The organism is Tolypothrix tenuis PCC 7101, from assembly GCF_963874875.1.
GTDB classification, from domain to species: Bacteria; Cyanobacteriota; Cyanobacteriia; order Cyanobacteriales; family Nostocaceae; genus Aulosira; species Aulosira tenue.
In genome coordinates, this window is record NZ_CAWNJS010000001.1 from 2,049,175 (window position 1) to 2,106,845 (window position 57,671).

The 57,671-nt window shown below is 40.7% G+C and carries 37 protein-coding genes (2 of these 37 only partly in view); 14 read left to right on the forward strand and 23 right to left on the reverse strand.

Annotated elements, in window-relative coordinates; genetic code table 11:
- Positions 1–876, forward strand: partial view of an ABC transporter substrate-binding protein gene (locus tag AACU25_RS08510; protein ID WP_096574756.1) — the 3' portion only. The gene continues 210 nt to the left of window position 1, outside the view; only the last 876 of its 1,086 coding nucleotides appear in the window; its start codon lies beyond the left edge, outside the window; the stop codon is at positions 874–876.
- 43 nt (positions 877–919) lie between these two features.
- Complete coding sequence (locus AACU25_RS08515; RefSeq protein ID WP_096574757.1) at positions 920–1,801, forward strand: ABC transporter permease; 882 nt, start codon at positions 920–922, stop codon at positions 1,799–1,801.
- A 13-nt stretch (positions 1,802–1,814) separates the two neighbouring features.
- Here AACU25_RS08515 and AACU25_RS08520 read toward each other — a convergent pair whose 3' ends face one another.
- The 8 genes from AACU25_RS08520 to AACU25_RS08555 all read right to left on the reverse strand — a co-directional run bounded on the left by AACU25_RS08520 (position 1,815) and on the right by AACU25_RS08555 (position 17,893).
- Positions 1,815–5,174: a response regulator gene (locus AACU25_RS08520; RefSeq protein ID WP_190445969.1), complete on the reverse strand. Its 3,360-nt coding sequence runs from the start codon at positions 5,172–5,174 to the stop codon at positions 1,815–1,817.
- 664 nt (positions 5,175–5,838) lie between these two features.
- The gene (locus tag AACU25_RS08525) at positions 5,839–9,429 is read right to left on the reverse strand and encodes a hybrid sensor histidine kinase/response regulator (RefSeq protein WP_096574759.1); all 3,591 of its coding nucleotides are present in this window, start codon (positions 9,427–9,429) and stop codon (positions 5,839–5,841) included.
- A 126-nt stretch (positions 9,430–9,555) separates the two neighbouring features.
- On the reverse strand, positions 9,556–12,873 hold the full coding sequence (locus AACU25_RS08530) for a GAF domain-containing protein (RefSeq protein ID WP_096574760.1): 3,318 nt from the start codon (positions 12,871–12,873) through the stop codon (positions 9,556–9,558).
- Between the two features lie 103 nt (positions 12,874–12,976).
- Positions 12,977–13,450 carry a chemotaxis protein CheW gene (locus AACU25_RS08535; RefSeq protein WP_096574761.1) on the reverse strand — a complete coding sequence of 158 codons (474 nt, stop codon included), beginning with the start codon at positions 13,448–13,450 and terminating at the stop codon, positions 12,977–12,979.
- Between the two features lie 61 nt (positions 13,451–13,511).
- Positions 13,512–13,877, reverse strand: coding sequence for a response regulator transcription factor (locus tag AACU25_RS08540; RefSeq protein WP_096574762.1), 366 nt, complete (start codon positions 13,875–13,877; stop codon positions 13,512–13,514).
- Between the two features lie 579 nt (positions 13,878–14,456).
- Positions 14,457–15,641 (reverse strand): response regulator, encoded by a 1,185-nt coding sequence (locus AACU25_RS08545; RefSeq protein ID WP_096574763.1) that lies wholly within the window; start codon positions 15,639–15,641, stop codon positions 14,457–14,459.
- Positions 15,642–16,430: 789 nt separating this feature from the next.
- Positions 16,431–17,357, reverse strand: coding sequence for an N-acetylmuramic acid 6-phosphate etherase (gene murQ / locus AACU25_RS08550; RefSeq protein ID WP_096574764.1), 927 nt, complete (start codon positions 17,355–17,357; stop codon positions 16,431–16,433).
- A gap of 113 nt (positions 17,358–17,470) precedes the next feature.
- Complete coding sequence (locus AACU25_RS08555) at positions 17,471–17,893, reverse strand: DUF3110 domain-containing protein (RefSeq protein ID WP_096574765.1); 423 nt, start codon at positions 17,891–17,893, stop codon at positions 17,471–17,473.
- A gap of 623 nt (positions 17,894–18,516) precedes the next feature.
- Here AACU25_RS08555 and AACU25_RS08560 point away from each other — a divergent pair.
- Positions 18,517–24,009 carry a translocation/assembly module TamB domain-containing protein gene (locus AACU25_RS08560; RefSeq protein WP_096574766.1) on the forward strand — a complete coding sequence of 1,831 codons (5,493 nt, stop codon included), beginning with the start codon at positions 18,517–18,519 and terminating at the stop codon, positions 24,007–24,009.
- A gap of 359 nt (positions 24,010–24,368) precedes the next feature.
- Here the strand turns inward: AACU25_RS08560 and AACU25_RS08565 are convergent, their stop codons facing one another.
- The 3 genes from AACU25_RS08565 to AACU25_RS08575 form a co-directional block, all read right to left on the reverse strand.
- The gene (locus AACU25_RS08565; protein ID WP_096574767.1) at positions 24,369–24,923 is read right to left on the reverse strand and encodes a hypothetical protein; all 555 of its coding nucleotides are present in this window, start codon (positions 24,921–24,923) and stop codon (positions 24,369–24,371) included.
- Between the two features lie 522 nt (positions 24,924–25,445).
- Entirely contained in the window at positions 25,446–26,309 is an 864-nt protein-coding gene (gene crtA, locus AACU25_RS08570; RefSeq protein WP_096574769.1) for a cyanoexosortase A, read from the reverse strand.
- A gap of 533 nt (positions 26,310–26,842) precedes the next feature.
- Positions 26,843–29,011: a hypothetical protein gene (locus AACU25_RS08575; protein WP_096574770.1), complete on the reverse strand. Its 2,169-nt coding sequence runs from the start codon at positions 29,009–29,011 to the stop codon at positions 26,843–26,845.
- A 78-nt stretch (positions 29,012–29,089) separates the two neighbouring features.
- Between AACU25_RS08575 and AACU25_RS08580 the strand changes: the two genes are divergently transcribed.
- Positions 29,090–30,415, forward strand: a complete 1,326-nt coding sequence (locus AACU25_RS08580; protein ID WP_190445970.1) for a proton extrusion protein PcxA — start codon at positions 29,090–29,092, stop codon at positions 30,413–30,415.
- A 128-nt stretch (positions 30,416–30,543) separates the two neighbouring features.
- On the opposite strand, the gene AACU25_RS08585 is transcribed toward AACU25_RS08580, so the two are convergent.
- Together AACU25_RS08585 and AACU25_RS08590 are read right to left on the reverse strand one after the other, a co-directional pair.
- Positions 30,544–30,762: a hypothetical protein gene (locus AACU25_RS08585; RefSeq protein ID WP_190445971.1), complete on the reverse strand. Its 219-nt coding sequence runs from the start codon at positions 30,760–30,762 to the stop codon at positions 30,544–30,546.
- A gap of 394 nt (positions 30,763–31,156) precedes the next feature.
- The gene (locus AACU25_RS08590; protein WP_096574772.1) at positions 31,157–34,510 is read right to left on the reverse strand and encodes a HEAT repeat domain-containing protein; all 3,354 of its coding nucleotides are present in this window, start codon (positions 34,508–34,510) and stop codon (positions 31,157–31,159) included.
- A 751-nt stretch (positions 34,511–35,261) separates the two neighbouring features.
- Here AACU25_RS08590 and mltA point away from each other — a divergent pair.
- Together mltA and AACU25_RS08600 are read left to right on the forward strand one after the other, a co-directional pair.
- Positions 35,262–36,524 (forward strand): murein transglycosylase A, encoded by a 1,263-nt coding sequence (gene mltA, locus AACU25_RS08595; RefSeq protein ID WP_096574773.1) that lies wholly within the window; start codon positions 35,262–35,264, stop codon positions 36,522–36,524.
- A 381-nt stretch (positions 36,525–36,905) separates the two neighbouring features.
- Complete coding sequence (locus AACU25_RS08600; protein WP_081584005.1) at positions 36,906–37,358, forward strand: PIN domain-containing protein; 453 nt, start codon at positions 36,906–36,908, stop codon at positions 37,356–37,358.
- A 17-nt stretch (positions 37,359–37,375) separates the two neighbouring features.
- Here AACU25_RS08600 and AACU25_RS08605 read toward each other — a convergent pair whose 3' ends face one another.
- Entirely contained in the window at positions 37,376–37,708 is a 333-nt protein-coding gene (locus AACU25_RS08605) for a helix-turn-helix transcriptional regulator (RefSeq protein ID WP_096574774.1), read from the reverse strand.
- Positions 37,709–38,277: 569 nt separating this feature from the next.
- On the opposite strand from AACU25_RS08605, the gene AACU25_RS08610 reads away from it, so the two are divergent.
- Positions 38,278–38,868, forward strand: coding sequence for an HD domain-containing protein (locus AACU25_RS08610; protein WP_096574776.1), 591 nt, complete (start codon positions 38,278–38,280; stop codon positions 38,866–38,868).
- A gap of 466 nt (positions 38,869–39,334) precedes the next feature.
- On the opposite strand, the gene AACU25_RS08615 is transcribed toward AACU25_RS08610, so the two are convergent.
- From AACU25_RS08615 to AACU25_RS08625, 3 genes are all read right to left on the reverse strand, one after another.
- Positions 39,335–40,006: a lipoate--protein ligase family protein gene (locus AACU25_RS08615; RefSeq protein WP_096583592.1), complete on the reverse strand. Its 672-nt coding sequence runs from the start codon at positions 40,004–40,006 to the stop codon at positions 39,335–39,337.
- 46 nt (positions 40,007–40,052) lie between these two features.
- Positions 40,053–40,322 carry a hypothetical protein gene (locus AACU25_RS08620; protein WP_339382009.1) on the reverse strand — a complete coding sequence of 90 codons (270 nt, stop codon included), beginning with the start codon at positions 40,320–40,322 and terminating at the stop codon, positions 40,053–40,055.
- 179 nt (positions 40,323–40,501) lie between these two features.
- The gene (locus AACU25_RS08625) at positions 40,502–40,981 is read right to left on the reverse strand and encodes a YbjN domain-containing protein (protein WP_096574778.1); all 480 of its coding nucleotides are present in this window, start codon (positions 40,979–40,981) and stop codon (positions 40,502–40,504) included.
- Between the two features lie 144 nt (positions 40,982–41,125).
- Between AACU25_RS08625 and AACU25_RS08630 the strand changes: the two genes are divergently transcribed.
- Both AACU25_RS08630 and AACU25_RS08635 read left to right on the forward strand, forming a co-directional pair.
- Positions 41,126–42,196 (forward strand): aromatic ring-hydroxylating dioxygenase subunit alpha, encoded by a 1,071-nt coding sequence (locus tag AACU25_RS08630; protein ID WP_096574779.1) that lies wholly within the window; start codon positions 41,126–41,128, stop codon positions 42,194–42,196.
- Between the two features lie 13 nt (positions 42,197–42,209).
- A complete protein-coding gene (locus AACU25_RS08635) occupies positions 42,210–42,569 on the forward strand; it encodes a helix-turn-helix domain-containing transcriptional regulator (RefSeq protein WP_321206797.1) in 360 nt (119 codons plus the stop codon).
- Positions 42,570–42,693: 124 nt separating this feature from the next.
- On the opposite strand, the gene AACU25_RS08640 is transcribed toward AACU25_RS08635, so the two are convergent.
- Complete coding sequence (locus AACU25_RS08640; RefSeq protein ID WP_096574780.1) at positions 42,694–42,963, reverse strand: GlsB/YeaQ/YmgE family stress response membrane protein; 270 nt, start codon at positions 42,961–42,963, stop codon at positions 42,694–42,696.
- 628 nt (positions 42,964–43,591) lie between these two features.
- Between AACU25_RS08640 and AACU25_RS08645 the strand changes: the two genes are divergently transcribed.
- Entirely contained in the window at positions 43,592–44,821 is a 1,230-nt protein-coding gene (locus tag AACU25_RS08645) for a DUF4336 domain-containing protein (RefSeq protein WP_096574781.1), read from the forward strand.
- Positions 44,822–44,963: 142 nt separating this feature from the next.
- Here the strand turns inward: AACU25_RS08645 and AACU25_RS08650 are convergent, their stop codons facing one another.
- Both AACU25_RS08650 and AACU25_RS08655 read right to left on the reverse strand, forming a co-directional pair.
- Entirely contained in the window at positions 44,964–45,476 is a 513-nt protein-coding gene (locus AACU25_RS08650; RefSeq protein ID WP_096574783.1) for a GNAT family N-acetyltransferase, read from the reverse strand.
- 45 nt (positions 45,477–45,521) lie between these two features.
- Positions 45,522–46,076 (reverse strand): pyridoxamine 5'-phosphate oxidase family protein, encoded by a 555-nt coding sequence (locus AACU25_RS08655; RefSeq protein WP_096574784.1) that lies wholly within the window; start codon positions 46,074–46,076, stop codon positions 45,522–45,524.
- 113 nt (positions 46,077–46,189) lie between these two features.
- On the opposite strand from AACU25_RS08655, the gene AACU25_RS08660 reads away from it, so the two are divergent.
- Positions 46,190–47,116 carry a 1-aminocyclopropane-1-carboxylate deaminase/D-cysteine desulfhydrase gene (locus AACU25_RS08660; RefSeq protein ID WP_321206801.1) on the forward strand — a complete coding sequence of 309 codons (927 nt, stop codon included), beginning with the start codon at positions 46,190–46,192 and terminating at the stop codon, positions 47,114–47,116.
- 187 nt (positions 47,117–47,303) lie between these two features.
- On the opposite strand, the gene AACU25_RS08665 is transcribed toward AACU25_RS08660, so the two are convergent.
- Entirely contained in the window at positions 47,304–49,406 is a 2,103-nt protein-coding gene (locus AACU25_RS08665) for a DUF1565 domain-containing protein (protein ID WP_096574785.1), read from the reverse strand.
- A 202-nt stretch (positions 49,407–49,608) separates the two neighbouring features.
- Here AACU25_RS08665 and AACU25_RS08670 point away from each other — a divergent pair, with 202 nt between their 5' ends.
- Positions 49,609–49,881, forward strand: a complete 273-nt coding sequence (locus AACU25_RS08670) for a hypothetical protein (protein WP_096574786.1) — start codon at positions 49,609–49,611, stop codon at positions 49,879–49,881.
- Here the strand turns inward: AACU25_RS08670 and AACU25_RS08675 are convergent.
- Positions 49,859–50,941, reverse strand: a complete 1,083-nt coding sequence (locus tag AACU25_RS08675; RefSeq protein WP_096574787.1) for a glycosyltransferase family 4 protein — start codon at positions 50,939–50,941, stop codon at positions 49,859–49,861. The genes AACU25_RS08670 and AACU25_RS08675 overlap by 23 nt on opposite strands.
- A gap of 672 nt (positions 50,942–51,613) precedes the next feature.
- Here AACU25_RS08675 and AACU25_RS08680 point away from each other — a divergent pair.
- Positions 51,614–52,339: an ABC transporter permease subunit gene (locus tag AACU25_RS08680; protein ID WP_096574788.1), complete on the forward strand. Its 726-nt coding sequence runs from the start codon at positions 51,614–51,616 to the stop codon at positions 52,337–52,339.
- A gap of 97 nt (positions 52,340–52,436) precedes the next feature.
- On the opposite strand, the gene AACU25_RS08685 is transcribed toward AACU25_RS08680, so the two are convergent.
- Positions 52,437–55,370, reverse strand: a complete 2,934-nt coding sequence (locus tag AACU25_RS08685; protein ID WP_190445878.1) for an EAL domain-containing protein — start codon at positions 55,368–55,370, stop codon at positions 52,437–52,439.
- A gap of 1,189 nt (positions 55,371–56,559) precedes the next feature.
- Here AACU25_RS08685 and AACU25_RS08690 point away from each other — a divergent pair.
- Positions 56,560–57,671: the 5' portion of a bifunctional serine/threonine-protein kinase/formylglycine-generating enzyme family protein gene (locus tag AACU25_RS08690; RefSeq protein WP_190445879.1), read on the forward strand. Its footprint extends 724 nt past the window's final position; the window shows 1,112 of its 1,836 coding nt (coding positions 1–1,112); it begins with the start codon at positions 56,560–56,562; the stop codon falls past the right edge of the window.

Genomic DNA, 57,671 nt, shown 5'->3' on the forward strand with positions numbered 1-57,671 from the left:
TTTTATGATTCTAATGATGTCATGCTAGCTAAATTGCAAGCTGGCGGTGGCGGCGCTTACAGTATTATCTATCCATCTGATTATATGGTACAAAAGATGGTAGAAAAAGGCTTATTAATAGAAGTAAACCATCAACACTTAATTGGCTTAGAAAATTTATTCCCGCGTTTTCAAAATCCTAGCTATGACCAAAATAATCGCTACAGTATTCCTTTTAATTGGGGTACAACTGGCTTAGTTTATAATTCTGAAATCATTAAAGATGAACCACAAGATTGGGATTATCTTTGGCAACATCAAGATAAATTGCAAAAACGCATGACCTTGCTAAATGATGTGCGTGAGGTGATGGGTGCAGTTTTGCGGATGCTAGGCTATTCCTACAATTCTAAAGATGAAAATCAAATTAAACAAGCTTATGAAAAATTGAAAGTACTCAAACCTGCAATTACTGCTTTTGATACTGAAGCTTGGCAAAATCAAATTCTAGCAGGAGATTTGGTATTAGCAATGTGTTACTCAGCAGATGCACTGCGAGTCACTAAAGAAAACCCCAAGTTGAAATATGTAATTCCTCGCAGTGGTTCTTCGTTATGGACTGATACAATTGTAATTCCTAAAGTTGCACCCAATCCAGATGGTGCCTATGCTTGGATTAATTTTATTTTACAGCCAGAGGTAGCTGCCCAAATGAGCCAACATCTGAATATTTCTACTCCTAATAGTGCCGGATTTGAGCAACTACCTGCAAAACAACAGCAAAATACTACTTTATTCCCTCCAGAGTCGATTTTAGAAAAATGCGAACGCATTACGCCTTTAGGAGACTTTGAAGAAGTTTATGAGCGTTACTGGACTCAGTTAACTAGTAGTTAAAATTTTGTAATTTTTACTTGCATTATCTATTGTGTCTAATCAAATGCTGTCTGAGCAAAAAAAGCTAAAAGTGCATCATCTAAATTTTAGTTGGCTCCAACCTTTAATATTGTTGGCACCATCTGGTATTTGGTTAATCCTGTTATTGGTATTACCCACATTAATAATTTTAGAGTTGAGTTTAGTACCGAATATCCGACCGGGAGATTTAGTCAATCCTAGCGGCTTACAAAACTATTTAAGAATCCTCGATCCGCTTTATTTACATGTAATTATCCGTTCCATAATTTTGGCAGGTAGTACAACAATTATTTGTTTAATATTCAGCTTGCCAGTAGCCTATTGGATTGCTCAACTTGCACCAAAACGCTGGCGTAATCTCTTATTATTAACCTTTATTTTACCTTTGTGGACTTCTTCTTTACTCCGTTCCTACGCTTGGATTACAATTCTGCGTCCTACGGGTTTATTAAATAGTTTATTAAAAATATTTCATTTGCCTGCTTTAGAGATACTTAACCAAATTCCTGCTGTATTGGTAGGCATGAGTTATAGCTTATTGCCTTATATGGTGTTAATTTTATATGCTTCTTTAGAAAAATTAGATATCCGCTTATTAGAAGCAGCCGCCGATTTAGGAGCAAATCCTAGACAGGTATTTTGGAAAGTTACAGTACCTCAAATTTTGCCTGGGATTACAGCTGGTTCAATGTTAGTTTTTATTACCGGATTAGGAGATTTTATTAACCCAGAATTACTAGGTGGTGCTTCTAGTATGACAGCAGCAAGATTAGTTTATAACCAGTTTCTCGGTGCTACCCAAAATTGGGGCTTTGGTTCTGCTTTGAGTATGACATTAATTTTGCTGGTAAGTATTGCGATCGCACTTTTAATTAAGTTTGGCGAACCGACACCCCAGCGATAATATCAATCAAAAATTAATTTCTCTCTCGCAATAACTCCAGCACGATCGCAATTACACTCTTGGAATCGATTGGCTTGGCAATATGGCGCTGAAATCCGGCGTTTATGGCTTGCTCTTTGTCGCTTTCGCCAGCATAGGCTGTTAAAGCAATGGCTGGAATCGGCGGCTTTTGTTGTTTGGCTTGCAAATTGCGAATATGGCGGATGAGCGTATAACCGTCTATTTCCGGCATTCCAATATCGCTGAGGAGAATATCTGGTTGAAATTGCTCTAATTCTTGCCAAGCATCGATTGCTGAAGCTATTGCTCTGACAATTGCACCGTTTTCTTGTAGGAGAAACGCTAGCAACTCTCGCGTATCTGCATTATCATCCACAACTAAGGTGCGAATACCAGCAAGGGGTAGCTGGGGAAGGGGTGAAACATGAGATGGTTGTATTTGCTCATTGCTGTTTTCCTCCTTGAGCAATGGTAGCTGAATGATAAAGCAAGCACCTTCGCCTTCACCGGAGCTAGCTGCCCAAATTGTACCGCCATGCATTTCTACAATTTGTCGGGCGATCGCTAATCCTAATCCTAATCCGCCAAACTGACGGGTGGTAGAACCATCTTCTTGGCGAAAATACTCGAATACATGGGGCAAAAACTCGGGATTAATGCCTTTACCTGTATCAATTACTTGAATTTGCGCTTGGGAATTAACTTGTGTGAGTTTAACTTCCACTCTTCCGCCAATGGGTGTAAATTTCACGGCGTTAGAAAGCAGGTTCCACACTGCTTGCTGTAATCGCGCTGCATCACCAGAAACTTTGCTGACTTCTGGATCTAAACTGACTACCATGTGAATGGATTTGGCTTCAGCCGCCAAGCGCACGGTTTCTAAGGCAGCGGTAATCACAAAAACTAAACTTACAGGAGCCGCTTTGAGCGTCAGTTTACCCCGCATAATTCGGGAAATATCGAGTAAATCTTCAATCAGCTGGGCTTGCAATTTGGCATTGCGCTCAATGGTTGCTAAGGCTTGCGCTGTCCTCGCTTCATCCATTTTGCGCCCTTGCAGCAATTGTACCCAGCCCAAAATTGGATTCAGGGGCGAGCGCAATTCATGGGACAATACCGCTAAAAATTCATCTTTAATGCGGTTGGCGCGTTCGGCTTCTTCCCTGGCTAATTTCTCGTGAGCAAGTGCTTTGGCGCGTTCCTGTTCCAGTTGTTTTTGATCGTCAATATCCGTCGCCGTTCCAAACCATTTAATTACTTGGCCACTTTCATTTTTTAGAGGTACAGCTTGGTGTAAATGCCAGCAATATACGCCATCAAAGCGCCGAATCCTACCTTCAGCTTGATAATGACTGCCATCTCGCTGTGCGAATTTCCATTGCTCGCCCAAAATCGGGATATCTTCAGGATGGACGATGCCTTGCCAACCGTAAATTTTTGCTTGTGCCAGCGTCAAACCTGTGAAATTTGACCAGCGCTGATTAACATCAAGTAACGTTCCCTCGCCATTAGCTGTCCATACCAATTGCGGGATTAATTCTGCTAAATAGCGATAGCGTTCTTCGCTTTGCCGCAATGCTAACTCTGCCTTTCTGCGGTCAGCGAGTTCTGTTTGTGCTTGTTGATACAATACAGCTTGCTGAATCGCGATCGCCACTTGCCTAGCTAATTGCTGCAGTAATTCTATGTCGGATGTTTGCCAAGAGCGAGGTGCAGCGCAGTGATGGGCAATTAGCAATCCCCATAAATGATCACCTTGCAAAATCGGCACCACTAAATTAGCTCGGACTTGAAACTGAGCCAGTAGTTCAATATGGCACTCTTGAAAGCCTGCGGTGTAAATATCTGCGATCGCTAGCACTCGCCCTTGCTGATAGAGATTGGTATAGCTGCTATCAAAGCAGGGATCGGTAATTGTTGATGCGAGAATTGCCGTCCACTCAGCACCAACTGATTCTGCTACTACTGTTCCTGATGAGTCTGCATTGATGTGGAAAATTAGCACGCGATCGCAGTTGAGTACTTGTCTGGTGAGATGTGCTGTGGTGTGCAGAATCTCATCTAAATTGAGGGATTGATGAATTTGCTGGGTAATTTGGGCAACTAAGCGTTCTCGCTCAAATTGCTGCTGACGTTCCACTTCTATCTGTTTGCGATCGCTAATATCTTGCGCTGTTCCCGCTATTTGTACAGGTTGACCGATTTCTTGATAAAAAACTCGACCCCAACAGCCCAACCACCGCACAAGCCCATTGGGAAGTAGAATCCGGTATTCTACTTGGTAGTCGCTACCCGTAGCCAATGCACGATTGAGGATTTCAATTACTGAATGGCGATCGTCAGGATGGATGCGCCTTTCCCAAGCCTCATAAGTTCCCTCAAAGCTACCGGGAGACATACCATATAAACGCTCTAAATGCTCAGACCAAACAACTTTCCCCGTCTGAATATTCCACTCCCAAATTCCCTGGCGAGATGCTTCTAAAGCTAAATGCAGGCGGACTTCGCTTTGTTGTAGCCTCATGCGTAACTGCGCTTTGTTAATCGCGCATTCCACGGTAAATTGTAAATCATCGGGCGTAATCAGTCCTTTAATCAGGTAATCTTCAGCTCCAGCTTTGAGAATTTGAACTGCGATCGCTTCGTTACCTTGTCCAGTCACCACAATTACTGGCGGTGAGTTGCCATTGCTTTGAAATTTCAGATTTTCTAAAAATTCTACGCCTTCAAAATCTGGCAGTCGGTAGTCTAACAAAACCACATCAGGCTGGTAAAGCTGGCAAATTTCTAAAGCTTCTTCTCCAGTTTCTGCTTCTAAAATTTTGTAATTGTGTTCTGAGTCTCGCCGCAGATAACGCTGATAGATAATTCTATCTTCCGCGCAATCTTCCACTATTAAAATAGTATGCTGTGCCTGTTCTGCTGGTATTGCTAATACAGCAGTTGCTTGATGATCTGAGTGCTTCTGTGCAGTAATGTCACAAAAGGTAGTAACCACAGCCCAAGGACTCGGATTATTTGCTTGAAATAAAGGCTGGGCATCAATTTTAATCCAAATTAGCTCACCGTTGGAGTGATAAATACCCATTACAACCCCAAGAACTGGTTGAGCCGTTTGCAATGCAACTTTGACTGGGTGAGTTTCGCCGTCAAATGGCGATCCGTCTTCGTGAATAGCTGGAGAGAGGTGATTAAAAGAGGTGCAACCTGGTATTTGCTGTAAAGTAAATCCTAATATTTTTTCAGCCGCAGCATTACAGGCTTGAATCTTACCATCAGCCAAATAAAATACCATTCCTGCTTCTGAACTGGCAGAAATTACAGGCTGATTTAGGAAATCTCTATTAACTCTCTCTGGCACCTGGGACACCACTTGTCTTCCTCCTGAAAATACTAGTACAGTGCAGCGCCAATAACTAACCAGATTTTCCTGACTTACCCAAGGTTGCCACCATAAATTAATCCTATCCTCACGGAGAAACTAATGAGTTATATGATTAATCATCTATCAAAATGTTCGATAGATTTTTATTGCTTAACAGTTATTGGCCTCTTACCGCAATAACCCTATGAAACTTCAAATTAACATATAGCGATCCGCTTTCATTTTTGATAGTAGGATGCGTGATGGACTCCGTCATCACGTATCCAATTCTTTGATTGGGTTTTACTTAACCAAATTTAGATACCCGACTTTTTCAAAAAGTCGGGTATCTGAGCAACAAATGGATTGCTAAAAGCATCTTAGCTTTTTATTGCTATAGCTCACCAATATGGGAAACGATATAGAAATCAATACTTGTCAGTTAAGGGCAAAAGGGGAAGGGGAAAAGGGGCAATAAAAAACCTTTAACCCTTAATCTTTCACCTTTCCCCCAAACTAAATTCAGAGTTGAAAATCCTTAACCGAGCAGTATTGATATTAGGAATAATATTTGATTGTTGAAATTACCCATTTAGGGTGCGTTACGGCTTATGCCTAACACACACTACATGGTAATGAGATTTTTTCAGGAATTAAATCGGATTGCTATGTCTTACTTACTCATCATTAAATTATTGGATTTATCCTGGCTTTTGTTACTTAAATCTTCCACAATCGAAATTAAAGTTTCTTCTAAATATGGCTTAGTTAAGTAAGCTGTTGCCCCTAAAGCTTGAGCAAGTTGACGATGTTTCTCTGCACTACGCGAAGTGAGAATTACTATAGGTAAATCTGAGAGATTTGGGCTTTGACGGATATTCGATAAAAGTTCAAAGCCATTCATGCGGGGCATTTCTAAATCAGAAATTACTACTTTTATTTCTGGATGTCTTTGTAATTGTTCTAGTGCTTCCACACCATTTTGTGCTTGTAATATTTGATAACCAGATTTCTGCAATGTTAAAGAAATAGTTTGTCGCAAACTAATAGCATCATCAACTACTAAAAGCACAGCCGATGACTTGGGATTAACTAATGTCACTTGGCTTACTTGCGTTGGTGTTGTATGGCTGACAGGAGAAGCGGCTAATAGAGGTGTAGAGTTAGTATTAACGCTTGATAGACTTAAAGCTGCTTTATTTGCCAAATAAGTAGTTGATGGCGCACTACTTTCTAGGGTTGCTTGCATTTCATAAGACTCTAAAAGCAGGGTTGGATCGATGACTAAGATGAGAGTACCATTAGCTAAACTACTACAACCATAAATATATTTCGGGGGAGCGATCGCATTTCCTAAAGGTCTAATTACTAGCTCTTGTTCGCCGATAATTTGGTCAACTTCTAAGCCAAACATTTCTTGATTGTGCCGCAGTAATAACACAGGTTCTTGAGTAATTCCTGTATCATAAGCAGTTTGGGAATTATTCAGATTAACATTATTCAGTAATGGCCCGTGATAATACATCAAATCAGAAATGCGGCTGAGGCTAACCATACGCTGCTCTTGGTCTGTGTTGTAGTACAGTACTTTTCTGCCATCAAATTCTTTAATTTGTTGCTCTGAAGGAATTAATATTTTTTCCAGGTTATCTAGCAGTAAGGCATAGAAAATCCCATCTGCTTGCACCAGCATTAATTTATCTGTAGTCATAGAAAAAGGAACTTTAAGTATAAATTTTGTGCCTTGGTTAGGAAATGATTTCACCGAGATTGAGCCATTGAGCGCGTGTAATTGCAATCGCACAATATCTAAACCCATACCTCTACCAGAAATTTCACTTACCTGTTCGGCGGTAGAAAATCCCGGTGCAAACATCAAATCGAGAATTTCTGATTCAGTCGGGTTATAAACATCAGTGAATAGATTTACTTCAACAGCTTTTTGGCGAATTTTTTCTAAATTTATACCTTGACCATCATCCCTAACTTCAATTACAGTTTGGCTACCTTGATGATATGCAGAAATTTCGATGACAGCTTGTTCTGGTTTACCCAGAGATTGCCGAACTTGTGGAGTTTCAATACCGTGATCGAATGCATTACGTACTAAATGTAATAGTGGATCGTAGAGTTTTTCTGCGATCGCTTTATCTACTAATACATCAGTACCGCTAACTTTAAAGTCTACCAGTTTGGCATAAACATTCCCCATTTTTTTCACCATTTGCGGGAATCGATTCATGATATTGCCTAACGGCGACATTCTGGCTTCCACTAAGTTATCGATAATATTCAGCGTTAATCTCTGCTTTTTCTCACTCAGTTGATTAGCTTGTGTCAGTAATAAATCTAAAGATTCAGTAATTTCTTGTAATTGCAGAGCTTCTTCCATAGCCTCATGCAACGTCATCTGAAATTCTGTATAGACATCCATTTCTAAAGCATCAAATTTCACAGGTGAAAAATTTTGTTGATGCTGTAATACAGCAGTTTGCATCTGTAACGGTAAATCACCCAGTTGAATTAAGATGCTTTGCTGTTTGTTGAGCCGCTGTACTAATTGGTCAATAATGTCTCTAACTTGTTCATCTTGTAACATCCGCTGTTTTTGCTTAATTAATAGTTCTCCTGCCAGGTAATTAAGGCGTTGTAATCCATCTGTATCTACTCGCACAAAAGAATGTTGACGTGAATTCTTTTGGACATTAGCAGAAATTTTATCTTCTATTTCCTGATGAATATCAACAGCGGCAGTTTTAATATTTGCAACTACTGGTTCTGGCACAGCTAAGGAAGTAATTGTTGCTGTTTCAGGTACAGGTTGGGTAATTTCTGGACTTTCTGAAGTCTCTACAATTTCATAAGTTGAATTTAAACTAACTTCTCCTCCCCAAATTTTTTCAAGTAAATTATCAGCCTCTGTTGTTGGAGGAGCTATTTCTTTAAAGACTAATAGTTGTTGCAGCTTAGGACTATCCAGCCAATTTTTTTCTTGATTTGTGACCGGAGGATATTTTTTATATACTTGAGCTAATTTACCAATTTGCTGTTGTAATGTAGAAACTATAGAAGTATCACCATTTACTGGCTGTTCTGAATCATAAAATCTGACCACAGCAAGAATAATTGTGAATATCACACCTTGGCGATAAAGGTGAAGACTTTGGCTATCTTCCGCCTCTTGGATAAAATCTAAAAATTGACTTAACCAATGTTCAATATAAGTCAGTAAGTCTTCATCTTCAGGTGCTACTAGCAAAGACAAACTTAAATCTTCTTGAGGGATTTGCCGATAATGATTAAACCAGCCAAAAATATAGCGGATAACTTGAATATAAAACTTAGCTTGTGCTGGAGTTAAGGGTTGCTTTTTGAGATTGCCAGATGTAATTAAAAATTTATATAATTGCTTAATTTGAGTTTGTAAATCGTTGTGATCAATAGATAAATTATTAACTGTATTTAGCTCATGTGTAGCTAGATTAGCTAAACTTTGCAAAGCTAAACTAGGTTCTCCCCCAGAAGTGCGATCGCCAGCTAATACAGCCGCTTGTGCCTGCTGTAAATTAGCAAGAGCAGCTTCAGCAATGCGATATGCTTGATCGGGGTTAGCTGTCAGCGCTGCCAGAATAGTTTGAGCGATCGCGCCAAAACCAGGTAAATTCAAAGATTCTGCTAAACCAATAAATATCTCCGCTTGCTCTCGCAGCAAATTAGCTATTTCTGTACTATCAATATTGCTATTTAAAGCTTCTGTAATACTTTCTATGCGTTGTTGTACTCCTACTTCAAAGATAGATTGCACAATATCAAATCCTAGTTCTTCTGAAGTGGGAATATGTGCTTCACCACCGAAAGCATCGCCTAGTTTTTCTTGTAGATGTACAAATACAGAAGCTGCTCGCTCAAGTAATTCTTCAGTATTGATATCACAACCTGTTAGTTCTGCGGTAAGTGCTAAATTTAGACATTCATAACCTTGCAATATCAGTGTTTGTAATTGAGAATCAATAATAACATTTGGGTTATATAAAGCATTAAATACATCTTCTAAAGAGTGGGCAATAGTTTGAATTCCTTCTAGCCCTACATTAGCAGCACCCCCTTTAATTGTATGAGTTGCTCTCATTAATTCATGGACTTTAGCTGTACTAAAATTCTCAGATAATGTATATATTTCTTGTTCAATAATTTGTAATAATTCTGGAGCTTCAGCTAAAAAATAGATGTATCCTTGTTCGCGAATATCATTATCTGTAGTCATATATTTAAATTATTTACTGTTTGGTATGTGGGGTTTGGGGGTTGGTGTTCGGGTTTTTGTCTTTGTCCCCATTACCAATTACCCCTTACCCAGTCCCCAATCCCTACTCCCCAGTCCCCAATCCCATTAATTAACCTTAAACTTACTGGCAGTTGCTAATAGTTCTTTCGCCATCCCCGATAATTGTTGGAAGACAGCTGCAATTTCATGAGATTCTGCAACAGTTTTGTGGGAAATTTCTGCCACATCTTTCATACTTGAAGTGACTGTCACAGACTGAGACATTTGTTTTTGAGTAGCTTCGCTAATTCTTTGGAGTAACTGGCTAATTTCAGCTGTTGCACTCACAATAGCGTTTAAATTGTGTCGCGCATCATTGACAAGATTTGTTCCTTCAACAACTTGTTGAATACCTGTTTCCATTGCCACTGCAACTTCGCCAGTTTCTGCTTGAATTTCTTGCACTAGTTTTTCAATTTCGATTGTGGCTGCGGCTGACTGGCGAGATAAAGAACGAACTTCATCAGCTACCACTGCAAAACCTTTACCATATTCACCTGCACGGGTGGCTTCAATGGCAGCATTCAAAGCTAGAACGTTTGTTTGGGTGGCAAAATTACTAATTAAGTTCACCACTTTCGAGATTTTTTGCGAAGATTCGCTGAGGCGTTTAATCTTTTTACTAGTTTGGGCAACAGTTTCACGAATCCCTTGGATAGCTTGTACAGTCAAGTTCATCGCCGCATCACCAGACTCGACAGTTTGGTTAGCTTGTTTAACTGCAACTTGTACCAATTCAGCGTTGGATACCACAGCTTTTGTTGAGTCAACCATTTGTTGAATATCATTCAAGGCTGCGGCCATTTCTTGGGATTGTTGGTTGGCTAATTGGGTAAGTCCAACTAATGATGCTTCACTAGTATCGGAAGTTTGGGCAACTTGTTGGGCTGCAGACTGTACTTGGATGACAATTTGCCGGAGTGCTTGCAAGGTATTATTGTAAGCATCAGCAATTGTACCCAGTTCATCCTCTGTAATCGGCGCACGCACTGTCAAGTTACCATTGAGAGCAGGTCTGAGTGCTGTTAGTAGTTGAATAGAACGCTGTTGTAGTAATTCTTTAGCGGCTTTTTCTCTGGCGGCTGCTTCGGCTAATTGGGCTGACTGTGCTTTGACTTGTTGCAAATACTCGGTTTGTTGTAATGCTAACCCTAACTGATCGGAAGTCCGTGCTAGCAAGTTCATTTCCGATTCTTCCCAATCACGAGGCCCAGTGTTTTGATAAACCGCTAATAATCCCCACAGTTGTTCGCCAAAGAATATTGGTACAGTTACATAAGCTCTGACTTCAAATTTCTCTAATGCTTCAATGTGGCAAACAGAATGTCCGGCAGTGTAGATATCATTTGTAGCAAAACAGTCACCTTTTTGATATTTACCAATTTGGGCGCACTCTTGTACTTGGGTATCTTTCCAGACAGTTTTTTTCTCAGGCCCTACCAATTTTACCCAACCATGACTGACTGATTCAGCGACAAATTCGCCACTCCAATCGGGGTTAAACTTATAGATACAGGCGCGATCACATTTGAGTAATTGCCGTAAATCTTGTGTGGATGTTTTGAATATTTCTTCCACGTCTAAAGATTGGCGAACACGATCCACTAGTTTTGTTAAAGCTTTTTCTTGTTCGGCAATCTGAGCTAATTTTTCCGATTTAATTCGTACTTGATCGAAATATTCGATTTGTGATTTAGCTAAACTAAATTGCAAGCCAATTTGCTCTAAAAAGTTAATTTCCCAGTTTTTCCATTCACGAGTTTCTGAGTTTTGATAAGCTCCTAATAAGCCCCATAATTTTTCCCCTAAGAAAATAGGAACTATCATACAAGATTGAACTTCAAACTGCTCTAGAATTTCTATATGACAAGCCGAAAATCCAGCTTGGTGAATGTCTTTTACAACTAAGTTTTCGCCCTTAGCATATCTACCACCTTCGGTTTCTTGCAAATAGCTATCTTCCCAGACAGTATTGAGATCTGGCCCTACTAGCTTAACCCAACCGTGACCCACTGATTCGGCGATAAACTCGCCACCCCAGTTAGCATTAAAACGATAAACTGCAACGCGATCGCAGCGCAGTGATTGGCGAACTTCTTGGGTAGTAATTTTGAAGATACTTTCTGTATCAAATGTTTGGCGAATGCGGTTGGCAATTTTAGTTAAGGTTTTTTCTTGTTCAACTATTTGTGTCAGTTGCTCATTTTTAGCTCGTACTTGTTCAAGATATTCCGCTTGGGAAATAGCAACACCAAATTGCAAGCCCATTTCTGTGAGGAAATTAACTTCCCAAGGTTGCCAATTACGTGGCCCAGAATTTTGATAAGCTGCTAATAAACCCCATAATTTCTGTCCCGATAAAACTGGAACTATGATATAGGCTTTCATTTCAAACTGCTCTAAAATCTCAACATGACATTGAGAGTGATCAGCTTGATAAATATCACTAACAGCTATACTTTCACCTTTGGCGTAACGTCCGCCTTGGGTTTCTTGCAGGAAAGTATCTTCCCAAATAGTGTTCATATTTGGAGATACTAGTTTTACCCAAGCATTCCCTACAGATTCAGATACAAACTCACCACTCCAGTCGGGACGGAAGCGATATACGGCGACGCGATCGCAACGGAGGAATTGCCTGATTTCGTGAGTAGTTGTCTGAAATATTTTATCTATAGATGATAAATTGAGAATTCTATCAATAACTTTAACGATAGATTTCTGTGCTAATATTTCCTGCTGGGTTTGCGTTTCGGATGTAAAGCTTTGGATTCTGTAGGCAATTTCTGTAGTCACTTGAGACAGTAAGGTAATTTCTACTTCTTGCCATTCTCTAGCAGCAGCACAATGATTTACTACCAGCAAGCCCCAAACTCTATCGTTAACTACAATTGGTAAGCTTAAACAAGCTTGGATTTGAAATTTTTCTAAAAGTTGTTGTTGATAGGGTGTAACTTGAATCTGTGTAATATCATTAATAACCACAGGTTCTAAATATTCTTGACTCTCATATAAACCAAAGGTAATACCTGGTAAATTTTCCTTGAGAGTAGGTGTCCAACCTCTGTTGATCGATTCTTCTAAAACAGTACCAGCCTCAGAAGTAGTAAACTGATAAATTAAGGCGCGATCGCTAACAATTTTTTCTCTAACTTGGGTAACAGTAACCTTCAATAGAGTATCTAAATCTGGCGCTTGGCGTAATTGGCTAGATATACTTTGTAGTTGCTGCCGCCAACTCTTAAATTCCTGAGATACTGCATTTAATAAAGCCAATTCATCCCCAGCAATACTAGCTATTTCTGGACTACCATTTTGATTTTCTAATGCTTCTTTTTTAGTAGCAGCATTACTATTGCTTTGGGCACTGCCATAATATTTCATTTTACACCCCTAACTAACTTTAATTAGTAATATTTAACTAGATTCAAACTGCAAGCAAAACTCTGGTAATCGAAAGCATAGTACTCCGATAAACTACCAAATTCTAATTATGATTACCCCATATAGAAGCTTGGATAATTGCTAAAGCATCTAAGGTAAACATCATATCTTCATTAGGGCTGATAAAGTAACCCTGTAAAAAAGGTGACATTGCTGGCGAAAACAGTTCCGCAGAATGTGTTTTCATTTCTTGAGTATTTAGCCACTCAATATCCGTCAATTGACGTACTAGTAAACCTAAAGATTTACCCTCATTTTCTATGACAATTGCCATCATTTTGACAACTAGATTGGAGCCTTGTAACAGCGAAGAATACCCTAGCATTTCCTCTAGATCGACTAACCACAGCATTTCACCACGCCAGTTATAAATCCCCAAGACACAATTAGGCATTTGAGGAACACCGCAGATTTCTGCTAATGATATTTGTAAAACTTCAGTGATGTGCTGTAACTGAATTACGCCTGTATCCTTGGCTCCCAAATTAAAACTTAAAAATTTTTGTTTGGTTTCCAAAATAATTTTTCCTTTCTCAGGTAAAACTTTTTCTCTATTCCCTTATTCCCCACTCCGCTATTTAATGATTAATTAATCGCTGCAAAGTTTCTACTAATTCTTTGCGATCAACAGGTTTTGATAAATAAGCTTCCGCACCAAGCATATTTCCCCAAACTTTATCGACATCACCATGTTTGGTGGAGCAAAAAACTACAGGTATATTACTAGTCTGAGGATTAGTTTTTAGTTCTCGACAAATTTCATAGCCACTTTTACCAGGCAAAATTACATCAAGAAATATGACATCAGGTTTAGTTTTATCTATTTGGTATTGAGCTTCTTCGCTAGTTTTAGCACTCATTACATAATATCCTGCCTGTTGCAAGTATGTACTAATGATTTCCATATCTGTCAAACCATCTTCAACAACTAAAACAGTATTCATATTTATTCCTATTAAACTTATACTGTGATTTTCCACAAGAAAATTAGCTTTTACAAAGCTAATGCATTTTTTATACATTAGCCTCAGAAAAAGCACTTAAAAATCAAAATTAAGCATTAATTTTGATAAAGAAAATATATTTAATTGTTATATTCAAATAGATTTTGTCAAAAACTTGTAAAAATAATGCTTTCTTTCTAACTTCAATTTCTACTTGAGGTTACAGGCTGTCGTTTAATGGGAACATAGACGCGTGCAAATGTGCATATTTCACCAATAGGATTTCAACTTTCGCTTAGTCAATAACCGAGATTTTTAGGGATATCAGATGCGTCAGTCCTGAAACTATTGGTAAAACTGGGTGCATCTCTAAAATTGGGAGATCAAGTGATTAAATGCTGAAAAATCAGCTTAGTGGAATTTTTAGAGTTTAATACAAATTTTAAAAAGCTGGAAATTATCTGACTTAAACAGTTAGCTAATTTTCCTGCAAGAGGAATTTGGGTTTAATATTTTTTTTGATTATATGTAGTCTCGTGAGCCAGTAACAACAGGTAATTACTCACAGTAATACTTGCATTACAAACTATTAACTTGAGGGGTGTGCTTCTTGATTGAGGAAGCTTGGACAGGTAAATACTTACGTACAACACCCATTACCTTATCACTAGCTACAGGTTTAGTCATAAAATCTGTAGAGCCAACTACTTTAGCGCGAACTCTATCTAAAAGACCATCATTACCTGTGAGAATAATTATTGGTGTGTGAGCAAAGGCAGAAATTCGACGCAATTGGGTACAGATTTCGTAACCACTAGCAATAGGCATCATTAAATCCAAAAAAATCAAATCTGGCTTATTCTGAATCAGAATTGGTAAAGCTTGTACAGCATCGTGAATTTTGATAAATCTTAGCCCATGTGAAGTGATAATTTCTTCTAAAAGTTTTCCGACTTGGGGGCTATCATCTACACAGGCTATCAATGGTACATTGGGCTTTTGAGGTGTTGCTGATGTGGAATTTTTCGGAACTTCAACAATGTTTAAGGGTAAATCAGGTACTTCTATCAGTTCAATAATACCTTTAAGTATATAAGGCAGTAATGAACGAGCAACGGGTAATGGATTTTGCTTCATTTTTACCGCTAAATCTCGTAGCGTATATTTTCCATTAATCAAATTTACAAAGTTATTGTAAACAGTTGGACTTACTAATTGCTGGAGTTGTTCTGGCTTACGAATTATAGGTGCTAAATCAGGATATAAATTTGCTAAACCGGCTTCTGACCAAATCTTCCAGGAATCATGCATCTGTTTTAAAGATACATCTGCACTCGTAAAGCTCATGGGCATTTCTACAATCAATTCTTGGCTACGATTGCAAGTTACATCCGCAAAATCAGACTCCTGAGCTAAATCAAAAAATAATTCTGCTATTGTATGTTCTACAATATTATGAAATTGCTCTCTTTGAATTTTTTGCTTTTTATATAAAATTTCTAAAAGCCGATAATCCCAATATTCACTTGCTACGTCTTGAGAATTTAAACGTATCTTATCTACATCAATTTGCGGGCAGTTCTGCATCATTTCTCTGCGCCAACGGCGAAATGGATGAATTCCTCCTGATGCCCAAACTATTCGCCCTAAACGATAATAAAAGCTCCATTTGTGATCTTTTGCGCTTTTAAGATTTAACTTGCCATTGTACTGTAATTGCGTACAACTTTTAAATTCATTAAGCACATTACCTAATATGACCATTTTTTTGACTAAATATATTTTGGTATTTGACTAAAAAATCAGCCCTGCTAACACTACATTACCCATATATTAGTCACAATAAACACACTTGATAAATACCAATATATTGGGAAAAATCTCCGGGCTGTTGCTATTTATGCTGTATAGATTAAATATATAACTACAAAGTCAAAAATGAGCATTATCAACCCAAAGAATAGCAAAAATAGGGCTAATAGATGAGTTATCTGCCAAGGAATAACCCGTGATTAGCGCCTTTATTTTTCACCATAATTAAATAATTATGATATATGCAGGTATAGAATATGATTTTATGCTTTTTGAAGTTGAATAACGATCAGGATTTCTACGGATTTATATTGATGAACTAGTTGGTTTTTGTATGAACTTTTTATTTATTTTGTAAGTTTTGGTTGAATTGTGTGAATTAGATTGATTATTGGTTTTTTTGGCTAAAATTCGTTGCAATAACAATTTAATAAGTCTTGATATAATTTATTAAACAAGTAATTTTACTCAGATTCTACTACATCTATAAAAACTCAATAATCAAGCGCTGAAAACCGCTAAAAAACGCCAATATTAGTTATTCAACATCAAAAAACTTGCGCTTAATGCGATACCCCAGTACTGCCATCAAGTCAAAAGTCAAAAAATTGATCGGATGGACTTTTGACTAATTTAGCATCATGACTTGATTGATGCCGTACTGTACTAGAAAGGTATTGCTATACAAACAAAGGTTGATTCGTTAAGCTGTATTAAGCGCATTTTGATCAACAATTAATATCAGGTTTTGTTGACATTGTTGTAACTAGCAATAGCTAACCTCACATTACCTTGATGTTCTGCCAAAAGCCGATCGCCTTCTTCTTTATCTAAACCAGTCCAATGCATCAATAGGGCTAACTTCACCCAATTGCCGCTACGATCTAGCAATACACCCGCATCTTCTCGGCTCAAATCGGTGAGGTCTTGCAAAATTCGCAAAGCGCGATCGCGTAATTTTTGATTAGTAACCGCCACATCCACCATGCGATTCCCGTAAACTTTACCCAGCTTCACCATCACCCCAGTAGACAGGATATTTAAAGCTAGCTTGGTGGCTGTACCAGCTTTCAGGCGAGTGGAACCAGCCAGTACTTCTGGCCCAGTTAACAGGCGAATATCCACATCGGCATCGAATTTAACTTGCTCCGTCGGTACGCAAGCCATAAAAATTGTGATTGCACCTCGTTGGCGGGCAGCATTCAGCGCCCCATGCACGTAAGGAGTTGTGCCACCAGCAGTAATACCGACTACCACATCTAATTGCGTAATTTGCCGTTGGGCGATCGCGGCTTCGCCATCCTCAGCCCTGTCTTCTAAATCTTCGGAACTACGCACCAATGCACCAGCACCACCAGCAATAATCCCTTGTACCAATTCTGGGGGTGTACAAAAAGTTGGTGGACATTCCGCAGCATCTAATACCCCTAATCTGCCACTTGTCCCTGCACCAATATAAAATAACCGTCCTCCCTGGCGCAGACGTTCGGCTGTATAATCAATTGCCTGTGCTAACTGCTCCTTAGCCGCAGCTACTGCTGCAACAGCCTTTTGGTCTTCGCTATTAAATAATTCTACTATCTCTAGAGAACTTATTTGGTCTAAATTGAGACTATTAGCATTTACTTGTTCGGTCAAAAGATAGCCACGTTCTTGCAAATTTGTCATTTATTATTTGTCCTTTGTTATTTGTCATTTGTCATTGGGTAATTGGTAATGGGAATTTGTCTGCTTTCAATCCCCAATCCCCAGTCCCCAATCCCCAGTCCCCCAATCCCCAATTACAATAAACCTTCAAGTCTACGACGAATACTGTCTAATTCAGAATCAAGTATTTCTGGTGCTGTTTCCTCTGTTTGAGTAGAATGGATGGTTTGCTCATCAGTATCATCAGCTTCAGGTTTCCAATCGGTTTCTTCTAAATTGATTTCTGGCGGAGTTATGACTGCATTACTGTTTTCGGGGACAAGTTCCCAATCGTAACCAGCGCTTGCACAAAATTCTTTGATTTCTTCCGCATCAATCGTTTCTACGCTAGGAGTAGGGAAATCTTGAGCTTCTAGCATTAAAGCAAAGCGAGTTGCATCATCTTCTGACTCAAACATCAGAATTTTATTGCGATCGCCTACCTTAACTGTATGGATTCCTTCGTTTTCCGTTCCAGCATTGAAAATCAATACAAAAACGCGCATTGGTGTAATCATCTATCTTTAATAGTTTTCTCGTCTATATCTTAATTAAAGTTCTAGGTTGTGCCTTCGGGGAAGTCGAGAGGCAGAATTTTAATTGATTGGGGAATGGGGAATGGGGACTGGGGATTGGGGACTGGGGATTGGGGAACGGGGAAGTAATAAATAAAAACAAATGACCAATTACCAATTACCAATTACCCAATGACAAATGACAAATCACTAGAAGTATTTCTTTAGATAGAGAATATTTCTGGAACCCCACCAAGGTATTGTCGTCTAGGAATTATGTGTTTTCATCAGTTACCAACTTTCCTGAATGACAATGGCATCTGAACTGGGGTAGAAGTTATTGCTGTTTTGCTTATCTCAACCAGTCAAGCGTGCCATTGATGTGTGCATACTGAACTACGCGCTGATAAACACTGCCAGTATAGAAATTTTAGACTGCAAAGTTTGCGTAGTTTACTTGATTACGGTATTCCTGACAATGCCAATATTATGGAATAGAACTATTTCCTCAATTGCAGCATCAGTCCTGAGGTTGAGTTGACGTATTCTAAGAATGGCAGAGCAATCTAGTACTAGTTAATGCCAGTAGTAAGCCAGCTACATTCGCCCAAAAAGAGTGACAGCAAATGACTAAGCTTCCTAAACAAGTTAATCACTCCCCTTCCCCAAATCGTAAGCGTTTCTGGTTGCTGGTGTTGAGTCGCGGTGGTATTGCGTTAGGGGGAGTTTTACTTTTATCAGTGTTAGGCGGAATGTGGCGATTATGGAATTTTGTGCAAAAAGAGTTAACGCCGCTAGCCGAAAAAAATCTGACTACGACACTCAACCGTCCAGTACAACTTGGCAAAGTTACAGACTTTTCTTTAATGGGAGTGCGGTTTGGCGCTTCAGCGATTCCAGCCACCGCCACAGATCCAGATAAAGTGACAGTTGATGCAGTGGAAGTTGGTTTTGATCCGTTGCAGTTAATTGTGAACCGCACCCTGAAGCTGGATGTTACCTTAGTCAACCCAGATGTTTATATAGAAAAAGATGACCAAGGGCGCTGGTTGACTACTAACATTGCCTTGGGGCCTAAAGGCGGGCCAATTAAAACTGATTTGGATAAGATTCGGTTACGTAATGGCAAGCTAATTTTAGTCAACTTGCACCAATCCATAGAACAACTAGCTACAGCAAATTTACCACTAAAATTATCCGCGAATCCTCAACCTGCACCAGTTCCTGTGTCTTTTTCCCAAGTCAATGGCACTGGTCAACTTTTAAATGATAATCAGCTGCTACGCTTTGATATAGCGGCGCAAGCAGATAGTGGCGGTAATATTGGGATTCAGGGTGAAACGGGACTGAAGACCCAAGCCGCTAAGTTACAGCTACAAGCACAAAATTTATTAGCTGCTGATATTACGAGGATTGTCCAGTTACCTCTAACTTTACAAGCAGGGCAAGTCAATGGGGATTTGCAGATTCAACTGAGTCCACAGCAGCAAACTTTATTGTATGGGAGTGCGGCTTTGCAAGGGGTAGCGATTCAAATACCCCGTTTACCGCAACTTCTCAACAATACCGACGGGAATCTCAGTTTCCAAGGGTTAGGGATTAAGTTAGAAAAGGTAGCTACTAATTACGGCAAAATTCCCCTGGTAGCTGCAGGAATCATTGATCGAGAAACTGGCTATAAAGTAGTTGGGCAAGTCAATCAGGTAAATGTAAATAATGCCTTAGAAACTCTCAAGGTAAATCTGCCGATACCAGTAATCGGAGAAGTGAAGGCAGATGTACAGCTGGGGGGAGCCATCAATAAACCTATTCTCTCAGGTACAGTTGCCACAATTAAGCCTGCCCAAATTGACAAAATAGATTTTAAAAATGTTACTAGTAAATTTGAGTTTTCTACGAGTAATTCCTTAATTAGTTTTAGAGATATTCAAGGTACAGCCACCGTTGGGGGTAAAGTTACGGGTGGCGGTACAGTCAAACTGGGTAAAACACCGCAACTGGATTTTGATTTTACTGCTAACAATGTTCCTGGGGATGCGATCGCCCAAGTTTACAATACAGCTCCATCTTTTAAAATTGGTACTGTCTCTGGCACAGGCAAGCTATCTGGTGTGGCTGGAGACGTTTACACTGTAGTGCAATGGCAAGCACCACAGGCAACTTACCCGGCTACTGGTACAGTGACAGTTGCCCCAGACAGGACTGTGGCTTTTAGCAATGTCGCTTTAAATGTCGCTGGTGGTAAGGTATTAGGGTCTGGTACTTATGCCAATCAACGTTGGCAAGCTGTGGCTGACGCTAAGGGTGTGCAGTTAGAACCCTTTGTAGACAAGACTAAACTGCAAAATGTCTCGTTGACGGGGGCAGAATTTTACGGTCGGCTGCGGCTGTCTGGTACAACAGCACCATTTACAATTGCTACCATCCGCCCTGAAGGTGCAGGGGTGCAAATTGGCGGGGGAACTGTAGGAATTTCGCAACTGCAATTGCAAGACCAAAGCTTTGCGGCGGAGTTAGTCGCTAAGAATGTGCGGTTGGGACGGGTATTAAAAAATATTCCCCCTACTTTGGCTGGTCAATTGGCTGGTACATTCCAAATAGCAGGTAGCAGAAATAATTTCAGCCTCCAAACTCTGCGCGGTACTGGCGAGGGTAATTTGTTAGTGGCTGATGGTACAGTCACAGCGAAAAATATCCAACTTAATAACGGTGTGTATCAAGCGCAACTGCGGGCAAGTAATTTATCTGTGCCGCAATTAGCACCGACATTTAAGCAATTTGGCGGTAGATTAACGGGAGATTTCCAAGTTGCTGGTACGGTTGATTCATTTAAACCAGAAGCGATTCAAGCTACCGGTGAAGCTAAAGTGAATGTCGCTGATGGCACAGTTACCGCCAAAAATATCCAACTCAATAACGGTCGCTATCAGGCTGTAGTTGCGGCTTCGGGTGTGAAATTAAAGCAGCTAAATCAGCAATTACGCGGTCAATTTGGTGGTCAATTGCAAGTATCCGGCACAGTACAATCACCAAAATTAGCTGATGTACGGGCTGCTGGTCAGGTGCAATTTTCTCAAGGGATTGCGGCGATTCAGCAACCGATCAACGCAGCGATCGCCTGGGATGGTGAAAGGTTAAATATTGAACGCGCCACAGGCCCGAATCTCAATGCTAGCGGTTACATATTAGCCAATGCTCAAGGCTCAGGCGTACCAGAAATTACTGACTTAAAACTCAATGTCCAAGCTTTAGATTACAGCTTGCAACAGTTGCCCCTCAACCTACCCAATGGCATTAATTTGGTAGGAAAAGCCGATTTTGCTGGACAAGTGAGTGGTACGTTACCTGTACCCAACCTGCAAGGACAACTGCGGTTACGAAATTTGGCAGTGAAAAACTTTGCCTTTGAGCCTGTACTCAGTGGAAATATTCAGACTGTTCAAGGTAAAGGTACTAGTTTAGACGTAGCTGGTCAGAGCGATCGCATTACCGTTAACCTTGATGGCAAAAATCGCCCCCAATCCTTCCTAGTCAATTGGCGACAAGCATCAGCTAGCGGTCAAGCCCAAGGTGATAGTTTGGCGATGAGCTTAAATAACTTCCCATTACAGGTATTAAATTTATCTTTATCTGAGAACACCCGCTTGGGAAATACCCCCTTAGCTGGCGCATTAACCGGGAATTTACAGATTAATCAACAAACATTAGCTACAGCCGGAAATATTGCGATCGCAAATCCAGCCGTTGGACGCATCAAGGGCGACAGTTTAACGGCACAATTCCGCTATGGTAATGGGACAGCAAATATTACAGATAGCGCCTTTATAAAGGGTAAAAGTCGCTACGCCTTCACAGGTAATGTCAGTAATTCTGGGAAAACTCCCCAAATTCAAGGGAAACTCAATGTCAGCGAAGGTAATGTTCAAGATGTCCTGACAGCACTCCAGGTATTTGAACTGCAAGATATTCGTAGCGGAATGTCATCGCCAACCTACGGTAAAGCTGCTGATTTAGTGACTGTCCCTCAAGGATTGCCCAATCAGCCATTATCAACGCAAATCGAGCGTTTTTACCAAGTTGAGGCACTACTAGCAGCCCAAGAACAACAGCGCTTAGAAGCAAATCCCATCCCAGATTTAGCCAACTTGCACGGCACTTTTGGTGGGGAAATTGCCCTAAATACTGCCGCAGAAAAAGGACTAGCAGTGGAGTTTAATTTAAATGGGCAGAACTGGACTTGGGGTAAAGAAGAAGAAAAGAACCAAGTAGGGCGTTTTTATCGGGCGGAACAAGTGATTGCCAATGGTAAATTTACTGATGGCGTTCTGACTCTGCTACCTTTACGCATCACCTCTAATCAAAGACTGATTGCCTTTAACGGTAATATTGGCGGTAACGATCAATCAGGGAATTTGCAGGTGAGAAACTTTCCCATCCAGGTACTCAGTAATTTCATCAAGTTACCTGTTGGTGTGGGCGGTAATCTTAGCACCTCCGTAGCTTTAGCAGGTAGCGTTAGCAATCCCAAAGCTAGAGGAGAAATTACCATTACCGATGGTACAATCAACCAGAAAAAAGTAGAATCTGCGATCGCAAGTTTTAGTTATGACAATAGTCGCTTAAATTTTGGCAGTAATATCCTAGTGACTGGTTCAGAACCTGTAAAAATTAACGGTAATATACCTTATAAATTGCCTTTTGCATCTGTAGAACCGGATAACAATGAAATCAGCTTAGATGTCAAAGTCAAAAATGAGGGACTTGCCCTCTTAAATCTGTTAAATAACCAAGTCGTATTTGAGAATGGTGAAGGAGAGGTAGATTTAACAGTTAGCGGTACCAGACAACAGCCAGAAATGACAGGTATTGCTAGCGTGAATAATGCTACTTTCTCTGCCCAAGCTTTACCTGGAAAACTGAGAGATGTTACAGGTAAAATCACATTTGATTTTGACCGCATTATTGTAGAAGGTCTGCAAGGTAGATTTAGCAGAGGTAAGGTAGAAGCAGCGGGAGAAATTCCCATATTTAATAATCAAGAACAAGTAATTACCACTCCTCTTGCTGTTAATTTGGAGCAACTGACTTTAAGGTTGAAAGGATTGTACCAAGGCGGTGCAAGTGGTAATTTACAAATTACTGGTTCTGTTCTTAACCCAGAAATTGGCGGCAAAGTAGAGTTATCTGATGGGCAAGTGTTGCTAGCAGAATCTGCTAACACAGCTAACTCCAAAAATCAGGAACCAACACTGACTAAAGCTGATAAAGCAGACCCGAATAATACCAAAAATACAACAGCTAGGTTAAATAATCTCGAACTAGTTTTAGGTAAAAATGTTCTCATTACTCGTCCCCCAATTATCAACTTCCAAGCAACAGGAAATCTAGCAGTTAATGGTTCTTTAAATCAGCCTGTACCCGATGGAACTATTAAATTGACCGGGGGGGGAGTGAATTTATTTACTACTCAATTTAATTTAGCGCGTGGTTATGAACACACCGCAACTTTTAGAAAGGAACAACCCCGCGATCCCAATTTAGATATTCGCCTATTTGCCAAAGTACTTGATGGTAATCAAACTACCGATATTAGCCGACTCAATACCGGAGGATTATCAACCTTAGAAACTATCAGAGTTGAAGCTAATATTAAAGGACTTGCTAGCAAACTTGACGAAAATCTTCAACTCACAAGTACGCCATCTCGCAGCGAAACAGAACTTGTGGCGCTTTTAGGTGGTGGATTTATTGATACTCAAGGACGTGGCGATAGTACTTTAGGTTTAATTAATATTGCAGGTTCTGCTGTATTTAACAACTTTCAAGGAGCATTTAACCAAATTGGTAGTGCTTTTGGTTTAAGTGAACTTCGCTTATTTCCCACCGTACTTTCTCAAAATCCCGAAGCTGGTAGAAGCAATTCAACTTTAGAATTAGCCCTAGAAGCAGGTGTGGATATTTCTTCTAAGTTTTCTCTTTCTAGTATTAAAATACTCACAGCCAATGACCCACTGCAATGGGGGATAAATTACCGCATCAATGATGAAATTCGTCTGCGTGCTTCCACCAATTTATTTGATGATAGCCGTGCAGTCGTTGAGTATGATCGCAGATTTTAAACTGAGTCAATTACCAAGTCATTAACTACGTTTATACAATTTTGAAAAAAGAACGCGACAGATGAATAGGGCACGGCACCTGTAAGATAATTGAATATACCCAAAAGATTGTGGGTGCCGTGCCCCTACAAAGCATTTATCTGTCGCAAAAATTATTTGAATTGGTATTAGTACAACTTCTCTAAAGTTGGCAGATGGCTTTGCCAAAACAATTTACCTCATAAGGGCAGTTATCAATACTACTCTGTTAAGCGTTTTGAAATTATTAAGGGTGAAAGGTTGTTTTCCCCTTTTCCCATTCCCCTTTTTTCCCTTAACCGAAAAGTATTGAGCCAAACGTTATATATTAGGTTCCAAAGTTAATTATTTTCCTCATCCTTGCACATAGTCGCTGTTAAACTATAATTATCTACCTGAACCCAGCTATCCTGACTAATTGCCCAGAATCCGGTAAAGATATTGTATTCAGATTCATTACCTGTGACGAATTTTATTGTTAAAGGAATGTATTGAGATAAGCTACCAAACTTGAGTTCTACAAGCGGATTTTTATTACTATCTCGCACTCCAAATTCACCATCTGTCACATTACCCGATGTCCGCACGTAAGCTTTTAATTCATACTCTGCATTAGGTTGCAGCTTAACTCTTTGGCTAATACCATTCCAGCCAGAAAAATTTCGCATCCAGACGTTATTTTTACCAGAATTGCTATTACCTATTTCTCTATCAATACCTACTTCACCTTCTGCTACCCAAGGATTGCTGACTTTTGGGCTAGCTTGTTGTTCAAAGTCGCCATCTAATAGGAGAGTAGGACAAGCAGCCTGTACTTTAGCAGAAATAAAATTGCAGCTAATTAAAGTGGTAATAAATAGTGCAAATTTGCTGAACGAGAAGTGTTTGCTAGCCATATTTTGTTGTCCTCTTCACCCAGGGTTATTACCTAAGCACAAGAGTATATAGTATGTCTGCAAAATCAGCTTGAGGACAATTACTGAGGCTTAGGGGGAAAGACGCGATTAATCAGAGACGCGATTCATCGCGTCTGTACAAGAGGAAAAGTTATACCATTTTGAAAAAAGAACGCGACAGATGGCTAGGGGCACGGCATCCGCAATCTTTTGGTATATCAAATATCTTACTGGTGCCCATACGTGTCAACTTAAGCTAAAAGCTATATAGGACGGGCTTTGTACAAATACCTCGCGCCCTCATCCCCTAACCCCTTCTCCCACAGGAGAAGGGGAATTGAATCTCTTGCTCCCCTCTCCTGGTGGGAGAGGGGCTGGGGGTGAGGGCGAAACCTTGCAACTAAGCGGGTTTCACGTTAAGTTGACACCTATGACTGGTGCCGTGCCCCTACAAAGAATTTATCTGTGGCAAACATTATTTGAACTGGTATTATTTCTCCCTCATTTCCCAGTCACCAGTCCCTAATCCCCACTTAAAGACTTCTCTAAATTCTCAGCTTGTTGCTCTTCTTGCTTGAGCAGTAACATATAGACTAAACCAAAAATCAAGATACCCAACACGCCATAGGAATAGGAAGCTTGTCCTCCATGCCAACTATCAAAAGCAGCCTTGTTAGTTCCTTGCATTACAGCTAACATGGCAATTCTGATTCCATTAATAACAAATCCTAAAAGAATGGCAAAAATTGGTACAAAGAAGCGCTTCTTTTTAGCGATGGGGAACATGACCAGCGCAATAATAGATATCCCTAATATATAGTTGATGGTATCTATACCAGAACAACTATGAACTACTTTGATGCTACCTGTTGGTAAGTAGATATTGACTCCATTAATCTTGACATCAAAGCCTGCATACCACAAAAGAAGGCTGGCAAATTTGGCACTCAAAGGAGAAATATCAAATAATAAATCGGAAACTACAGCCGGAACTCCCAGAAAAAATAAAATAATTAGTTCTTCCCAATATTGCTTTAATCCCTTAAAACCTGAGGCTAGTAAGCTAACGGCAAAAGCGGAAGTAAATGATAACAGCCGTAAGGTATGTTCTAAATTTTGTGTGGCACTTTGCCATAGCACCCAACTAATTAATAGCAAGCCAATAATTGTAGAAAAAACATCACTTTCAAAGCGTAGTGTATGACGTTTATCCCATAATAAAGAACCTGTAGCAAATAGAAACAAAATACTCATTCCTAAATGGCCGATATCATGAGCTTTCCAAACTAATGTGAGACATATTGTCTCTAGAGCAGCCGTAATACTTAAAAGCCAAAATGGTTCTTGTCTGAGAATTTTGGGTGAGATAATATTAGTCAAATTCATGGCAAGATTGGGTTTGGTAATATCAAAATTATTATTCTTAAATAATATATTTATTAAATATAATAAAATTCAATTATGATAAGATTAGGAAATATTTGATAATAACCTATTGTGTGAATAGATGATTTTCTATGAGTTTGGCGCTTTGAGATATCAATTGCCTTATACCAAGAGCGAATAGTTAACTATTAGGTATTTAAAGAAGATTGAAAATTACACGAGAAAAGAAATTTTATAGCTGAATATTTGATGTTGCTCTCAATAATGTGCCAAGATTTGCGAATCGCTCTCCTTTCTATTGATAGTTTCTAGGTAAAATATCTGTCACCATAAATTTTTTACTTAACCTAAGTGTTATCCCCAGGACTAATGTAATAAATCTTTAAGTAAATAAACGGAAATTAAATAAATTATTTATAAAGTAATTAGGCAAACTAGATAAATTTTGTGTAAAGTCAACACTTGTACAGACGCGATTAATCGCGTCTGTACAAGAAATTCCTCATCCGTCTCATCCCCCAATCCCCAATCTTTTACACAGCAGCCTCAGCTGTGACTGAAACACAAGAATTGACTAAAGGTAAAAGCGGCCCTATTTGTTCTTGTCCATTGACTGCTAAGTCGCTATGACAGAGGTATACTTTCTCGGATACGCGGGACAGCAAATCTGCCAAAATTCTTTTTAGTCGCTCGTCTTCAGCGTTTTTCTCGTCTTCTGCTGTCCAAGGTGCACCTAACCTGTCTTGCAGAAATAAAGGTGCGCCAAATAATGTAGCTGCGCCACCTTTAGCCCAGAGGGGTGAACTCGCATCTAACCAAAAATGCCAACGGTGAAATCTTCTACTAGAACGGTATTGAAAAATTGTTGCTAGGGTAACAGCTTTTTTAGCTGGGCCGATAGGGCGCAAAGGATAGGGGTTGGCGGTAATCGTACCGCGTCGCAGCAGTTGAATAAATTCGCTGATGGTGGCTTCTGCAGCCGCGCGTGTAGGTGAATTAGTTGGTTGTAGTCTGGTGTTAATTTCCCAGTAATGTTGGGCGGTTTCTAGCAATTCCCTTAAGGCTGCTAACTGGTCGTAGGGGGGATTGCTATCTTTACAGAGGAAGTCTTGCACTGCTAGGTATAACAGGGAAATGGGGCTAGGAATTAACCGCTGTTCTTGTTGCGATCGCTGTTTTTCTAACCACTGTAATATTTCACTATAAGCTGTGGTGGCAGCATAGCCGATTCTATCCCAACGCTCAAATGCTGTTACAGGTAGCAGGTTGGGGCGTTCGGGGTGGGGTTCAAAGCAATAATCTGCTATTAAACCGGCGCGTACTGGGTCGATGTCGCTGCTGATTTCTGAGGAATTATCGGCGGTTTTTTGTCTGCGGCTTAAAACCACTAGCATTTCCGCTACGGCATCTCTATCTACTAAGCGACCCAAGCCGGGATAAACTAGGGCAAGTATGGTGAGTAATGCCCGAACTGCTGGTGAACTAATTAAGGGGCGTTGGTCGTTGAGGGGTTCTACCAGAATATTTTGCTTGTTGAGGATTTCGATGAGGGTATAACGGGCGATCGCATCTAAACCGGGGGCGATGACTGCGACTTCTTCCGGTTCTACTTCTCCTGACTTGATCGCATCTACAATTACTTCTGCTGTTTGCCGCAAGAGTTGGGCACGGGAAGTAGTTTGAATTGACTGTACTGTTTCTGGTAAGCTCAACATCACCGCTGGTTCTGTGGCTAATTCCATCATTTGGGTAGCTAATTGCATTGCCAAGGACTCACGGGAAGGCCCTACTAAGTTTTCGACATGACAGCGTCCTGCTAAGGCTGCTAAATAGTTGGGATCTGCACCTAATCCTAAACGCACTGCACCCTCTGAATTGTAGCTAAAAGCCCCTACAGCGCCTTGGTCTAACAACACATCAAACAAATTACGGGCTATGCCAGGATAATCATCAACATCATCTGCGAGTACAGCTTGGTAACGCTTTCTGAGTTGCTGTTGATATTGGGAATTTGGTAATAAGTGCTGTTTGTACAGTTCGGTAATAATTCCGTAGGTGAGCAATCCCTTGTCTAAACACCAGTCGCGCCACTCTAGCAATAACGAGGCGAGAAATTCTGGCTCTAAATAGATGGGATTGTCAGCGAAACCGCTTGCTAAAATTGAGGAAATCTCTTCACAGGGTTGGCCACTGTATGCTGCTAGTTGCAGTAAATCGAGGATGCGACGTACTAAACGATACTCATTCATTCCCGCAAGGCGGAGAGTTTCTTCGTCTAAATGCGATCGCCAAAGTTTTGTGGCTAATTCCTGTTCTGTTTCGGGGCGCAATCTGACGGGAAATTGTGCTTTTAGCTGCAGTGATTGTATCAGTAAAGGCCAAAATAAAATGACTTCATCCTGAAAGAAGCCCAAAGGGGTCTTGGCTCTAACTGGATATTTACCCAGGGTTGCTGTAACAATTCTATCTCCTAATTCTCTGCGATTATCATCATTGGCAGCCAACAGCAAAACTCCTGGTTCTGTTTGCCGTAAATCTAATCCTTTGGATAGTTGTTTGCCTTTTTTTTGTCTTTTTTGGGTAGTATAAAATGATCCGTTACCTTGGTTTTCGCCTTGTACCCAATCACAAAACTGTTTAACTAAACCTGTTGTTTTACCGCTGCGGCTACCGCCAACAATCCATACAGAATCAAAAACCACAAGCCCTCTCTTTGTAGATTTGTTAGTATAATTCGTGCGTTAATTTAAGGTTAAGAATCACCAAATCATGCTGGATGATTGCCGACGATGAAGAACTCTGTTTTTGGCGATAAAATTTACTCTTTCTTGCTGGGTCTTTACCGATGGTATTTACGCACACCAGAACGTTCTCTGGATGAGGCTTATAACGCGGCATTAAAAATTAAAGAACTAGAAGATCAACATTTTAATGGTAATAAAATAGACCCCGACTTAGCCATGTACAGTAATAATGTCATGGATTATTTTGAGGCAGACTTGAGAAAGCAATTAAAAATTGCGCGGATGCGACTAACAGAGTTTAAAGGTAGTCGGTGGTTTTTAAATGAAGGAAATCAAAAAGCGGCGAACAAAGCAGGTGTAGAATATCCTGAACCTTACGTAATTTTAGAAAAGCTCAGGTTTATCGACCAAATTATTTCTAAATATACAATTTTAGATGAAGAACCGAGTTCGCTGGCTGTAGTTGATAGAACTCCGAAAGTTCCTACTAATTCAGCTATTAACCCTCCACCAATCACTAAACAAAAAGTTCCGATAACTGAGAGAAGCAAGCCTCAAGGAAAAGCAAATACAACGGGAATTTTACCCCGTTCAATTTTAAGTACGATTACTCGCCTGCAAGTAGAATTAGACCCAAATTCAGAACAAGATGTAGTTCAAAATTTCCGGCAAACGCAAAAAAGAACCATCATATCTATTAGGTTTATTTTACTGTTAATTATTGTACCACTTTTAACCCATCAACTAGCAAAAACATTAGTAGTTGGCCCTTTAATTGAGCATTTTCGAGGTTCGGAGGCTGTGCAAATTTTCCTGAATGTAGAAATGGAAGAGGAAGCGTTAGCTACGCTAGAAAGGTTTGAAGAAAGGCTAAAATTTGAGAATTTGATTACCAAAGCACCGCCAATATCTGCTGAAGAATTGGAAACTCACATGAAAGAGAAAGCAGGTGAGATTGCCGAAGAATTCCGCGAAGAAAGCGCGAATGCGATTAAAAATGTGTTTGCAGATATCTTTTCTGTAGGGGCGTTTATTTGGCTGTTGCTTGTTAGTAAATCTTCTATCATTACTATCAAAGAATTTTTCGATAATCTTGTCTATGGTTTGAGTGATAGCGCTAAGGCATTTATTATCATTTTGTTCACTGATATATTTGTAGGGTTTCACTCCCCGCATGGCTGGGAAGTAATTTTAGAAGGGGTTTCCCGCCATTGGGGTTTACCAGCAAATAGAGATTTTATCTTCTTATTTATTGCTACGTTCCCGGTGATTTTAGATACGATTTTTAAATACTGGATTTTCCGTTACTTAAACCGGATATCGCCTTCTGCGGTGGCGACTTATCATAATATGAATGAGTAAGGGAATAGGGAAAGAATAATAAAGAGGTAAGCGTTTTGTAGCGTGCGTTAGGTGTAGCCGTAACGCACGAAAAGCGGTTTAAAGATGCGTTACGCTATCGCTAACGCATCCTACATGAATTGCCAAAATCAAATGTTAGTCCTGTAACCATTCAATTTGATTTGAGAACAAGTGTGTGCGATCGCATTTTCGTTTTTGCCATGTCTACGATGGGCTAGGCTGTTTTTGAGACAGCGATCAGCCCAAATGCTTGGATAAAACGCGGAAAGACGAGGGCGATCGCTGTAAATGAAAGCGCGAAACACCGAATTACGACGATCATTATCGTAAATAAGAGAGGAAAACACCGAATTATGAAGATGATCATCGTAAATAAGGGAGGAAAACACCGAATTATGAAGATGATCGTCGTAAATAAGGGAGGAAAACACCGAATTACGACGATAATTATCGTAAATGAAAGGGTAAAACCCTAAATGACGACGATCATTGTCGTAAATAAGAGAGGAATACACCGAATTACGACGATCATTGTCGTAAATGAAGGGATGATTGCTGTAAATAAAACAGTAATTTCTACGACGGACTACGCCTACGCGCTTTTTGAGAAAACTATCAGCTAAAATACTGCTGTGTTAACCAGAAATTCTATCTACCTTTCCCCTTTACCCCTTTCCCTTTACCCTTTTCCCCTTCAATTATTTAAAGCCTAATTTCTAGAAATTACACTCCCATAATCCATCAATTTACGGCAGCACGGGGGCGCAATAATTGCACGAAGGTGTCACTTACGGTATGGTCTTTAGTATCGGCGGCGTATTGAATAATTTTCTCCCGCAGTTCTTTGGCTGCATCTAAGGGGAGTAGGGTTGCCAGCAAAAAGTATACACCGCGAAAACGTGGGTCGCCCATGTGATCGATGAGACGTTTTTCCGCTTCTTCATTCTCACCGAGAAAGTTTTGCACTAAAAAGAATTCCATAATTTTGTCGTGGCGGAAATACCATTCTTTCTTGGCTGCGCCTTCTTCGTTTTGCCATTGACGGCTGACAACCATTTTATATTTCTCGTCTTCTAAAGACTGTAAAACTTGGTAAAATTCATCTCCCGGTAAAGCTTGTTCATCGTTCAGCCGCATATCATATACAGCTTGGGAGAATTTTTTGAGGGGAAATTCCTGTTTCCACTCTTGCTGGTATTCCGTAGCCATCAAATTATATTGCTGTTGTTGCAGGTGGAATAAGTCGGGGGATTCGCCTTGGGCTAGCATCAACGCCACCACAGTTAAATCCATTGGGTTAGAAAGAATTCTGTTAACTGCGGCTAACTCTTCGGCTGATGGCTGGGTGCTGAGAGTTTGATTTAAATAATTAGCGCAGGCTTGCTCGTATTCCTTACCTTGAATTTTGGCATCTTTGGGCAGGCGGGGCTGACGGGAAATTAAGAATTGCTGAATTTGCGCTTGTTCAAGGGGTTGTAATTTATATATTTTGGCTGTTGAGGGTGGTGTCCACTCTAGGGGCTGGGTAGTCATAATGATGTTACCCCGGAAGTAGCTTTCGACAAACTGGGTGATTTTTGCTCTAGTGTCGGCGGTAACTTCATTGAGTCCGTCGATGCAGATATCTAAAGCACCACTGTAAATCAAATTCTTGAGAAAATCAGCATCTTGTGCTTGTCCGTGCAGCTTGGCTTGAATGGCTTCAATTACGCCTTTTTCGCATTTGCGGGCGGGGAGATAAACCACCAGGCGCGGTGAGGTTTTCACCAAATGGCGGAGAAACATGGATTTACCCAAGCCGGAATCGCCTTCGAGGACAATTTGCCCTTTGATATTGGGTAGCACCTGGGTAATGGCTACGGGTTCCTCGGTGTTGGGAAGTTTTACTTGCGAGTCGGGGAAGTAAGCTTGGGGGTTAAAATTATCTAACCCAGCATCGGCAAGAAGGGAAGGCTGGAAGGGTTCAAATAATTTGCGGCGGAAGGGCGGAAACCAGGTGAGGAGAAAGCCGACATAGCCGACACCGAGAATGCGCCGCACCCAAGGATTCCAGAAGAAGATGGCTTGGACTTGGGGAAATTTAGGATAAGCGAAGATGAGGGCAAGCCAAAAAGCAGCGTGAATTAATATAGTAGTTCTGGCGTTGAAAAACCACTGCCAACCTTTGAGATTAACTATTACTGATTGCAGGGAATCAGCTTCGTTGTATCCAGCTTTTTTGAGGTTGTTATAGTGAGTTTCTAAAATTACAATATCTTGCGGTTTCCAAGTTACTTTTCTGGCGACTACAGCAATTTGCTTCGCTAAGTCTTCCCGTAATCGTGCTAAACCTTGGCTAGGTTCCCAGGCTTGAGCAAAGATTTTGAGAGTTTTATCACCGCGATCGTGGCTTAATGAAGTAGGAATTGTTTTAGGATCGGGAAAACCCAGCCATGTAAGCAGTGTTTTGACTTCATCAGTGCCACCACCAAGGAGATAGCTTAAAAACCTCCACTGTAAAAATTCTGATTGACCTACGTAATAGACTCTATCCAGAATTACTAAAACATTATTTAGGTTGAGTTGTTCTATCTTACCCAATGCTTCTGCTGCATCTTGACGAAAACCTTTCTCAACGGTTTCATCCTTGAAGAAGTCGAGGATGTCTTTGACGTAGGGTTTGGCAGCCTCTCCCAGATTTCCCAATCCTGATGCTGCACCAGCACGAATATCCTGGTCAATAGTTTTATCTTTGAGGATGTCAGCGATATCTTTAACATAGAGTTTGCTTGTGTCTTTCATCCCCACATTTGCCAATGCTTCTGCTGCACTAGTACGAATTCTGGAGTCATTACTATAGGTAATCGTGCTAGAAGTTTTATCCTTAAAGAAGTCGAAGATGTCTTTAACGTAGGGTTTGGCAGTCTCCCCCATATTTAGTAATGCTACTGCTGCACCGGAACGAACATAATTGTCAACAGATTTATCCTTGAGGATGTCAGCGATGTCTTTGACGTAGGGTTTAGCAGCCTCCCCCAGATTTCCCAATGCTACTGCTGCACCGGAACGAACAGTTGATTCAACAGATTTATCCTTGAGGAAGTCGAGGATGTCTTTGACGTAGGGTTTGGCAGCTTCCCCCAGATTTCCCAATCCTGATGCTGCACCGGAACGAACAGTTGAGTCAACGGATTTATCTTTGAGGAAGTCGAGGATGTCTTTGACGTAGGGTTTGGCAGCCTCCCCCAGATTTCCCAATGCTACTGCTGCACCGGAACGAACATAATTGTCAACGGATTTATCCTTGAGGATGTCAGCGATGTCTTTGACGTAGGGTTTAGTAGCCTCTCCCAGATTTCCCAATGCCACTGCTGCACCGGAACGAACAGTTGAGTCAACAGATTTATCTTTGAGGAAGTCGAGAATGTCTTTGATATAGGGTTTGGCAGCCTCCCCCAGATTTCCCAATGTCACTGCTGCACCGGAACGAACAGTTGAGTCAACGGATTTATCCTTGAGGATGTCAGCGATGTCTTTGATATAGGGTTTAGCAGCCTCTCCCAGATTTCCCAATGTCACTGCTGCACCGGAACGAACATAATTGTCAACGGATTTATCCTTGAGGATGTCAACAATATCTTTGACGTAGGGTTTAGCAGCCTCCCCCAGATTTCCCAATGCCACTGCTGCACCGTAACGAACAGTTGAGTCAACAGATTTATCCTTGAGGAAGTTGAGGATGTCTTTGACGTAGGGTTTGGCAGCTTCCCCCAGATGTGACAATGCCTCTGCTGCACTGGCACGAACATTTGAGTTAACGGATTTATCCTTGAGGAGTTTGCCAGCTTTCAGAGCAATATCCTCTGGTTTTTGAAACACTAATTTCAAATTTTTTAGATCGTATCCACCTAACTTATCAAAAGCAAGTGTCTTTACTCGGTTATGTCCATCATCCAGGGCAGCTACTATACCGTTAATCTGCCAAGCTTCTGGCTTCGGCTTCGGCTGTTCTTTCGCACTCACCCAAGGTAAACACAGCAGGAGTGTCAACAGCAGGGTAAAGGAGAAGAGGAAGAAAAGGGAAAGCTTGTTAGCGCGGCGGGGAATTATGAGCATAATTGGGGGCAAGGTGGCCGATTACACCGATTATGAGTATAATATCAACCTTGCAATTCCTAATTCCTGATTGTGAGTATTTAAATACTTGCTCACGAGTATTCAAGACTCATTAACGAAGCTCAGTTTTTAGCTCTAATACCAATTTCATGTGGAGTTGCACATATTTAGATCCACCTAAATCCCCCTTAAAAAGCTATGCATTATAAAGGCGACGGTGTACACACAAGTCGAAAAAATACCTAAGCTATGCATTAAAGGACTAAAATTTTGTAACACTCAAAGTATCGCCCTAAGCGTCATCCCGCCCAGAACTGAAGTTCCGGGCTAATAGTCAAAGTCCACTCAAGTGGACTGAAATATACTAGACCTTTTGCATGAATCTTTGCCCTCACCCTAAATCCCTCTCCCGGGGGGAGAGGGACTTTGATATCGGCTCCCCTTCTCCCGAAATTGGGAGAAAAAGCTGGGGGATGAGGGTAAGTTTTGTATTCGTGCAAGAAGTCTATTGTTGAGAAAGTGCGATCGCCACAAATTGAACTACGATGTCTACGACAGGCTACGCCTGGGCTGTTGACTCTTGACGAATAATTTATTCAGGAATTACGCAACTGGCACATATATTTTCTACGGTGGCAGTCAAAAGTCCAGAGTCAAGGGTCAAAAATTGGACTTTTGACTTTTGACTTTTGACTCTGGACAACCACTGTGCGAAAAATATGACACTTAACGTAAGTACTCTTATTTTTTAATGCTAAATAAACTTACAACTATTTCTCTGAGCCTACCTGTTGTTCTGCTAACGTTCCTAGTGGGGATGGCTTCTTTAGGACAATTAAAACTCAGTCCCGCAGAATGTCAGCTGAAAAAGTGGTATCTTCCTGAATCATCTTCCGCCAATTCTCCGCAGAAATTACCAGTATTAATTCCCAGAGTCCCAGTAACTTGCTGTGAAGATGATACTTCTTGTGTGGATCAGGCGATTTATCAAATTGAAAATGGACAACCAGCGCATAAAAAAGCGCTGTTACAGTCGATAGATCGCAGTCTACGCTATTTACAAACTCCCAGGGCGGAAGCGGCTTATCAAAATTATCAGGTACCAGGAATTACACGCGATCGCGTCTACAAAAGTTTGCTCAGATTTCGTCAGCTGCTACTAACGACAAATTCTGGAGCTGCATTGCATACAGCCATATCTCAGGAGTTTGTACTTTATCAGTCAATTGGTAAGGATAGCAAAGGTTCAGTTTTATTCACTGCCTATTATGAGCCAATGTATACAGCTAGTCGTGTACCGACGGCAGAATACCGCTATCCTGTTTATAAATTACCTCCCGATTTAGATTCCTGGAGCTTACCGCATCCTACACGCCTGGAATTAGAAGGGGCTGACGGTTTGCAAGCTTCTAAGGGGAAACTGCGCGGCTTAGAGTTATTTTGGTTTCGCGATCGCCTGGAACCATACATGGTGCAAATTCAAGGTTCTGCGAAATTGCAACTAACTGATGGTACTCTTACAAGTATTGGTTATGCAGGCAACATTGCGTATAATTATAAAAGTATTGGGCGAGAATTGGCGAACGATGGCAAATTACCGTTACAAGGGATGACTATGCCTATAATTCTCGACTATTTCCAAAAGTATCCCCAAGAATTGAACGTATATATTCCTCGCGATCCCAGCTTTGTGTTTTTTCACGAAACCAAAGGCGCACCTGCACAGGGTTCTATCAGTCAACCACTGACAGCCGAACGTTCTATTGCTACAGATAAATCTCTCATGCCTCCCGGTGCTTTGGCGCTAATTCGCTCTGAGTTTCCCTTTGCCGATAGTACTGGTAAATTAAAACATCGCATTGTCAGCCGTTACGTACTCGATCAAGATACAGGCGGCGCGATTAAAGGGCCTGGCAGGGTGGATTACTTTTTAGGGACTGGCAAAATAGCAGGCGATCGCGCTGGTGTCACAGTCAGCAATGGACAATTATTTTATCTATTACTGAAGCCTTAAAAATAAATTTCTTGTGAATTTTTAACAGCTAAATGTTACTAAATTTGCAATTTTATTTTGGAACTTTTAAAAGCATTCTTCGTCATTCAATTTAGGTATTATTACAAAGTTGTTCTTGCTTTCATTATGAGCATGAATGTTATTTGTAATAACACCTATTGTTAGATTGCCGCCACATAAATTCCAAAGTTAAAAATCAAAAGTCAAAAATCTTAAGGCTGTGGTTTGATAATTTTGGTTTCTGGGAATCGGTCTAATTATGTACGCCAATCTGTACGAGGAAGTTTTGATTGTTGCAGCTTATTCTTGCCTTTAGCATCTATTCAACGGTCAAATTTCAGGCAATGGCACTAAATTTATCAGTTTACAATAGGGGTTAACGTGCTAAGAATTTTAGTTGATGCCGATTTAATCTTAGAAGCTTTAATGAATCGCTACAACTGCGTAGAAGATGTTAGCAATCTCTTAGATGTAGCCCATCCTTTGGTGCAAATATATATAACTGATATCGGTTGGCAAAGGATTTCCAATTATATTAGTCGCCTGCAAAATTCTCAGATTGCTGAGATAGTAATTAATTGGTTACAAGAAAAAATCCAAATTTGCCCAGTTGACAACAGCATCTTACAACAAGCCAGAGTCTCACCCCTGCAAGATTTTGACTCTGCTGTAGAATTAGTTTGTGTGAGCGATCGCCTTCTTCATGCTATTGTTACCCACAAGCCAGATAATTTTGCAGACGCACCTAATAAAGTTGTGATTTGGTCAATGACAGAATTGTGGGTGCGGGCAAATTTAGAGATGAAATATATGTATGCGGGAAAAGTAATTTAGTCTCGTATACAAAAAAGTCAAGTTGATGAGGGTGTACGAGAAGAAGCGATCGCGATCGCTACATCCTCACGAGTTCCACCTACAATTAAAATTGTCCGAACCATCAAATCTAGAGAAACAGACGGATCGCCTGCTTCCATTTTGGCGACTCTTGACTGACTAGAATTAATTTTTTTGGCTAAATTCGCCTGAGAAAGATTATGTTTGAGACGTAATTCTTTCAAATATCTACTTAAAGATAATTTCATCTCAATAAAAGCTTCTTCCTCAGGGGAAAGTTCTAGAAAGTCAGATGCATTTCCTACACGCCAACCTGCTGCTTCTAGTCGTTGGCGTTTAGCTGTATCCATAAGTCAGTTGTTTAGTTAGTGAATAAATTAACTATCCTGAGACATTCTGTCATATAACTTTAACCGTTTCTGACAGTTTTGAATCACCCGTTTGGGTGTTTTTTATTAAGCTAATACCAATTTGAAAAAAGAAGGCGACAGATTGTAGGGGCATGGCACTGCCCATTGGTGTCAACTTAACGTGAAACCCTCTTGGTTGCAAGGTTTTTGCCCTCACCCCCAGCCCCTCTCCCACCGGGAGAGGGGAGCAAGAGATTTAATTCCCCTTCTCCTGGGGGAGAAGGGGTTAGGGGATGAGGGCGCGAGGTATTTGTACAACACGCGCTGTATATAGCTTTTAGCTTAAGTTGACACGTATGGGCACTGCCTTGCCCTCTAGAATATATTGATGTGTCGCAAACATGATTTGAATTGGTATTATTAGGGTGTTTTTGAGAAACTCTCGTGCAAACCGACAGACTGACGCAACAAATTCAATCGTATGGGCACTGCCTTGCCCTCTAGAATATATTGATGTGTCGCAAACATGATTTGAATTGGTATTATTAGGGTGTTTTTGAGAAACTCTCGTGCAAACCGACAGACTGACGCAACAAATTCAATTCATCATCGAAATTGATCGCTTAAAGCAGATACTCCGCCAAACCCTGCTGATAGATGGTTCGCGCCAAGAAAACAGTGCAGAACATTCTTGGCATTTAGCAATAATGGCGATGACATTAGCAGAATATGCGCCGGATGGTGTTGATATTTTCCAAGCAATCAAAATGCTATTGATTCATGATTTAGTAGAAATTGATGCTGGCGATACCTTCTGCTACGACGTGCAAGCTAATTCCAGTAAGGCAGAGAAAGAATTACAAGCAGCATCGCGGCTATTTGGAATTTTACCTTCAGATATCGGTAGTGAATTACGTTTACTCTGGGATGAATTTGAGGCTGGAGAAACACCCACTGCTAAGTTTGCTGCAGCTTTAGACCGGATACAACCTTTGCTGCACAATCAACAAACAAAAGGTGGAACTTGGCGCATTCATGGTATCAGACGCGACCAAGTTATGAAACGAGTCGCACCCGTAGAAACAGGCGCACCAGAACTTTGGCCTTTTGTACTGCAATTAATAGAAGACAGCGTAAGCGCAGGATATTTAATGGCTTGAAAATGGGCATGGGGCATGGGGCATAGGGCATGGAGAAGACAGATTTTTATGCTAGGTTGTGCCAAAATCTGAAGTGAATGGCTAATACCAAATCAAAAAATCAAATCATGCGATACATCAATATATTCTAGAGGGCAAGGCAGTGCCCATACGTGTCAACTTAACGTGAAACCCGCTTGGTTGCAAGGTTTCGCCCTCACCCCCAGCCCCTCTCCCACTGGGAGAGGGGAGCAAGAGATTTAATTTCCCTTCCCCTGGGGGAGCAAGAGATTTAGTTCCCCTTCTCCCGGGGGAGAAGGGGTTAGGGGATGAGGGCGCGAGGTATTTGTACAACACGCGCCGTATATAGCTTTTAGCTTAAGTTGACACCAATGGGCAGTGCCTTGCCCCTACAATCTGTCGCATTCTTTTTTCAAATTGGTATTACTTGATAGAACCAAGGAAACATTTAATTACCAATTACCAATTACCCATTACCCATTCCCAAAATCTCCTCCCATTCTGCTGGCGAGAGAGGTTCCTCAACCAACTCCATCTCAAAGCGATCGCTTGCAGCACTCATCAAAGCTGTAATAATTGTTTCTACACTCAAATGCTGGGGTAGTTTTACCTGCGTCCAAGATTCTGCACCAAATACCCGGGCAAATAATTCCGCATCTTGGTTTAAGCGGATGGAACCATGTTGTAAAATTGCCCCAGCGCGTCGTAGTTGCGCGCTACCAATGAGTTTACCGCCATCGCTTAGGACTAAATCTGCACCAGTAGCAGTCCCAAAACAGTTAGGGTTATTAATATAGCCTCGCCCAGCAGTACCATAGTGCAATTCTACGCCGAGCGATCGCCACCCTTGAATTAAAAACTCACAAATTTTTTGGTATGCTTGCAAGCGATCGCCTGGTAATCCAGATGTAACGACAGTATAAGTTAAATCGCCTTGGTGTAATACTGCCCTGCCACCACTGGGACGGCGTACAATATCTAATTTTTCACCTTGCCAAGTTAAATTTTCCCAAAATTCTGGATATTGGCGTTGATGATAGCCCAAAGAAATCGCGGTTGGCGACCAAGTATAAAATCGCAGCGTTGGGGGATGTTTTCCAGTCTGGTGCTGTTCTAGTAACCATCTGTCAATTGCCATTTGCACTTTACCAGCAGCTGCTATTAAGGGAATTAGTCGCCAAATGTTAGAGTTCAAGAGTCGGAAGTTGGTGATTGGAAGTGAAACTTTCGAGTTCAGAAGACGGAAGTTGAAGCTTGGAAGTCGAATTTTCGAGTTCCGAAGGCGGAAGTTGAGGCTTGGAAGGCGAACTTTCGAGTTCCGAAGGTGAACGTTGGAGATTGGAAGGCGAACTTTCTAGTTCCGAAGGCGGAAGTTGGAGATTAGAAAGCGAACTTTCGAGTTCCGAAGGTGAACGTTGGAGATTGGAAGGCGAACCTTCGAGTTCAGAAGTCAAAATTTTGAGATTCAAAGGTGAAAGTTCACAATTTTTTCTGAATTTATCGCTCCTCAAACACAGCCAATTTCCAAAATATCAAAATTGTAGGGGCACGGCACTGATTCAATGTTGATTTTACTGAGAGTCTTTGGATGCCGTGCCCCTACTTGCCAGATAAATAAAGCTTTAGCGATGATTTATGCTGCGCCGAACTTAGATTGTAAGGCTTCGTCGTTGTTATCTGCGATGGTTGCCACAATTGTAATGAGGCGGGAGACTTCGCCGGGAGATAATTCTGCTAGTGTTCTTGTGGAGATGACGACAACTTGGTTTTCAATAATACCGAAACGTGCTTCAAAGGTGCTGCTACAGTTTAACTCTAGTAAATATCGCATCAATTCCGGTTCATTTTTCGCAGGTAACTTTAATACCGCAGACCAAACCGTGATTGTATCCTCATCACTTGTACCACTAAGTTGAACAAATACTTCCACGCTGCCGTATTTAAATTTCCAGAGATAATTACCGTCTGGAGTTTGGCTAACCATTGCACTGTCATCTTGTTCTAAGCTATCGATGACATTTTCAATAACTTCTACATGGTTAATACTCGCAGTTTCCGCAATGAGATTCTCAACGAGTTCGTTGTTGGGTAGGGTTTCTTGGTAACTTGTCATACAGATTTTTAGTTGAATATCGTTACTGATTTATCTACACATACTTTATAGCTTGTCAACGCCAGTAGTTTTAGCTCCTAAAGTGATAGTCTGGTTTTCAGCCAAGTCAAATAGACTGAAAACGCCTATCAAGATTACGCGCCTATGTCTTCTGTGTTTGAAACTGTGCAAAGTCGTGATGTTCGTCAGTTGGGAATTAACCCGAATCACTGGTATGTAGTTGCTCGTAGTAGTGAAGTCACAAATCAGCCTGTAGGTGTGGTAATTTGGCAACAGGCGATCGCGCTTTATCGAGATAGTAGCGGCAAAGTTCACGCTTTAGAAGACCGTTGTCCCCACCGCCAAGTTAAACTCAGTCATGGACAAGTCGTTGGTAATGACTTGGAATGTGCTTATCACGGTTGGCGCTTCGATGCATCAGGTGAATGTGCAGCCGTTCCCTACCTAGCAGAAAATCAGAAACTCCCAAATTGTAAAATTCGCCGTTACCAAGTCAAAGAACAAGACGGTTTTATTTGGCTATTTCCCGGAAATGCAGAACCATCTATAGAACCTCTGGGTTTACCAGAATGGGAACATCTTAATTACATTGCTACAGTTTCCGTGATTAACTGTAATGCTCATTATTCTTATTTAATTGAAAATCTGATGGATATGTATCACGGACATTTACATCAAGATTTACAAGCTTGGGCATCAGCAGCTTTACAAGATATTGACGAAGATACTAATCGTGTAGATGCTCATTATACAGCCCAAAGTTACTATAAAATAGACAAAATTTGGTCAATTTCCCAGCTATTTTTCCCTGCATTGCGGCGCTTACATCCCGAACCTTTAGATGTAAGTTACGTTTATCCTCACTGGGTTTCTACATTAGGAAAAGATTTTAAAATTTACTGTCTGCTTTGTCCAATCAGCGCAACACAAACAAAAGCTTATTTAATACATTTCACATCATTAAATGCTTTTTGGCGATTGCACAAATTACCTGTATGGTTTCGGCGGTTTATCAAAGATAGCTTATTTGGTGCAGCGCAAAAGTTACTTGATGGTTTGGTAATTCAAGATGTGAAGATGATTGAAGAAGAACAGCAAGCTTATTTGCAAAATCCCGATAGACGAAATTATGAGTTAAATCGAGCCTTGGTAAGCGTGCAAAGGCTGATGAGAATTCAGGCGCAGAAGATAGATAATTTCTCAAGCGCTGACTAATGACAATGAAATCATGGAAGTTGTAGGATGCGTTAATAACGCATCCTACACATACTATAGAAAGCTCAAAGTAAAAATGCGGACAAGTGATAGCTATCAAGAATACCTGATCGAATCTCTTCAAGAACCTGAGGAGGCTGCTGCATATATTGAAGCAATATTAGAGGCTGAAAATCCTGAAAAAGAACTGCTATCATCAGCACTGAAAGATATCATTGATGCCAGGCTAAGAATGAACAATCTTTCAGAACAAGCACAAATAACCTGGGAACAACTAAACAAGATGTTGTTAGAAAGTGGTGGCGCTGAGATTTATAATCTGTTGGCGCTACTCGATATCTTGGGGTTGAGAATATCGGTAAATATCAAATAATAATAGCACCTACCTCACTTTAGGCAGGTGCTATATCTTTCCATTTAATTTCAGGGATAAATAATAGCTACAACAGCTCCCTGAACTTTACTAATAAAGAATTATCAATTAATACCCTAAGATTCTAGACAGCACTACGGTTCAATAAGTTCCACAGGAAAACAGCGATAAGTGCGCCAATTACAGCAACGATGATACCAGTAATGCTAAGAGTCGGAGCTGTTAAAGCAAACGTCCCCGTAGTAAAGAACACACCTAAACTACCGCCAATAAAAGCACCGATGATTCCTAGCAGTATGGTTCCGAGGATTCCGCCACCCTGATGACCTGGATAGATAGCCTTCGCGATCGCACCAGCAATTAGACCTAAAACAATCCAAGCAATTATGTTCATTGTTCCGACGTTGATTAAGTAACGTTTTTCTTTGACAATTACACAATATCAATTGCTCTCCTCATCTTTAATCTGCCTTGGGAATCAACTATTCATCTACCTGAGGAGTAATTAATAATCTCCTACTACTTTTGATATATGTCTTTAATTGATTAGTTAAAAATTTAAGAAAAAGCTCCTAGCAGGTCTAAGACTAGGGGCTTATAAAATTATTGCTTGGTAATAGTAGTATATGTATTTATAGGTATATCACTCCTCTACTTTAAGAGTTAAGCTTTAGTATTTCTAAAGTATTGTTAACTTTAAAAAAGTTATACTCAGAATCAATTTTAAAATCACAATCTAATAATTAATCTTCTCAATTCTTTAACAAAGCTGTGGTTAAAAATGCCTAATACCAAGGAAATGAGTAATTGAGATTTCTCCGATTATCTGTTGGTAGGGTAAGAAGAAAAAATTTCTGTTGATTTTTGAGTAAAGATGCGATTTATCGCCTCTGTGCAACCCTCGACCCTTGATCCTTAAAACAAGAATTTTGATGAAAACTATGTAATGGGGACAACAATTTGCTAAACTCCAACATCTGGAAGGCAAATAAAGCATTGGCAATTCAGGGGAGGGTCGCAAAGTGGCTCATGATGAACGTGCTGGAAGCGCAGAACTAATTCATCCGCAGGACTTTTCGTGGTTTTTCTGGTTTACTTTGCCACTCTACCCATACGGGGAACGGCGAACCATTCGTAAAGAAGTAATCAAAGATACAATCTGGACTTTTGACCAAATGCAGGGCATTTTCTATGTGGTTGTGCCCATTCGCATGACTGTTGTGAAGCTAGAAGCTGGGGGTCTGTTGGTATACGCTCCGGTTGCGCCAACTCCAGAGTGTATCCGATTACTCAATGAGTTGGTGGCAGAACATGGTGATATTAAGTATATTATTTTGCCAACTATCTCAGGATTAGAACATAAGGTTTTCGTCGGCCCCTTTGCCAGATTCTTTCCGCAAGCACAGGTTTTTGTTGCTCCTAGCCAGTGGAGTTTTCCCTTAAATCTGCCACTCAGTTGGCTGGGTTTACCCCGCAAACGCACTCAAATCCTTCCCGCAGACAGCAAAAATACACCTTTTGCTGAAGAGTTTGACTATGCAATACTTGGCCCCATAGAATTAGGCCCCGGTAGGTTTGCAGAAGTAGCATTTTTCCACAAGCGATCGCACAGTTTATTAGTCACAGATGCAGTAATATCTGTTCCAGAAGAACCACCTGCGATCGTGCAATTAGACTCATATCCCTTGCTGTTCCATGCTAAAGATAATGCAGGTGACATAGTTGCAGATAATCAAGCAAACCGCCGTAAGGGATGGCAACGAATTTCGCTATTTGCATTGTATTTTCGCCCCAGCGTGTTAGATATCCCTGGATTAGGTGAAGTATTGCGCGATGCTACCAAAGCCCCAGAACGTTCTAAAAAAGCATATTTCGGCTTATATCCATTCCAATGGCAAGCTAATTGGCAACGTTCATTTGATGCCCTCAGAGGCAATGGACGTTTATTTGTCGCGCCAATTTTACAGACTCTCATTCTCAACCGCGCACCCCAAGAAACTATTGACTGGGCTGATAAAGTAGCAAGTTGGAATTTTGAATGGATTATTCCTTGCCATTTTGATGCCCCAATTAAAGCGCAACCGCATCAATTTCGCCAAGCATTCTCATTCTTAGAAAAGCAGCCAATAAATTCAGGTTTATTGAACAGTAACAGTTATCCCTTACCACCAGATGATTTTAAAACTCTTCAAGAAATTGACGAGAGTTTAAATAAATTTGGCATTGTACCGCCAGCGAAGGATAAGGTTTAGGGGCGGGGATAGGGGGGATGAGGGAGATGAGGGAGATGAGGGAGATGAGGGAGAAATAAAAAATATCAATTACCAATTACCAATTACCAATTACCAATTACCCATTACCCATTACCCATTACCCATTACCAAACTCTTAATTTTATTTATTAAAATCAATTTTCATAATGAAAGAAGTCCCACCTACGCGGTTGATTATTTCAGTACCTTCTACTACTTGCCAGCCCAATCTTTGATATAAATTTAAAGCGGGATTTGAGCTTCTAATGCTGAGTGATATTGATGGATAATAGGCTGGTGCGATCGCTAATAAATGATGAAGTAATTGCGTACCTATGCCATGATTTCTATATTCGGGGAGAACCGCGATCGCAAGTTCGGGAGTTTGGTCATTAACATACCCATATCCCTGATTTTCCTCTGTCAATAACCGCAACCATGCAGCGCCTACTGGTTGATAGCTGGGTAACAAGCTAGCAACATAACCCGTATCTTTTTCATAATCCCAATTTTTCACATATTTTGCTAACTCTGGATGATTCATCAAATCTTCCATTGTTAAATTGCCTTCTTCTGATAAATGCGCTGCTTCATACAGCATCCGCCACAAAAAAGGCTCATCTTCTGGAGTAATTGGGCTAATTACATAATCCATCTTCAAATCCTGTGAACGCACAATTTATCTATTACCCCCTGTGGCTTAAGGTAAATTGCTCAGTGGAGTAGGTAAACCATCAATACTGGTAAGATTTTTCTGCTGTTGATATTCTTGAACTCCTTGTTCGCCTTTTTTAATTGCCCAATTAACTAAAGTATCGCGCTGTCCTTGATATTCATAAAGTGGTACACCAAAGCCACAAGAAGTTTGCACCCGTTCAATATCAGCAATGATGATTTGACGAATTCCAGGTAAGGCAGGAAATAGAGGCGCAAAAGCATCCCACTCTGGAGAACCTGGTACAATTACATACCCTTGCCCATACAAGCGCAAAATTTTTGGAGGTTCTTGAAAAGCGCAAAACAGAAAAGTAATTCGCCCATTTTCTTGTAGATGGGCTGAGGTTTCGTTACCGCTACCAGTCAAATCTAAATACCCTACACGGTTAGGCGAAAGAATACGGAAACTCTCTAGCCCTTTGGGGGACAAGTTAATGTGTCCTGTAGGACTCAAAGGCGCACTACCTACAAAAAACAGATGTTGGGTAGCAATAAATTCTTGTAATTCTTCAGTGATACAGTCAAATAGTTTAGCCATAAAATTTTATTTGGGTTTGGTAATTGGTAATGGGTAATTGGTAATAGGTAATTGGTAATGGGTAATTGGTTTTATATTTGTCTACCTCATCCCCTTCATTCATCGTGGAAGAAATCTTTTCATTCGCACAACCTCCTACCATACAACCGATTGACAGTGTAATTGCTCGACAAGCTGGTGTTGATTTGTCTGTGCTACGCCTTGATGTAATGCATCCATCGGTGAATGGTAATAAGTGGTTTAAGTTGAAGTACAACCTATTGGAGGCTAGACAGAAAAATTTTACGACGTTGCTGACCTTTGGTGGAGCTTATTCTAATCACATCTATGCTACTGCGGCGGCGGGAAATCTTTTTGGTTTTCGCACTATTGGGGTGATTCGGGGGGAAGAGCATTTACCCTTGAACCCTACACTGAGTTTTGCAGTTCAGCAAGGTATGCAAATTATCTACATTGACCGTCATAAATACCGACAGCGATATACAGCAGAATTGCAAGCAGAATTAAAAGAACGCTTTGGTGAAGTGTTTATTATTCCCGAAGGTGGCGGGAATTTGAACGGTGTGCGGGGGTGTATTGAGATATTATCGGGAGATGAGGAATTTTGGAAGCGACAATTTGATACTGTATGTGTGGCTTGTGGTACGGGCAGTACTTTGGCGGGAATTGTACTGTCACTGCAACCAGGACAACGCGTTATTGGGTTTCCTGCGCTGAAAAATGGGGAATTTCTGGCTGGGGAAATAGAGAGTTTCCTCAAAAATTATCGCGCCTCTGGTGTACCTACAACCAAAAACGCGATCGCATCCTGGGAACTAATATGTAATTACCACATGGGTGGCTATGCCAAGGTGAACGATGAGTTATTACTATTTGCCCAGCAGTTCACCCAAGAACACAGCATACCTCTTGATTATGTCTACACCGCCAAAATGTTTTATGGCGTAATGGATTTACTCAAGCAAGGATTTTTCCCCCCAAGTACGCGTTTATTGTTAATCCACACTGGTGGGTTACAAGGTAATTTGGGGAGGGAATAGGGATTGGGGACTGGGGATTGGGGATTGGGAAAAGGCAGGGGGCAGGGGGCAGGGAGACAAGGGGCAAATTCCCATTACCCATTACCCATTACCCATTACCCATTACCCATTACCCATTACCAATTACCAATTACCAATTACCAATTACCAATTACCCAATGCCCAATGCCCAATGCCCCATGCCCCATTAATTCAACACCTCAATAATCGCCCTCAACCCATTGCTATTGAGTGTTTTTATCATGGTGTCGGCGTTATAGCGATTGCTAAATACTCCGGCTTGCATGAGGTTGCGTCCTTGGGAGACTGTGAAAAAGGCAGTCGGGACGAGGGATTGTACAAATTCCATATCCTTTTGAGTTGCTACTTCCACTAGTACGCGGTAACGTGCGCCCATCGGGATACCATTACTCTGTAATGGGGTGTTACTCATGGGACTGACACCCGCAGGTAATGGGCTGTTATTTGTGGGAGCAACAGTATTTGGTAATGGACTGTTATCCATTTGCGGAACAGCGTTAGGCAATGGGGTATTCATGGGAGCCACAGGATTGGGCAATGGATTACCCATTGGAGCCACAGTATTAGGTAATTGATTGTTATAGTTTACGGCTGGACTACCCTGTGGTACTGGCACTTTCCGCATATTGCGAGTATTGCCTATAGGAATATTGGAATTAGGTACAGGCAAAAGATTTGATGGTGCTGGGGGCTTTTTAGCTCTGGTATTTCTAGGTGTGGCTGGCTGGGCTTGGGGATCAAATGGAGATTGAGGTGCGGTAAACTCGATCGCACTCGGATTAATCTGCACATAGTTTAACTGTGGTGTATCAGCAGAAGTTGCTGGTGCAGGGGGTACACTTGCTCTTTGGGTAGCGGCTGTACCTGCCAAGCTGCTAGGAACAGGAAAGCCGGGAACAGGTGAGGGAGTTGTTGCTGTTGTTGCTGGTTGTGGATTCGGCTTAGGAACGAGGCGAGATGTATTAGCTGGTAGCAGAGGTAATAGTTGAGGATTCAATTTGCCAACTCTCATGTTATTGGCAGAATTGCTGTTGGGAGCAGTTGGTACGGTTACCTCGTTGGGAGTATCTGCGGCACCAGGAGCCGAGAAGGTGATTTCGCCATTGGTAGGTGCAATTTCCGGCCCGCCTTCAGCAGTTGGCACATTTCGAGCTACTAATGTTCTGGGAGCTTGTAAATCTACTTTACCTGCAACACGACTGTTGGTAAGAGTATTACCAAAAGCAGCTATTACTTGTTTTGCAGCACTGGCGTTAATGTCGTAGCGAGCATTGTTGCGGAATTGATTACCACCAGCTTCGGCATCAGTGCCTAAATCTGGCATTGCTTGAGCGATCGCTACTATACCATCCTCTTTATTGCCCTCGATAATGTTATTCCGCAAAATGGGGTGGGCGTTAGCTTGGATGATGATCCCGGCTCTATTATTCTGAATTTGATTATTTACAATTGTCGGCGCGGCATTTTGGGCGATATTAATCCCAAAGCCTGTTTGTTGAAAAGTATTTTCCTTGACTTGAGCTTGGGAACTGCCCGCAATGGTGATCCCATTGGCACCATTACCGTCAAAGTTATTCTGGCTAATAGTTGGTGCAGCATTGCCAGTCACAAATACCCCATCTTGGGTATTACCTGTAAATGTATTCTGTGAAATTACGGGGTTACTAGATTCAATCCACAATCCATAACCACGACGGTTAGGGTTGGTTATTGTTACGCCACTTAAATTGACTTGGCTACTCGCAATTATACTGATATTTTGACTACCTAAAATTTTGCTGAGGTATTCACCACCTCCCTGAATAATCACACCTCTACCTTGATTGTTCGCATCCCCTTGAATGGAAATACCTGGACGCAAAATCAAGGGAAATGCTTCTCCTGTTTCTGTGCTGTAAGTACCTGCGGAGAGCATAATCACGGTATTGGCAGAAGCTTTCTGCAATGCTTGGGTAATGGTTTTTAAAGGAGCGCTTTCCGTACCATTGCCCTCTTGGTCATTTCCGCTACTAGGATTGACATACATTACATTCGCCTGTGAAGTTGCTGTGTCAGTCACAGGTGGGACTTGAGCAATAACGCTGCTCAGGCTTGTTCCTAACAAAGTGATACAAGCTACTCCAATCCCAACGCTAAAACATAATATAGATGAACGAAAAACTTTAAACAGTCCCAGTCCTACTAAAGAAGATGGTTGATCAACCTTTGCAACCTGTGCTGCTGGTAGAATATGTGACTTACGATATCTAGAAAATAATATAGAAGACATTAACTTTAGCGCACTCCTGTGAGTTTACAAGAAATTTTTATACTCTGATTTGCTGGTATGGCGATAATGTTACTCAACATATTGACCAATTGCCTATTGGGAATACACAGTAAATCAGTTAAAAGACTGGTTTTTCCCAACAGGCATATAAAGTATTCATAAACCCTAGTAAATCATCAAAGATCCTAAAAAGAGTGCCTATATGGCAGATATTGCTGATGCGATCGCAGCGCTAATTTTTGATGAAAGACTGTTAGATATCAGTATATTCAACAATTGGGTATTGGGAATGGGGCATTGGGCATTGGGCATGGGGAAATACCAATACCAAAAAAATAAACACCGACGGAACGGTGTCCATCGGTGTTTATGGGTGATTAGAGTTAATGAATCAGGATTTTTCGCAGATTTTTATCAAAATTGCCTAAAAAAGGTGAACCTTAATGATTCACCTAGCGGCTGCTGCCTAAACTAACTGTGCTACGTAAATGACCATTCTGAGCAAATCGCTTTTGCAGAATTTGCCGATAAACTTCTTCATAACTATCAGTCATTTTTTGGAGGCTAAAGCGGTTTTCTACGTGCTGACGGCAAGCGTAGCGGTCTAAGTCTGCGACTTTATTAATGGCTTTGACGAATTCTTCGGTATTTTCGCATAGGAAGCCAGTTTTGCCGTGGTCAATGATTTCGACTGTAGATCCTAGTTTCATGGCAATCACTGGTGTACCAGCGGCCATCGATTCTACCATGACTAATCCAAATGGTTCTCGCCAGGTAATGGGGAATAAAGTAGCTACTGCACCTCCCATAAGAGCATTTTTTTGCTCGTGGTTAGCTTCACCTAAATACTCAATTTGTTTGCCGTCAATGAGGGGTTTGATTTCTTTTTCGTAATATTCTACATCAACGACATCTACTTTCCCGGCGATTTTTAAATGCCAACCTGCTTGTTTAGCAACTGCGATCGCAATATGTGTACCTTTCTCTGGAGATATGCGTCCTAAAAATGCTAAATAAGGGGGATCGCTGGGTTGGGGATGGAATTGATAACTGCTAACATCAATGCCGTTGTAGGCTGTGGCGACATAATTCAACCCTAATCTTTGCTCCCTTTGAGAATTGGAAATACTGATATAAGGTTGCTTTTTGGCATATTGGAACATCTTTTCATTGTCACAGGTAAAGACACCATGCAAGGTGTGAACTGTGGGGGTCTTTACAAGATTTGCATAGGGCAATGCGGCACAACCCATGTGGGAATGAATAATATCAAACTCTTCTGCCCTGTCATAAACTGTACCCAATTGCAACATCTCATAGATGCCATATTCTTTCACATCAGGGTCAAGTCTGAGGGCACGGGGGTGAACAGAAACTAGTTTTGCCAAACTGATAGAATCTCCGGAGGCAAATAGTGTGACTTCATGTCCGCGTCGCACCAGTTCATCAGTCAGCAACCCCACTACCAATTCAATACCCCCATAAGCTGGAGGTGGTACTCTCTCCCATAGCGGGGCTATCTGAGCAATTCGCATCACAAACCTCCTAAAAAATTAGTCTTGGCTGAAAGATTTTAGCTTTGTATCCTTTGGGTTTAAAGAGTGCTACCAAGCATTGAAAACTCTTATAGAATCTCTGCTTTTAAGCCAAGCAAATGATTAACTACTTTAGAATCTTAGAGGTGAATTTATAGCTTTTCGTCTACCTAAGTAGGGAAATTATCTTATCCTGAAGTGGTAAAATTCATGCTTTTGAAATACGCTTTTATGACTTTTGTGATGTGGGAAAAGGAAAAGGGGAAATGGGTAAAGGGTAAATTTCCGCATTTTATCTTTATTGTTTACCACTTCACCGCAGCATATTGTATCCCAATCTTTACATGGGGTTTTCCTATAAAATATTGCTAAAATAGATTAATTCAGCCTCAGAAAATGATGCCTGTATAAGATTTTCAACTCTTTGCCCTTGTTAGCTTTTTTTAGGTAAATAAATCTAATATTTAAATTAGTTGTATTTATCACTCTTTATGACTTTAGATGTCATCAAGATAGGGCATGATTCATTACATTGACTATCAACGTTACACAATATATAATTATCAGCTACTAAATTATTCAAAAAACTAGCTTAACGTGAATATTTCTCCCTCATCCAAAAAACCGCGTGTCTCATGGCAGGCGGTTTTATCAGTAATCATGTTTATGTTTATGTACCTACCTATACTGGTACTAGCATTCTATAGTTTTAATAGGTCGCCTTACAGTGCAACTTGGCAAGGATTTACCCTTGATTGGTATCGTCAACTATTCAGCGATGAACGGATTGTTTCGGCTTTGCAGAACAGTTTGATAGTTGCTTTCTGTGCAGTGGCTATTTCCGCCGTGTTGGGAACCTTGATGGCGGTAGGTTTAGCGCGTTATCGGTTTCCTTTGAAGAATGTCTATCGCGGTATGGCTTATTTACCATTGATTATTCCCGATATTGCGATCGCAGTGGCTACTCTAGTGTTTTTAGCAGCGTTTGCGGTTCCTTTGAGTTTGTGGACAATTATCGCGGCTCACGTGGTTTTTTGCCTAGCTTATGTGGGGTTGGTGGTGTCTTCGCGATTAACGCATTTAAATCCCCATTTAGAAGAAGCAGCTTTAGATTTGGGAGCAACACCATTTCAAGCTTTTATGCAAGTATTATTACCACAGTTAATGCCGGGAATCATTGCTGGCTCTTTGTTGGCTTTCGTCCTCAGTTTAGATGATTTTCTGATTGCAAGTTTTACAGCTGGTAGTGGTTCTAATACTTTACCAATGGAAATTTTTAGTCGCATTAGAACTGGGGTAAAACCTGATATTAATGCTCTCAGCGTGATTTTAATTTTAGTCTCGGGACTTGTTGCTTTTATAGCGGAATTAATTCGCTCTTATGGTGAGGAAAATTAAAGTAATGGGTAATGGGTAATGGGTAATTGGTAATTGGTAATTGGTAACAGGAACTTTTCCCCCTGCTCCCTGCCCCCTGCCCCCTGCCTCTTACCTCCTAACACCATTGAGGATTAGCTGCAATTAATGCTGAGGCGTTCGAGCTATCCAATGGTTGCGAGAAAAAGTATCCTTGAACAGATTCACAGTGTAAATTTCTTAAAATTGCTAGTTGTTCTTGTGTCTCGACACCTTCTGCGATCGCACTCATCCCGAGTTTATTTGCTAGGGCTACTATAATCTCGATAATATCGAGATTGCGCTTATTTGTAGTCATGGGATTAACAAAGGAACGGTCTATCTTTAACATACTAATGGGAAAGCTATAAAGACGACCTAAAGAAGAGTAACCGGTACCAAAATCATCAATTAAAATTTCAATTCCCAATGCTCTGAGTTTTGAGAGTATCGCAACTGCTTCATCACCATTTTTTATAATTACACTTTCGGTAATTTCCAGCACTAAATTACGAGGATTAAGATTTGTTGATTGTAAAATATTGCGAATCTGACAAATTAAATTTGGCTGGCAAAATTGTTTAGCTGAGAGATTAACGCTCATTTTTTCTAATGAGTGATGAGGATAGGCTTGCAGCCAAGCTTGCATTTGGCGACAAGCTTCAGTAAGCGCCCAGTAGCCAAGCTCAACAATTAGTCCAGTTTCTTCCGCTAAGGGAATAAAATCGACAGGATTAACTAAACCACGTTCGGGATGCTGCCAGCGCATTAGTGCTTCAAAGCCGATGATTCTACAGTTAGTCAGGGAAATAATTGGTTGGTAATAAAGTTGAAATTCCTGATTTTCAATGGCGCGGCGTAAATTAGCTTCTAACTGCAATCTCGTTAGCGCCGTAGCATACATCTCGGGATGAAATAGGGCATAGCGTGATTTACCTAAAGCCTTGGCTTGGTACATGGCTGTGTCTGCATCCCTGAGTAGCTGTTCTGGTTGCTCGTAGTTGAGTGTGGAACTTAAAGCAATACCGATACTGGCGCTGGTAAACACTTCTTGTCCATCAAGATTCAAAGGCGATCGCAATTCTTGCTGAATTCGTTCTGCGACTTTAATTGCATCTGCAACATCTTGAATTTCTTCTAACAAAATAGTAAATTCATCTCCCCCCAGCCTTGCAGCCATATCTGTAGCGCGGATACAGGCTTCGAGAATGCGAGCGATATAAATGAGAAATTGATCGCCTTTAAGATGTCCCAGACTATCATTAATAATCTTAAATCTGTCTAAGTCGAGAAATAATACCGCAAATAAATAATCTTGATGGCGTTTAGCTTTTTGCAGCGAGTGCTTTAACTGTTCCATAAATAAAGCTCGGTTTGGTAAATCTGTCAGCCCATCGTAAAAAGCATGACGCAGCAATTGTGATTCTGCTTGCTTGCGCTGTGTGACATCAAAAGCTGTACTAATTACCAAACTTCTACCGTCGGGTAGGTATCCCAGTGGAGCAGTATAAAAATCCCAGATGCGGTTTTCACCTGTACTAGTTGTAATCGAGTACTCTCCTTGAGCAGTGCGTTCTGTTAATTGATATGAACGAGCGATCGCATCTTGCATTTGTTCTTGACGAGTACCATAGGCTTTTTCTGCCCAATCTGCGATCGTGGGAATTTCTTGTGGGCAATACCCGGTAATTTCTGTCCAAGCACGGTTAATTTGGAGAATTTCCCCATCTTCAGCGTGCAGAATAATCGGCAAAGGTGCATCGAGAATCGCCCGCCGGAAACGTTCTTCACTCTCCCGTAAAGCTTCTTCGGCTTGCTTGCGGTTGGTGATATCCGAGCGAATGGCAATGTACTGATATGGCTTGCTTCTATCATCTAAAAACGGCACGATGGTAGTTGCCACCCAGTAGTATGTACCATCCTTTGCCTTGTTTTTAATTTCTCCTTGCCAAACATCTCCTTGGGAAATGGTTAGCCACATCTGCCTAAAAAAGGTTTTTGGGTGATAACTAGAATTGATAATTCGATGGGTTTGCCCAATTAATTCTGCTCGGGAATATCCAGAAAGCTCACAGAATTTATTGTTAACTTCAGTGATGATGCCTCTAGCATCTGTAATTGCCACAATAGAAGACTGATCCAAAGCAAACTTCATATCTGCCAGTTCGCGGAAGGATTGTTGCAAGGCTGCTTCTGTTCGCAATCGCTCGGCAATTTCTCCCTCTAGAACTTGGTTTGCCTGAGATAATTCTGCTGTGCGTTGCTCTACTCTCAGCTCTAATTCCGCATAAGCAGTTCTCAATGCTGCTTCGGCTTGTTGGCGTTTAATATCTAAGCGAGATAAACTTTTGGCACAATACCAAACTAAGCCCGTAAAGACGACTACATTGCCAATTACGTGCAAGCTCAAGCCAAAAGCTAAATCGAACAACCCGACTTTTTCGCCAAACACCCACAGCCAACCTAAGATAAAGGGAATAGCGATCGCAGCTGGGAGGAGAACTCTTGCAGTCATTCCGCCCGCACTATGACTAATTACCAGACTCATCAAACCATCAGTAGGAGACGCAAATAACGTACCTAGTGAGAGTAGGAAAAAACTAATGGCTGTATGAATGGCTGTGTGGGTAAAGGATGACAACCCAAATAAAGGTTTAACTCCGTAAATATAACCAATTAAAACCTGTAGAGATGTCAGGCTAGTAACTAGTGCTAATACTTGCACCTTTCGGTAATGCATATTGCTGCGAGCAGCCAGCCATAAAGCAGAACCAATTAAGCTAAAGTTTAAGGCTGACACAGGTGACATTCGTCCAGGGCTAGAGGTGTGGATTGCTCCTACTTTGTCTGAAAACAACAATTGATCGATGCCTAAATTCCAGCCAAATAAATGTTGACTCAGAGTGAGTAACCCTAAAAGTGCGATCGCCACACCCAAAGCCTGAGCTACTCGCAGCTTTAATTTTCTGCTTGAGTGTAAAAGATTTAACGCCAACCCAGATAAGACAAAACCTAAAGCAGTATTAGGTTTCATGGCTACCCACTGTGGCAATATGCTTTTCAAAATTTGAATATCAAAAGACCAGCCTATTACTACAGCACAACCCACTAAGATTATGCATATACTTATAATCTTAGAAGCGATTTTTAGCGTACTAATAAGATGCCGTTCTAACGGAGCTTCGAGCATAAATATAAATAGTTTTCTATAGAAAAGATAGAAATGTCAATCTTCCATCTTCATGCACCTCTAGGTATATATATAATCTGGATTATTTATAAATTTAGACAATCATAAAAAGGATATTAAGGCATCTATATTAAGAGAGAAATTAGTCAACATAAATGTGATTTGCTATAGCCCTAGCAGAAATTTTCAAGCCTGATATTGACAGGTATTTTCACAAATCAAAACAAAAAATTGCCAAACATTTAAATAAACAGTAAATATCAATACATTCTTTTATATGCTTCTGTGTGTTTTAGCGGCAAGCAAGTATGATGTTACTCTGGTAATTAGTTATTAATAATACTATAAGGCTCAGTTAAAACCATAAACTATTGTAGAATCCGTACTTGCCAAACTCTACATTTCTATAATGTTCCACCATGCTTTTTACTAAAAACGAATATGGTGAATTAGCCAGATCAGTAGGGTGTGTTACTTAGAGACAGCGATATTTAGATCCCCGACTTTTTGAAAAAGTCGGGGATCTGGGCAGCAACTTTGTGGAAATAAACCAAACTGTATTAAGAAAAATAAAAATACTTGAAATCCTTACCAATTACTAAGGACAAAGGACAAATGGCCAAGGACAGATGACAGCCTCAGCTAGTTATCTTTAATTTCGCCGACCTACTTATTGCAATATCTTATACTCATCCGGAAAAATGCGGCATTTGATATTAATAAACAAACTGCTAATAATGCCAATCATGCCAAGCATAAGAGAGATAGCGTTAAGAGCAATTCCATATAATTGTCAGGTATTTTTCCTTACTATTATCCTGCCCTTGACATATTTAAGAAATTTAGATTATTATTCTTTCGGTAATAATAAATAATTGCTCTTACTTATACTCATATTTAAAAAGTTACAAACAGAAACTCACAAATAAATATAATGGCTATCTTTGTAGGTATTATTTATTTGTCTAAAAATCTGTTTCGCTTTCGATAATATTGGGGCTAACTTTGGACAAGATGCTACCTACCCTACATTATGCAAATCTGCCAAAATCCCAATTGCTCAAATCCGTTCAATGCCTACGGCAATAGATTTTGTTTGAGCTGCGGACAAAGTAATTTTGGTCAACTCCTGAGAAACCGCTATCGCGTACTACGTCTATTAGGTGAAGGTGGTTTCAGTAGAACTTACGCCGCAGAGGATGCAGATAGACTAGATGCACCATGCGTAATTAAACAATTTTTCCCGCAAGTTCAAGGCACGGGACAGCGCTTAAAAGCGGCGGAATTTTTTAAGGAAGAAGCATTTCGCCTCTATGAATTAGGTGAAAATCATACACAAATTCCGAGATTGCTAGCCTACTTTGAACAAGGTTCTAGCTTATATCTCGTACAAGAATTTATTCAAGGTAGAACGCTGTTAGAAGAAGTTCAACAAGAACCTTTTAGCGAAAGTAAAATTCGGCAACTTTTAGCTGATATCTTGCCAGTTTTGGACTTCGTTCACGCCCATAATGTTATTCATCGTGATATTAAACCAGAAAATATTATTCGCCGCTACAGTGATGGCAAACCAGTATTAATTGATTTTGGTGGCGCAAAACAGGTAACACAAACTAGTTTAGCCAGACAAGCGACAGTAATTTATACACTTGGTTATGCTCCCGCCGAACAAATGGCTGGATTTGCTTGTCATGCTAGCGATTTATATGCTTTGGGCGTAACTTGCGTGCGGCTTTTAACTCAATGTTTGCCCTTACAAACTGATGATGGACAAGTTCAAGACAGCCTTTATGATGCCATGAACGCTCAGTGGTTATGGGCAGAAAAGCTGAAAAAAAATGGTATTACCATCAGCGACAGCTTAAGTCAAATTTTGGATAAATTGCTGCAACATTTACCCAAAGATAGATATCAAACAGCCGCAGAAGTTATTAATGATTTGAAGTCTACAACCACATCTAACTTAGAAGCGGAAATTATTGCCATTTCTCAAAAGTTGTTCTTACCTTTTGCATCAATTACCAAATCACAAAAAGTTGTAGTCCCACTCCCTCCATTACAAAGTTTTGAATTTGATGTAATTACAGTAGACACAGCAGGTAGAGAAGTCAACCGCGATCGCATTCACTCTGAATACTTTGCGGA

Excerpts from the sequence above, each read along its gene's own strand:
- AACU25_RS08515 (WP_096574757.1), top strand. The coding sequence starts at position 920 with ATGCTGTCTGAGCAAAAAAAGCTAAAAGTGCATCATCTAAATTTTAGT.
- AACU25_RS08525 (WP_096574759.1), bottom strand. The coding sequence starts at position 9,429 with ATGACTACAGATAATGATATTCGCGAACAAGGATACATCTATTTTTTA.
- AACU25_RS08530 (WP_096574760.1), bottom strand. The coding sequence starts at position 12,873 with ATGAAATATTATGGCAGTGCCCAAAGCAATAGTAATGCTGCTACTAAA.
- AACU25_RS08540 (WP_096574762.1), bottom strand. The coding sequence starts at position 13,877 with ATGAATACTGTTTTAGTTGTTGAAGATGGTTTGACAGATATGGAAATC.
- AACU25_RS08545 (WP_096574763.1), bottom strand. The coding sequence starts at position 15,641 with ATGGTCATATTAGGTAATGTGCTTAATGAATTTAAAAGTTGTACGCAA.
- murQ (WP_096574764.1), bottom strand. The coding sequence starts at position 17,357 with ATGACAAATTTGCAAGAACGTGGCTATCTTTTGACCGAACAAGTAAAT.
- AACU25_RS08555 (WP_096574765.1), bottom strand. The coding sequence starts at position 17,893 with ATGATTACACCAATGCGCGTTTTTGTATTGATTTTCAATGCTGGAACG.
- AACU25_RS08560 (WP_096574766.1), top strand. The coding sequence starts at position 18,517 with ATGACTAAGCTTCCTAAACAAGTTAATCACTCCCCTTCCCCAAATCGT.
- AACU25_RS08565 (WP_096574767.1), bottom strand. The coding sequence starts at position 24,923 with ATGGCTAGCAAACACTTCTCGTTCAGCAAATTTGCACTATTTATTACC.
- crtA (WP_096574769.1), bottom strand. The coding sequence starts at position 26,309 with ATGAATTTGACTAATATTATCTCACCCAAAATTCTCAGACAAGAACCA.
- AACU25_RS08590 (WP_096574772.1), bottom strand. The coding sequence starts at position 34,510 with ATGCTCATAATTCCCCGCCGCGCTAACAAGCTTTCCCTTTTCTTCCTC.
- mltA (WP_096574773.1), top strand. The coding sequence starts at position 35,262 with ATGCTAAATAAACTTACAACTATTTCTCTGAGCCTACCTGTTGTTCTG.
- AACU25_RS08605 (WP_096574774.1), bottom strand. The coding sequence starts at position 37,708 with ATGGATACAGCTAAACGCCAACGACTAGAAGCAGCAGGTTGGCGTGTA.
- AACU25_RS08615 (WP_096583592.1), bottom strand. The coding sequence starts at position 40,006 with ATGGCAATTGACAGATGGTTACTAGAACAGCACCAGACTGGAAAACAT.
- AACU25_RS08625 (WP_096574778.1), bottom strand. The coding sequence starts at position 40,981 with ATGACAAGTTACCAAGAAACCCTACCCAACAACGAACTCGTTGAGAAT.
- AACU25_RS08630 (WP_096574779.1), top strand. The coding sequence starts at position 41,126 with ATGTCTTCTGTGTTTGAAACTGTGCAAAGTCGTGATGTTCGTCAGTTG.
- AACU25_RS08635 (WP_321206797.1), top strand. The coding sequence starts at position 42,210 with ATGGAAGTTGTAGGATGCGTTAATAACGCATCCTACACATACTATAGA.
- AACU25_RS08640 (WP_096574780.1), bottom strand. The coding sequence starts at position 42,963 with ATGAACATAATTGCTTGGATTGTTTTAGGTCTAATTGCTGGTGCGATC.
- AACU25_RS08650 (WP_096574783.1), bottom strand. The coding sequence starts at position 45,476 with ATGGATTATGTAATTAGCCCAATTACTCCAGAAGATGAGCCTTTTTTG.
- AACU25_RS08655 (WP_096574784.1), bottom strand. The coding sequence starts at position 46,076 with ATGGCTAAACTATTTGACTGTATCACTGAAGAATTACAAGAATTTATT.
- AACU25_RS08665 (WP_096574785.1), bottom strand. The coding sequence starts at position 49,406 with ATGTCTTCTATATTATTTTCTAGATATCGTAAGTCACATATTCTACCA.
- AACU25_RS08670 (WP_096574786.1), top strand. The coding sequence starts at position 49,609 with ATGGCAGATATTGCTGATGCGATCGCAGCGCTAATTTTTGATGAAAGA.
- AACU25_RS08675 (WP_096574787.1), bottom strand. The coding sequence starts at position 50,941 with ATGCGAATTGCTCAGATAGCCCCGCTATGGGAGAGAGTACCACCTCCA.
- AACU25_RS08680 (WP_096574788.1), top strand. The coding sequence starts at position 51,614 with ATGTACCTACCTATACTGGTACTAGCATTCTATAGTTTTAATAGGTCG.
- AACU25_RS08685 (WP_190445878.1), bottom strand. The coding sequence starts at position 55,370 with ATGAAACCTAATACTGCTTTAGGTTTTGTCTTATCTGGGTTGGCGTTA.